We start from the raw sequence: 57,054 nt of genomic DNA, 5'->3' as shown, positions 1-57,054 counted from the left end.
TACGCCTTCAGATACAGCTCGAAGGTCGCGCCGAGGCCCGCGTGGGCGCGGTTGACCGTGGCGTCCTTGGCGGGCTTGTCGTTCTCGGAATGCACCTTCCTGCCCGGCACGGTCTCCTCGTGCCCGGCGTCGTAGATCGTGCGATGCGGCTTGTCCGACACGGCGCGGGCCGCGCCCGGAGTGAGGCCGCGGACCGTGGTGATCCGGCGGCGGGTGCGCTGGAGGGCGTCGTGCTCCAGGGTGCGGGCGGCGGGCTCGGCGATCGCGGGGTCCTCGGCGCGGGCCAATTTGTCGAGGACATGCGGCGGCACGATGGTGCAGAAGACCGGGTTGCCCCGGCGGGCGTTGGCGTCCATGCGGGGGACTGTGGCATTGAGTCACGGCGCTGTCACTAGTTGCCACCATGATTAGTGAAATGGAGTGATCGGTCACCGTTTAGCCGTAACCCGAATTGTGTCCCGCATACTGATACGCCACCGCCATCCCCGCGGTGCTCGGCTAGGCTGCTTCCCATCATGCGTTTCGGGCTGCTTCTCCTTAGCTGCCGCGGCGAGGGCCTGTAGTCGTAGGCCGACCCCCTCCCCGCGGGATCTGGTGCTGCTTCGACTCGTCGGCCGTCCTACCGCTGGACCCCGAGGAGCCCTGCGCAATGTCTGACACTTCTGTCGGTCGCCCGACGCCCATCACCACGGCGACCCACACCCAGAGGCCGTCCGGGATGCCGATTCACAAGTACGGCAAGTACGAGGCCGTGGACATCCCCGACCGGACCTGGCCGAACAACCGGATCACCGCCGCGCCCCGCTGGCTGTCCACCGACCTGCGCGACGGCAACCAGGCCCTGATCGACCCGATGTCGCCCGCCCGCAAGCGCGAGATGTTCGACCTGCTGGTACGCATGGGCTACAAGGAGATCGAGGTCGGCTTCCCGTCGTCCGGCGAGACCGACTTCAACTTCGTACGCTCCATCATCGAAGAGGGCGCGATCCCCGAGGACGTGACGATCTCCGTCCTGACCCAGGCGCGCGAGGACCTGATCGAGCGCACCGTCGAGTCCGTCGTCGGAGCCCACCGCGCGACCGTGCACCTGTACAACGCAACGGCGCCCACCTTCCGCCGGGTCGTCTTCCGCGGTTCGAAGGACGACGTCAAGCAGATCGCCGTGGACGGTACGCGGCTGGTGATGGAGTATGCCGAGAAGATCCTGGGCCCGGAGACGACCTTCGGCTACCAGTACAGCCCGGAGATCTTCACCGACACCGAGCTGGACTTCGCGCTGGAGGTCTGTGAGGCCGTCTGTGACGTCTGGCAGCCCGAGGCCGGCCGCGAGATCATCCTCAACCTGCCTGCCACCGTGGAGCGCTCGACCCCGTCCACGCACGCCGACCGCTTCGAGTGGATGTCGCGCAACCTGTCGCGCCGCGAGCACGTGTGTCTGTCCGTACACCCGCACAACGACCGCGGCACCGCCGTCGCCGCCGCCGAGCTGGCGATCATGGCCGGTGCGGACCGTATCGAGGGCTGCCTGTTCGGCCAGGGCGAGCGCACCGGCAATGTCGACCTGGTGACGCTGGGCATGAACCTGTTCAGCCAGGGCGTCGACCCGCAGATCGACTTCTCGCAGATCGACGAGATCCGTCGGACGAGCGAGTACTGCAACCAGATGGAGATCCACCCGCGCCACCCCTACGCGGGCGATCTGGTCTACACCGCCTTCTCCGGCTCCCACCAGGACGCCATCAAGAAGGGCTTCGATGCCATGGAGGCCGACGCGGCCGCCCAGGGCAAGACCGTCGACGACATCGAGTGGGCCGTCCCGTATCTGCCGATCGACCCGAAGGACGTCGGCCGCTCCTACGAAGCGGTCATCCGGGTCAACTCGCAGTCCGGCAAGGGCGGTATCGCGTACGTCCTGAAGAACGACCACAAGCTGGACCTGCCGCGCCGGATGCAGATCGAGTTCTCGAAGATCATCCAGGCGAAGACGGACAGTGAGGGCGGCGAGGTCACGCCGAAGGCGATCTGGGCGGTCTTCCAGGACGAGTACCTGCCCAACCCGGACAACGCGTGGGGCCGAATCCAGCTGCGTTCCGGCCAGACCACCACCGACAAGGACGGCATCGACACGCTGACCGTCGAGGCGGTCGTGGACGGCGCCGAGACGGTGCTGACCGGCTCCGGCAACGGCCCGATCTCGGCGTTCTTCGAGGCGCTGAACGCGGTGGGCGTCGACGCGCGGCTGCTGGACTACCAGGAGCACACGATGAGCGAGGGCGCGTCCGCGCAGGCCGCCTCGTACATCGAGTGCGCGATCGACGGCAAGGTGCTCTGGGGCATCGGTATCGACGCCAACACCACGCGTGCTTCGCTGAAGGCGGTCGTCTCGGCCGTCAACCGCGCGGCCCGCTAGTACGCTTCACCGGGTCAACTTCACCGCGCCTCCGGCAGCTCCCTCGGGAGCGGCCGGAGGCGCGGTCTTGCCCGCCTTCGGGGCCGGCCGCAGGGCGAGGATTTCAGCCATGTCCTGGCCTACTGCCGTCCGAGGTGCTGACGTGACATCACGCATGTGGCTAACATCACGTCAACGCGGCAATGTTGCCGGAGCGTTACGGAGGTGCGACGTGCAGCCAGCTCGAGGACCAATCGGCCGAAAAGTGCTGGTCTGCGGCGTTCATACCTCTTGGAACACTATCGGCGACGGAGAGTTCTTCTGCTCCGACTGCGGAGGCGACCGCAACTACCGCCGTCGCACCGGCCGTCGGCGCTTCACCTTCCTCGGCGTGCCGCTGCTGCCGCGCGGCGCGGCCGGTCCGGTCGTCGAATGCGCCGCCTGCCACAGCCACTTCGGCATGGACGCCCTCGACCACCCCACCACCAGCCGTTTCTCCGCGATGCTCCGGGATGCCGTGCACACCGTCGCGCTCGCCGTCCTCGCCTCCGGCGGCACCTCCTCCCGCCCGGTCCGCGAGACCGCGGTCGCCACGGTCCGCGCGGCCGGCCTCGACGACTGCACCGAAGACCAGCTGACGGCGCTGATCGAGGCGCTCGCCGCGGACACCGGCCGCTTCGTCACCGACACCGGGCCGTACGGAGCCGCGCTCGCCATCGAGCTCCATGAGGCGCTGGAGCCGCTCGCGCCTCATCTGGCCCCGGCAGGCCGGGAGTCGATCCTGCTGCAGGGCGCGAGAATCGCCCTGGCGGACGGCACGTACACCCCGGCGGAGCGTGAGGTACTGACGACGGTCGGCGCGGCGCTGCAGCTGTGCGCGGACGACACGACGCGGCTGCTGGCGGCGGCGCGTACGCCTTTCTAGTACGCCCGGCGCCCACCCCCGGCCGGTGCGCCCGGCTCGTACTCCCGGCCCCCTGCCCGGTCCGCACTCCCCGCCCGTACTCCCTCGGGAGTAGAACCGGGCCGGGGCCACCCAGCGCAGTAGCCCTCATCTCGCCCGCCCGCGCGAGGAATCGCGCACTTTCCGGCGGGAGCCTGGTCACGGAGTCCGACACCGGACACCCGTGACGAAGGGGAGACACCCATGGGGCCCGTGAACAGACGCCGTCGTGCCGTGCCGTGGGCGGTGCTGGCGTTCTGGATCGCCGTCATCGCGCTCGCCGGCCCCTTCGCGGGCAAGCTCGGCGACGTGCAGCGCGACAACGTCGTGGACTATCTGCCGGCGGACGCGGACTCCACCCAGGTCGCGAAGATCCAGCAGAAGCTGCCCGGCGGCGAATCCACCGAGCTCGTCCTCGTGTACCACCGGGACGGCGGGCTGACGGCCGCCGACCGTGTCACGGTGGACCGGCAGGTCGCCGGGATCGCCTCCACCCATCAACTCACGGGCGGGCAGCGGCCCGTGGGGGTCCCGTCCAAGGACGGCACGACGCTGATGTTCCCGGTGTCGACCACCGAGCCCGGTGACGACGAGGAGGCGCGTACCGCCTTCGTCGAGGGCATACGGGAGGCCGTGAGTGGCGCCGGCGGGCTGAGCGTCGACGTCGGCGGGTCCAGTGCCCTGCAGACCGACATGAGCGAGGTCTTCGACTCCATCGACGGCACGCTGATGATCGCGACTGTGCTCGTCGTCGCGGTCCTGCTGATCCTCACCTACCGCAGCCCGTTCCTGTGGGCGGTCCCGCTGCTCGTCGTCGGCGTCGCCGCGCTGACCACAAGGGCCCTGATCTACGGCCTCGTCCAGGGATTCGACCTGACGGTCACCAGCCAGAGCGCCGGGATCATGACCGTCCTCGTCTTCGGCGCGGGCACCGACTACGCGCTGCTGCTCGTCGCCCGGTACCGCGAGGAGCTGCGCCGTGTCCGGCAGCCGTACGACGCGATGGGCGCCGCCCTGCGTGGCTGCGGGCCCGCCGTCCTCGCCTCGTCCGGGACCGTCGCGGCCGGGCTGCTGTGCCTGCTGGCCGCCGACCTCAACAGCGCGCGCGGGCTCGGTCCGGTCGGCGCGCTGGGCGTGGTGTGCGCGCTGGCGGCGATGATGACACTGCTGCCGGCGGTACTTGTACTGCTCGGCCGCAGGGTGTTCTGGCCGCTGGTGCCGGCGTACGGGAGCGAGCCGAAGCAGCGCCGCTCGCTCTTCGCAGCGATGGGCAGCTCCGCGGGGCGCAGGCCGGTCGTCGTGCTCGCCTCGGGAGCGGTGCTGCTCGGGGCGCTGGCGTTCGGCGTGCTCGGTCTGCCGGGCACGCTCAAGCAGGAGGACAGCTTCACCGACCGGCCCGAGTCGGTGACCGCGATGCGGACGCTGGCGGACGCGTATCCGAACCGCAGCAGCCGGCCGATCAGCGTGATCACACCCACGTCCGGCGCGGACGAGGCGGTGGCCGATGCCCGTGCGACGGAGGGCGTGGCCGCCGTGACACGGGGGCGCGGCGCGGACGGCTGGACCGAGCTCGCCGTCTTCGCGACAAACGCGCCGGAGACGGCCGGCGAGACCGCGACGATCAAGGCGCTGCGTGCGGGCCTGGAGGGTTCATACGTCGGCGGGCCGAGCGCCCAGCAGCTCGACCTGGACGACACCAACCTGCGGGACCGGAAGGTCGTCGTCCCGCTGGTCCTCGTCGCGGTCCTGCTGATCCTTGTCGCCTTGCTGCGCAGCATCGTCGCGCCGCTGATCCTCGTCGTCGCGGTGGTCGCGGTGTGGGGCGCGGCGACGGGCCTGGGTGGGCTGGTCTTCGGACCGGTCTTCGGCTTCTCCGGCGTCGACCCCGGGCTGCCGCTGCTGTCGTTCGTATTCCTGGTCGCGCTCGGTGTCGACTACGGCATCTTCCTGATGCACCGGATGCGCGAGGAGTCCCTGTCCGGTGCGGAACCGGCGGCCGCGGCGCTGACGGCGCTGCGCACGACGGGCGGCGTCATCGCCTCGGCGGGCATCGTGCTGGCGGCGACGTTCTCGGTGCTGATGAACCTGCCGCTGGTGACGATGGTCGAGATGGGCTTCGTGGTCGCGGTCGGCGTCCTGCTGGACACATTCCTGGTCCGCACGTACTTGGTGACGTCGGCGAGCCTGCTGCTGGGCCGCCGGGTGTGGTGGCCGGGCCGACTGTCGTGCGGGCCCGAGGGGTTGGTCCCGCCGCAGGATGCGGTGCGCGCCGGCGAACCGGCCGCGCGGGTCTGAACGGGAGCCTGCGGCGGGCCCGCGCGGCGGAGCCGCACAATCGGACACAGCCCCACCCCGCCCTTGAATTCAGCCTCGCCGGCGTTCGAGGCGCGGGGGCCCGGCACGTCTACCTGAGGATGGACCCGTGCAGCAGCCACAGACAGCCGCCCGCCCCCGGCTCGGGGAGCGCGTCCTCACCGCCGTAAGCCGGGATCCGCTCTCCGGGGCGAACCGGACGCGCAAAGACGCCGTCCTCGCCGCAGCCGTCGGCGTCCTCGCCCTCGTGCTCGCACTCACCGTCCATGAGGGCCGCCGGCCCGACGTGCTCGGGTGGGCACTCCTGGCCGGCAGCGTCGTGGCCCTCGCCTGGCGGCGCAGCCGGCCCATGGCCGTCCTGCTCGCCGTACTTGTGTGCATCGTCCCGTACCACGCCGCCGACAACACCCACATCGCGCCCGTCCCCGCCTCGCTGGTCGCCCTCTACACCGTCGCCGCCACAGCCCGCCCCCTGCACACCTTCCTCATCGGGGTCGGCGTCATCGGCACCGCCGTGACTGTGATGTTCCAGGTCGACGCCCACCAGGGCCTGGAGACGCTGCGCACCTCGGGCTGGATCCTCGCCGTGCTCATCTTCGGAGTCGACGTGCGCACCTACCGCCGCTACATCGCCTCCGTCGTCGGCCGCGCCGAACGCGCCGAACGCACCCGAGAGGAGGAGGCCGCCCGCCGCGTCGCCGAGGAACGCCTGCGCATCGCCCGCGATCTGCACGATCTCCTTGCCCACTCCATCACGCTCATCGGCGTGCAGACCTCCGTCGCGTCCCATGTCCTGACCGTCGATCCCGACCGGCTCGACCGCGCCGCCATCGCCAAGGCCCTCGACGACATCACCGACACCTGCCGCACGGCGCGCGGTGAACTCCGCACCACCTTGGAGGTGTTGAGGGCGGACGGCCCGGATGCCGCAGGACCCCTGCCCGACCTGACCGCGCTGCCCGGTCTCGTACGGGCGGCGAAGGCGGACCTGGAGGTGCATACGGGCCGTACGCGCATCGCGCCCGCCGTCGAGGCCGCCGCGTACCGCATCGTGCAGGAGTCGCTGACCAATGCCGTACGCCACGGCGGCCCCGGCGTGCGCATACGTGTCGCGGTCGCAGCATCCGACGGTCACCTCCGGGTCACCGTCACCGACGACGGCACCGCACCGGGCGCCACCGAAGGCTCCGGCTACGGCATCGCCGGGATGCGCGAGCGCGCCCGCAGTGTCGGCGGCACACTTGCAGCCGGTCCGCGCGACGGCGGCGGGTACGAGGTCGCGGCGGCCCTGCCGCTCCAGCAGGCAAAGGCCCTGGCATGAGCGCCATCCGGGTACTGCTCGCCGACGACCAGAGGCTCGTGCGCGCGGCCTTCGCGATGCTCGTCGAGTCCGCCCGCGACATGGAGGTCGTCGGTCAGGCGGGCAACGGCACGGAGGCCGTCGAACTCGCCCGCACCGAACGCGCGGACCTCGTCGTCATGGACATCCGCATGCCCGAACTCGACGGCATCGAAGCGACCCGCCTGATCGCCGCCGACGACGACCTCGCCGGGGTCAGAGTCCTGGTGCTCACCACGTACGACACCGACGAGCACATCGTCGAGGCGCTGCGCGCGGGCGCGTCCGGGTTCCTGGTGAAGGACACCGAACCGGCCGACCTCCTCGCCGCGATCAGGACGGTGGCGGCGGGGGAGTCCCTGCTCTCCCCGGGCCCCACGTCCCGGCTGATAGCCCGCGTGCTGCGCGCGCCGAACGATCCGCCCACCACTGGCGGCCCGGACGGCCTCTCCGAGCGCGAACGCCAGGTTCTCGCGCTGGTGGCCCGGGGTCTGAACAACTCGGAGATAGGGGAGGCGCTGAGCCTGAGCCCACTCACGGCCAAGACACATGTCAGCCGCATCATGGGCAAACTGGGCGCGCGGGACCGGGCTCAGCTGGTGATCGTCGCGTATGAATCGGGGCTGGTGGTCCCGGGGGACGCGTAGTCGGTGACCGGGGCCGGCTCCGCTGCGCGAATGGGGGCTACGGCCTCCTACGTGACCTTGGGCCGCGTGTCCTCAATCGCCGGACGGGCTTGAAGGTTCTGCCCGTCCGGCGGAAAATCCGGCCCCGCCGGCGTCTGAGGCGCGGGCTCCGGGGCGGAGCCCCAGTGGCCTAGGCCTCGCTCGCCCGCAGCATGCCCTCGCGGTCGACGATCTTCACACGCTCGCGGCCTTCCGCCGCACCCAGCGCGCGCTCCGCCTCGTCCAGGCGGTGCCAGCCCTCCCATGTGGTGTAGCGGACGTCCTTGCCCTCCAGGAAGCCCACGACAGCCTCGGGGCCCGGCGCGGCCGGCGTGTGGAGCCGCCCGTTGGCGTGGTCATCCAGCAGATTGGCGACCGTCTCGTTGGCGTCGCCCTTGGTGTGGCCGATCAGGCCGACCGGGCCGCGCTTGATCCAGCCCGTGACGTATGTCGACTGCGTGTGCTCGCCGCCCTCGATGACCCGGCCGCCCTCGTGCGGGACCGTGCCGGTGAGGAAGTCGAAGGGGAGCTTGGGCAGTTCGTCGGACAGATAGCCCACCGCCCGGTAGACCGACTGCACGTCCCAGGTGTGCATCTCGCCCGTGCCGGTGACATTGCCCGTGCCGTCCAGCCGGGTGCGCTCCGTACGCAGCCCGACCACGCGGCCGTCCTCGCCGAGGACTTCGGTCGGGGACTCGAAGAAGTGCAGGAACAGCTTGTGGGGCCGGTCGCCGGCATCCCGGATCGCCCAGTTCTCCAGCGTCTTCGCGACCATGTCCGCCTGCTTGTTGGCCCGGCGGGTGGCGATGCTGCCGTCGTCGTAGTCGATGTCCTCGGGGTTGACGACGACCTCGATGTTCGGGGAGTGGTCGAGCTCGCGCAGCTCCATCGGGCTGAACTTGGCCTGCGCCGGGCCGCGCCGCCCGAACACATGCACCTCGAGGGCCTTGTTCGCGGCCAGGCCGTCGTACACATTCGGCGGGATCTCGGTCGGCAGCAGTTCGTCCGCGGTCTTCGCGAGGATACGGGCCACGTCCAGGGCGACATTGCCGACGCCGAGCACGGCCACCTTCTCCGCGTCCAGCGGCCAGGTGCGCGGCACGTCCGGGTGGCCGTCGTACCAGGAGACGAAGTCGGCGGCTCCGTACGAGCCGTCCAGCTCGATGCCGGGGATGTCCAGGGCCCGGTCCGCGTCCGCGCCCGTGGAGAAGATCACCGCGTCGTAGAACTCGCGCAGATCGTCCAGGCCGATGTCGTTCGGGTAATCGACGTTTCCGAAGAGACGTATCTGCGGCTTGTCGAGCACCTGGTGGAGGGCGGTGACGATGCCCTTGATCCGCGGGTGGTCGGGCGCGACGCCGTACCGGATCAGGCCGAACGGCGCGGGCATCCGCTCGAAGAGGTCGATGGAGACGCCGGGCTCGACGGCGGCCTCGGACTTCAGCAGCGCGTCGGCGGCGTAGATCCCGGCGGGGCCGGCACCGACGATCGCGATCCGCAGAGGGCGGGGCATGGATGGTTCCCTTCGAACGAGGTCCACGGGGCGTGACCCGGCGAGTGAGACGGTCCGGCGCGTGCGGAGGGAGCCGACTCTCCTACGCCACTCTGGCAACGGCGCTCGCACGGCGGTACCCGCCCTGTACCTATGAACCCATAAGCCTGATCTATGACCGGGCACCCGGGAGGGGCGGGGTAAGGACAGCCTAACCTCTAGCTCGCGGGCCGCCCGCAGGGCCCCACCCCCGCGGTGTGCCGCAGGCCCGTGACCTGCTCGCCCTGACTGCGCGCTCTCCCGTGGTCCGTCGACTGGTCCGTCGACGCCGCGCGCGGCAGCCGAACCCCTGTAGCGCGGTCAGGGATCTCGCGGCAGGCTTGAGGCCAGGAGGATCTGCCCGGCGAAGGGGCCCCCGCACAATGAACACTGCCGCAGGCACGGCACCCGGTGGGCGTCTCGCCGCCGCGCTCGAGAGCCCGATTGTCGGGATGTCCCCGTGGATCATCTTCTCGGTCCTGGTCGGCCCGGGCCGATTCGAACTGGCGGTGGGCCTCGCCCTCGCCATGTCGGTGGTGCTCCTCATCGCGGCGCGGATGCTCTGCCGCGGCACCTCGCTCAAGATCCTCGAGGTGTCGGACATTGTCTTCTTCGCCGTACTGGCCGCCGTCGGAGCCGCCTCCTCGCCGGGCACCCACACGTGGCTGGAGACGTACGCGGGTGAGATCTCCAACCTCGCGCTGGTGGTCATCGCCTTTGGCTCCATGGCCGTACGAGTGCCCTTCACGATGCAGTACGGACGGGAACGGGTCGACCCGGTGTACTGGAAATCGCGGGAGTTCCTCCGCATCAACTATGTGATCACCGGCGTCTGGGGCGCGGCCTTCTTCGTGGCGGCCCTCGCGGGCGGCTTCGGGGACCTTGTCCTGCACAATCCGGACAATCTCTGGACCGCGTGGATCATCCAGATCGGGGCGATCGTCACCGCGCTGAGTTTCACCGAGTGGTACCCCCAGGTCGTCCGCAGCCGGAAACACGCCGGCGAGCCCCCGCCGCCGGTGCGCAACCTGCTGATCCCGCTGGCGGGCCTGATCATCCCGGTGGGTGTCGTCTCCCTGATCTTCGACGCCGCGGCGTCCTGGTTCGGCGTCGGGTTGATCTTCATCGGGATCATCCTCGCCCGCGCCATCAACAAGGACGCGGAGATGACTCCGCCCGGCGGCGGACATCCGCGACGAAGGCGGTCGAACTGAGCGGGTGCGATGACACCGAACGGCCCTGATGACAAGGACGGCGCGGTCGGGGTCCCGTGCCCGCTTCCGCTCACCCGGCGGGCGGTGCGGGCGGCGCGGCAGGGGCGTACCCGGTGAGGAGCAGCGCGATGTCGTCCCTACGGTTCGGGGTCTGGCGGGCGTTCCGCAGGAGTGCGTCGGCCAGTTCTTCCAGGGATTCCGCACCGGCATGGGCCAGCGAGGTCCGCAGCCGGTCCATGCCCACACCGATATCGGACTCGCGTGTCTCGATCAGTCCGTCCGTGAAGAGGGCCAGGACCGAGCCGGGCAGAAGTCTCAGCTCCGATTCGGGGTAGTCGACGGCGCGCTCCACTCCCAGTAGCGGGCCGCCCGGCAGATCCAGGAACTCGGTGTGTCCGTCGGGCCGGCGCAACAGGGGCGGGCAGTGGCCCGCGCGGACCACGTGCGCGACTCCCGTACCGGGTTCGAGGAGGACGTAGCAGCAACTGGCGAGGAGCCCGGGGTCGAGGTCGAGGAGCAGCCGGTTGGTGCCGGCGATCACATCGCCGGGGCGCTGGCCGGCGGAGGCGAAGGCGCGTACCGCGCTCCGCAGCTGGCCCATGGTGGCTGCGGCGGCGACGTTGTGGCCCTCGACGTCTCCGACGACCAGCACGACGCCGCGGTCGGTGGGGATCGCGTCGTACCAGTCGCCGCCGATGTCCATCCCACGGGTACCGGGCAGGTACCGGCCGGTGACGCGGATGCCCGGCAGTGTGGGCAGTCGGTGCGGAAGCAGCGCGTTCTGCAAACCCCGGGCGAGGGCGAATTCGGTGTCGTAGAGCCTGGCACGCTCCAGTGCCTGGGCGATCAGACCGCTCAGCGCGGTGAGGAGGCTTCGTTCCTCGCCGGAGAACGGATGGGCCTCGTCGAAGCCCAGAACGCAGGCACCCACGGGGTGGTTGGAGGCGATCAGGGGCAGGAACACGAAGGAGTTGGACTCGGCGCGGAGCTCGGGATAGGCACGGGAGAACTCCTCCCGCGATTCGATGAACAGCGGGACCCCGGAGGTCAGCGCGCCGGTCACGGGCTCCCGGCCGTGATGCAGCGGCCTGCCCTCGAGCGGCTCCAGAAAGCTCTCGCTGTAACCACGCTGCGACAGCAGACGCAGATGCCGTTCGTGCACCACGTATATCGCCACTCGATGCCCGCCGACGGCGGGCAGGAGCTGGTCGGTGACGACGTCGCACACCTCACGCGCGGTGACCGCCTCGGTCAGGGCGCTGCTCATCTGAAGGACGCGATAGATGGCGCCCAGGCGTGTCGGTGCGGGCCGCGAGGAGGACGGGGCGGCCCCTGCCTGCGCGGGCGGTGCTCCGGGCTCGGCCCCGGCCGGGACCGGTTGCCCGGACGGAGTCGCCCAGCCGGTCATGCCCTGCGCATCCGGGCGGAGAGAGAACACGAGCCACTGGTCGGGGCTTCGGGCCAGGAAGGAGACGGGCTGCTGGGAGACCCTGGCGGCCCGGAAACGGTCTTCGTAGGCGGGATCGGCCAGCCACGGCAGCGCCTCCCAGAGGTGTCGGCCCACCAGATCCTTTCGACGCAGGCGCAACAGCCGCACCAGAGTGTGGTTGGCGTAGGTCACACACCCGTCCCGGTCGAGCGAGAAGAAGCCGTCCGCGAGCCGTTCGATCGCCGCGACGGCGGCCATACCGGCCCCGAGGTCGAGGACCCCGCCCACCAGATGGGGCCGCGCCTCCCGGTCGGCCGGGGTGTCAGGTACCCGGCCCCACAGCTCGATGGTGCGGTGACCGCCGCCCCTCTCCGGCACGCGCAGGCTTTGGGCGAGGATGTGGCCCTCCTCCGCCGCACTACGGGCGGCAGCGCGGAGACCGGGACGGTCCGCGGGATGCACCCTGGCCGCCAGCGTGGCCACCTGTCCGTCGTACTCGTCCGGGGCGAGGCCGAAGATCGCACACAACGTGGCATCCGCTTGGAGGGCTCCGGTGTCGAGTTCCCAGTCGAACAGGCCCACCCGCACCGCCGAGGCGGACGGCACCGGGACCTCCACCGGAACGGTCTCCATGTCGCACCCGACATCGACGCCGTGCGCGTTCAGCTCGGAGAGCGTTACGCCGAGGCGGCCGGCCGCGGTGCGCAACTGCCGTCGCTGCGCCTTGGACAGCCCGTTCCCACCGGGCCTGGCGGCCCAGACCACGGACATGGACCCGAAGGTCTCCCCTCCCGCCGTGACCGGTACGGAGGCGGAGCCGAAAGGGTAGGGCAGTGCGACCGCGAGCTGGGGAAATCGCCGCATGGTCTCATCGGCGTCGGCCAGATGGACCGTCCGCCCGGAGCGGAACGCCTCCGCCACGGGAATGGCACCGTTCACAGGAATCCGCCGCCAGCCGCCGAGCAGCGACGGTGGCATCCCAGCCGCTGCCGCGAGTACCAGCGTGTGGCGGTTGCGCGAGATCAGGAACACACTCCCGGCATGGGCCCCGGTCACCTCGACGGCTCTGAGGACGGCATGAGTCAGTGCGTCGTCACGTTCCGCCGCGCCTTCAGCGCTCATGGTGCCGAAGGGGCGCGTACTCGACCTGGTATCGCTGGACGACACGCTGGCCCCGATCGCTGCAGTGGTGGCGTGGCCTGCACGTCAGAGGTGTTTGTCCAATTCTCATATGGAATGGTTCATCGCGAAACCCGGCCGGACGCCGCCCCACCGGTCGCGGGAGGGGTCGCCGTGCTATCCGGGAGGAGCCGCGATGAGTTTGCCCGCCTCGCACGGTCCTGTCTGCATGGACAAACAATTCACCGCAACCCTGCAGAAGAGCCCGAACAAGGGCGGCTGGACCTACCTCGTGTGGCCCGACTCCGTCGAGTTCTTCGGCACCCGCGGCCTGGTCAGGGTCCGGGGCACGATCGACGGCCACCCCTTCCGCAGTTCGTTCATGGCCCTGGGCGACGGCACGCACAAGCTGCCGGTCAAGGCCGACCTGCGCAAGGCCATCGGAAAGGAGGCGGGCGACAGCGTCACCGTCCGTCTGGAGGAGCGCGTCCACGACTGATTCTCCGGGCGGGTTACGGGCGGGGGCGACCTGTACGGGACAATGACCGCATGAGCCTGTTCCGTGACGACGGCGTCGTCCTCCGCACCCAGAAACTGGGCGAGGCCGACCGCATCATCACGCTGCTCACCCGCAGTCACGGCCGCGTCCGTGCCGTCGCCCGTGGCGTCCGGCGCACCAAGTCCAAGTTCGGTGCCCGGCTCGAGCCCTTCTCCCATGTCGACGTGCAGTTCTTCGCGCGCGGCAGCGAACTCGTCGGCCGCGGGCTCCCGCTCTGCACCCAGAGCGAGACCATCGCTCCCTACGGTGGCGGCATCGTCACCGACTACGCCCGCTACACCGCGGGCACCGCCATGCTGGAGACCGCCGAACGGTTCACCGACCACGAGGGCGAGCCCGCCGTCCAGCAGTACCTCCTCCTGGTCGGCGCCCTGCGCACCCTCGCCCGCGGCGAGCACGCCCCGCATCTCGTCCTCGACGCGTTCCTGCTGCGCTCGCTCGCCGTCAACGGCTACGCACCCAGCTTCGACGACTGCGCGAAATGCGGCATGCACGGGCCGAACCGGTTCTTCTCCGTCGCCGCCGGCGGCGTCATATGCGGCGACTGCCGGGTGCCCGGCAGCGTCGTACCCTCTGCGGAGGCCATCGGGCTGCTCAGCGCGCTGCTGACCGGTGACTGGCCGACGGCGGACGCGTGCGAGGCGCGTCATGTCCGGGAGGGCAGCGGGCTCGTGTCCGCCTATCTGCACTGGCACTTGGAGCGCGGCCTGCGCTCGCTGAGGTACGTCGAAATAGAGAAATAGGAGATGTGAACCGCATGGCACGACGCGGAATCCTGGGCCGGTCCCGCCGCGACTACAAGGTCCCCGAGCCGCACCCCTCCGGCGCCCGCCCGCCGAAGATCCCGGGCGAGCTGGTGCCGAACCATGTGGCATGTGTCATGGACGGCAACGGCCGCTGGGCCAAGGAGCGCGGGCTGCCGCGCACCGAGGGGCACAAGGTCGGCGAGGCCGTCGTCCTCGACGTACTCAAGGGCTGCATCGAGATGGGCGTCAAGAACCTCTCTCTGTACGCCTTCTCCACCGAGAACTGGAAGCGCTCGCCCGACGAGGTGCGCTTCCTGATGAACTTCAACCGGGACGTCATCCGGCGCCGCCGCGACGAGATGGACGAACTCGGCATCCGTATCCGCTGGGTCGGCCGGATGCCGAAGATGTGGAAGTCGGTCGTCCAGGAGCTCCAGGTCGCCCAGGAGCAGACCAAGGACAACGACGCCATGACGCTGTACTTCTGCGTCAACTACGGTGGCCGCGCGGAGGTCGCGGACGCGGCGCAGGCCATCGCGCGCGATGTGGCCGCGGGCAGGCTGGACCCGTCCAAGGTCAACGAGAAGACCTTCGCCAAGTACCTGTACTACCCGGACATGCCGGACGTGGACCTGTTCCTGCGCCCGAGCGGCGAGCAGCGCACCTCCAACTACCTGATCTGGCAGAGCAGTTACGCCGAGATGGTGTTCCAGGACGTGCTGTGGCCGGACTTCGACCGCCGCGACCTGTGGCGTGCCTGCCTGGAGTACGCGCAGCGCGACCGCCGTTTCGGCGGCGCGATCCCGAACGAGGAGCTCGAGGCGATGCGGGGGCGGCCCGAGGGCACGTCTGCGTGAGCGGGGGGATTTCCCCCACCCCGCCCCTTCCCGAAACTGGGGGCGGTGCCCCCAGGCCCCCTGGGTGGTGGGAGGGGTACGTGGGGGCTGACGCCCCCACGTGCCCGGAGCGGCAGCTTCGCGCCGCAGAGCGCAGGCGCGGGGCCATGCCCCCGGAGCCGGCGGCTCGTACCGCGAAACCCGGGGGCAAAGCCCCAACGCCGACGGGCACCCGAGGAGCCCTGGCCCGTCCCTGGCAGGGGGACGCGCAGGGGTCGTGTTCTGGACGTAAAGCTGGGACGGCCCGAGGGCATGCCGCGTGAGCTTTGCGCGGCAGGCCGGGTGCCCCTGGCCCGTCCCTGGCAGGGGGACGCGCAGCGGTCGTGTTCTGGACGTAAAGCGTCGAAGCTCGCGCGAAGCGCGGTGAGGAAAGCAGTCCAGGACACGAGCCCCGGAGCGGCCCCAACGGTGCGCGCTCGGCTCCGGGCGCGTCCGGGCGCCACGCGCCCGCACTCCGGGGACGGGGCGCTCGGGGGAGACGGCACCCGTGGGCCCGCACCCCAAGGACCAAGGACCGAGGACCGGCAAGCCGGAGACGGGCACCCCGGGACGGGCAACCCATCACATCGCGGGGGCGCCGCCCCAGGGCGCGCGCCGTTGTCCGGTCAGCCCTCCGCCGAGGAGCTCGCGCACTCCACGCACGTACCGAAGATCTCCACCGTGTGCGCCACGTTCACATAGCCGTGCTGCGCCGCGATCATCTCCGCCCACTGCTCCACCGCGGGTCCCTCGACCTCGACCGCCTTTCCGCAGACCCGGCACACCAGATGGTGATGGTGGTCGTCGGTCGAGCAGCGCCGGTACACCGATTCGCCCTCGGAGGTGCGCAGCACGTCCACCTCGCCCGCGTCCGCGAGCGACTGCAGCGTGCGGTAGACCGTCGTCAGGCCCACCGAGTCGCCGCGGTGCTTGAGCATGTCATGCAGCTCCTGCGCGCTGCGGAACTCGTCCACCTCGTCGAGCGCCGCCGCCACCGCGGCCCGCTGCCGGGTCGACCGGCCCCGCACTGGGGCTGCATTTCCGCCGGTTGGCGCCGTCGCCACAGGTGCCTCCTCGCTTCGCCCGCACATATGTCGGGCCATTCTGCCAGGCCTGGGCTCAGACCTTGACGTCGTCGCTCGGACGTCGCGTGTGCGGCATGTCCGCGGTGCACTCCGCCCCGCTCGCCTCCAGTGTGCGCGCGCGCCGCCTCGCCAGGGGCGCGGCGAGCGCGGTCAGCACCACGAAGATGCCGATGGCGAGCAGCACGATCGTCGCGCCCGGCGGCACATCCTGGTAGTAGGAGGTGGTCGTTCCGGCCAGCGTGACCGTCACGCCGATCCCCACCGCCAGCGCGAACGTGGCCCTGAAGGACCGTGAAATCTGCTGCGCCGCGGCCACCGGCACCACCATCAGCGCGCTGACCAGCAGCAGCCCGACCACCCGCATCGCCACACTGACGGTGACCGCCGCGGTCACCGCGATCAGCAGATTCAGCGCGCGCACCGGCAGACCGGTGACCCGCGCGAACTCCTCGTCCTGGCTGACCGCGAACAGTTGCCTGCGCAGCCCCAGCGAGACCAGCACCACAAAGGCGGCCAGCAGCAGGATCGCGGTGAGGTCCGCGTCGGAAACGGTGGAGAGCGAGCCGAACAGGAACGAGCTGAGATTGGCCGTGGAGCCGCTGTCCGAGAGGTTGATCAGCAGCACACCGCCGGCCATACCGCCGTAGAAGAGCATCGCCAGCGCGATATCGCCGCGCGTGCGTCCGTACGCCCGGATCAGCTCCATCGTGACCGCGCCGACGATCGAGACGAGCGTCGCCATCCAGATCGGGTTGGTCGACAGCAGGAAGCCGAGGCCGACACCGGTCATCGCGACATGGCCGATGCCGTCGCCCAGCAGCGCCTGGCGGCGCTGCACCAGATAGATGCCGATGGCGGGGGCGGTGATGCCGACCAGTACGGCCGCGATGAGCGCCCGCTGCATGAAAGCAGTCTCGAGGATTTCCATGATCAGGTCAGCAGTCCCGTGCGGAGCGGCTCGTCGGCCGCATGCGGATGTACGTGGTCATGGCCGGGCAGCGCATGCTGGCCCACGGCCTTCGGCGGCGGCCCGTCATGGACCACACAGCCGTCGCGCAGCACCACCGCGCGGTCGATCAGGGGCTCCAGCGGTCCGAGCTCGTGCAGGACCAGCAGGACTGTCGTCCCGGCCGCGACCTGCTCGCGCAGTGTTCCGGCGAGGATCTCCTGGCTGCCCAGGTCGACGCCCGCCATCGGCTCGTCCATGATCAGCAGTTCGGGCTCGGAGGCGAGCGCGCGGGCTATGAGGACCCGCTGGTGCTGGCCGCCGGAGAGCGCGTTCACGGAGTCCTTGGCGCGGTCGGTGAGCCCGACGAGCTCGATGGCGCGCTCGACGGCGGCCCGGTCCGCGCGGGACTGCCGGCCCAGCCTCGTACGCGACAGCCGGCCCGAGGAGACGACTTCGCGCACCGTCGCGGGCACACCGCTCGCGGCGGTCGTGCGCTGCGGTACGTAACCGATGCGCGCCCACTCGCGGAATCGGCGCAGTTCCGTGCCGAACAGGGCGATCTCGCCGCCGGTGAGCGGCACTTGGCCGATCACGGAACGCACGGCCGTCGACTTCCCCGAGCCGTTGGCACCGAGCAGGGCGACCACCTCACCGCGCTGGACGGTGAGGTCGATGCCGCGCAGTACCGGGCGCGAGCCGAGCGTGGCCTGGGCCCCGCGGACGGATATGACGGGCTCCATGTCTCGGGCCTCCGGTGTGTGCGTACCGATCGATATCACTTCGCGCCGAGAGCTTTCTGCAGCGCGGCGAGGTTGGACTGCATCACTTCGATGTAGTCGGCGCCCTTGGACTTGTCCGTAATTCCTTCGAGCGGGTCGAGGACGTCCGTCTTCAGTCCGGCGTCCTTGGCGAGGGTCTTGGCGGTCTTGTCGCTGGCGAGCGTCTCGAAGAAGACGGTGGTGACCTTGTCCTTCTTCGCGATGGCCTGGAGGTCCTTGATACGGGCCGGGCTGGGCTCGGACTCGGGGTCGATGCCCGCGATGCCCTCCTGGTCCAGGCCGTAGCGCTCGGCGAGGTAGCCGAAGGCGGCGTGGGTGGTGATGAAGGTCTTGGTGGCGGTGTTCTTCAGGCCCTGCTCGTACGTCGTGTTCAGCCCGCCGAGCCTGGTGACGAGCGCGTCGGTGTTCTTCCGGTAGTCCGCGGCGTGGTCGGGGTCGGCCTTCTCGAGGGACTTTCCGACCCCCTTGGCGACCTCGGCGTATTTCACCGGGTCGAGCCAGATGTGGGGGTCGGCGCCCGCCTCGCCCTCATGCCCGTGCTCGTCGTGGCCGGCCGCTTCGCCCTCATGGCTGTGGCCGCCCTCGGTGCCGTGGTGCTCGAGCTTGGTGAGAGTGGCCGCGTCGACCTTGTTCTTCGCCTCGGACTGGGCGATGGCCTTGTCGACGGCGGGCTGGAGGCCCTTGAGGTAGAGGATGCAGCCCGCCTCGTTCAGCTCGGCGGTCTGGCGGGGCCCCAGCTCCAGGTCGTGCGGCTCGACGCCCGGCTTGGTGAGGGTGGAGACTGAGACATGGTCGCCGCCGATCTCCTCGGCGAGGTACTGCATCGGATAGAACGACGCCACCACCTTCAGTTTGCCGCCGCTGCTGCCGTCGGCGGCATTGGAGGTGGAGCAGGCGGAGACGGCGATGAGGCCGAGGGCGACGGCTCCGGCAGCAGCGGTGGCGGGTATGAGGCGGCGTACGTTCATGACAGTCATTTTCAACAAAACTGGAAACGATTGTCAACAAAGCTGCTGAGCTCCCCTTACCCGGATCCGATTTGATCCGGGGGGTGCGGCCGCCGGTAACCTGAAGCATTCGCCGTTCGTCGTCGTCGTAATGAAGAGAGCACCGTGGCCGCCGACAAGATCGACACCATCGTCAACCTGAGCAAGCGCCGTGGCTTCGTCTACCCGTGCAGCGAGATCTACGGCGGTCAGCGTGCCGCCTGGGACTACGGACCGCTGGGTGTCGAGCTGAAGGAGAACATCAAGCGCCAGTGGTGGCGCTACATGGTCACCTCGCGCGAGGACGTCGTCGGTATCGACTCGTCGGTGATCCTGGCCAGCGAGGTCTGGGAGGCGTCCGGTCACGTCGCCACCTTCACCGACCCGCTCACCGAGTGCACCTCCTGTCACAAGCGCTTCCGCGCGGACCATCTGGAAGAGGCGTACGAGGAGAAGCACGGCAAGGTCCCCGAACACGGGCTCGCCGACCTCAACTGCCCCAACTGCGGCAACAAGGGCACCTTCACCGAGCCCAAGAGCTTCTCCGGCCTGCTCTCCACGCACCTCGGCCCGACGCAGGACTCCGGCTCGGTCGCTTACCTGCGCCCCGAAACCGCGCAGGGCATCTTCACCAACTTCGGCCAGGTGCAGCAGACCTCGCGCAAGAAGCCGCCGTTCGGCATCGCGCAGATGGGCAAGTCCTTCCGGAACGAGATCACTCCCGGCAACTTCATCTTCCGCACCCGCGAGTTCGAGCAGATGGAGATGGAGTTCTTCGTCAAGCCCGGCGAGGACGAGCAGTGGCAGGAATACTGGATGGAGCAGCGCTGGAACTGGTACCGCGACCTTGGTCTCCGTGAGGAGAACATGCGCTGGTACGAGCACCCGGCCGAGAAGCTCTCCCACTACTCCAAGCGCACCGCCGACATCGAGTACCGCTTCAGCTTCGGCGGCAGCGAGTGGGGCGAGCTCGAGGGCGTCGCCAACCGCACCGACTTCGACCTCTCCGCGCACTCCAAGGCCTCCGGCCACGACCTGTCGTACTTCGACCAGGAAGCCGGCGAGCGCTGGACGCCGTACGTCATCGAGCCCGCCGCCGGTGTCGGCCGCGCCATGCTCGCGTTCCTCCTCGACGCGTACAACGAGGACGAGGCGCCCAACGCCAAGGGCGTCCTGGAGAAGCGCACCGTGATGCGCCTCGACCCGCGCCTCGCACCGGTCAAGGTCGCCGTGCTGCCGCTCTCCCGCAACCCGCAGCTGTCGCCGAAGGCCAAGGGCCTCGCCACCGACCTGCGCAAGAACTGGAACATCGAGTTCGACGACGCCGGGGCCATCGGCCGCCGCTACCGCCGTCAGGACGAGATCGGCACGCCGTACTGCGTCACCGTCGACTTCGACACCCTCGACGACAACGCGGTCACCGTGCGCGAGCGCGACACCATGAAGCAGGAGCGCGTTTCCCTGGACCAGATCCAGGGCTACCTGGGCAGCCGCCTGCTCGGCTGCTGACCGCACGCTGACCTTCGGGGGCCGGCCGGGCCAGAAGCCCGGCCGGCCCCCGCATGCGTCCGTACGGCAAGGTCCACGCACAGGGCCGCCAGCGGCAGCTCCGCACACACCGCCATCGCCGCCGCCTGCGCCAGCTCGGCGCCCGGAGCCGACGTCAGCAGGTCCGCACAGGCATCGGCCACCAGCAGCAGCGCGGCGCCGGCCGCCGCCGCCCGGTGGCCGCTTCCGCCCCGTACGAGCCGACTGCCCGCCGTCAGCAGACAGGCAGCCTCCAGAGCATCCAGCGCCACCCACGCCGCCGCCTCGCCCGGCGGGAGCGTCGCCGCCAGAAACCCCGTCCACGGCAGCAGAGCCAGGCCCGCACCGGTCAGCAGCCGGCCCTTCCATCTGGGCAACAGGGCGGTATCGACGGGGGAGTTGAAGGCGATGAGAGCCATGGAGCGAGCCTCTTTCGGCTGTCACGAACCCGGCCTTCGGGTTCGCGATCAACACTCCTGTTCCGTGTGGTCACAGTCAGTAACCCTGCTTGCCGACTTGGGGTGGCACCAGTTGCACCCCAGAACCGGCAACAGGCTTCATGGCGGCCGGACATGCCCACCACATACGGTTTGATCATGACCATCCCGCCCCGGCTCCGCCGCTCCCTCACCCGGCTGCGGCGCGACATGTCCTTCATCGCCTCCGGGATGCTCCTGCACCTCGTCACAGCACCGTTGTTCCTCTGGGCCGCGAAGCTGGCCGTCGCAACTTTCAACGGCACCTCCTCCGACGCCCCGGTGATCCTTCCCGTCCCCGTCGCCCTGATCGCCATCGCCGGATTCGGCCTCACGGAAGCCCACCGATGGCGCCACCGCGAACTGTGCGGCGTGGACCTGCCCCCGCTCCGGTTCGCCGTGGCGAGACGGCAGTTCGCGTACAACTGCCTCGCCGGGCCCTGCCTCGGGATACTCGAACTGCTCGTCCTCGCGCTCCTGGTGGCCGGCGCGGCCGCCACCACCATCTACGCCTGGATCATGCTGCTGCCGGCGGACTGGCGGATCGGCCACCCCGGCTACACCACCCAGGCCGCCTACGTCATGGCCGCCGGAGTAGTCGCACTGGCCGCCGTGCCGAGCCTCGCCGGAGCCCTGGTACGGCTGGAGAACCGCATCGCCCCCGCCCTCCTCAAGGACACCCGGGCCGCGGAACTCGAGCAGCGCGTCGAAGACCTCACCGAAAGCCGGGCCGGAGCGGTCGACGCCGCCCACGCCGAACGCCGCCGCATCGAACGCGATCTCCACGACGGCGCCCAGCAACGGCTCGTATCACTCGCACTGAACCTCGGGATCGCCAAAGTGACACTCAAGGACCTGCCGCCCGAGGTGCGGCAGGTGATCGACGACGCACACCGCGAAGCCAAGGAGTCGATCGAGGAACTCAGCCATCTCGTACGCGGCCTCCACCCGTCCGTACTCGACGAACTCGGCCTCGACGCAGCCCTCTCCGGCCTTGCCGCCCGCGCGCCACTGCCCGTACGGCTACAGGTCGACCTGCCGCGGCGAGCCGCACCCGCCGTCGAAGCGGTCGCCTACTTCGTCGCCTCCGAGGCTCTCACCAACATCGCCAAGCACGCGCACGCGACCCGCGCCGACGTGACCGTGTCCAGGCTGGGCGGGATACTGCGGGTGGTCGTCGCCGACGACGGTGCGGGCGGCGCCGATCCGGCCGGCGGTACCGGTCTCAGAGGACTCGCCCAACGTGTGGGATCCGTCGACGGGACCTTCCGGATGAGCAGCCCCACCGGGGGCCCGACCGTCATGACCGTGGAGCTGCCGTGCGCGCTGTGATCGCCGAAGATTCCGTCCTGCTCAGGGTCGGCGTCGTCAAAGTCCTTGAGATGGCCGGATTCGAGGTTGTCGCGGAAGTCGGCGACGCCGAAGGGCTGTTGGCCGCGGTCGAGGAACACCGGCCCGACATGGCCGTCGTCGACGTCCGGATGCCGCCCGGCTTCACCGACGAAGGCGTACGGGCCGCACTCCAGCTCAGACAGCGGTGGCCGGACACCGCCGTCCTGATGCTGTCGCAGTACGTGGAGGAGCGGTACGCCGCCGAGCTCATAGCCGCCAACACCAGCGGCATCGGCTACCTGCTCAAACAACGGGTCGCGGACGTCGAGGAGTTCATCGAAGTGCTGCGACGGGTCGCCGACGGCGGAACCGCCCTCGACCCGCAGGTCGTCGCACAGCTCCTGGTGCGGCGGCAGAGCGATCCGCTGGAACGGCTGACCGGGCGCGAACGGGATGTGCTCGCCCTGATGGCGGAGGGCCGCTCCAACGCCGGAATCGCAGATCGGCTGGTGATCAGCGAAAGCGCCGTCGCGAAACACATCAACAGCATCCTCGCCAAGCTCGGCCTGGAGCGCGCCGGCGCGGATCACCGCAGGGTGCTGGCGGTACTTCGCTTCCTGGAAGGTGGCGCCTGAGCGCACGGAGCGGGACGTATGGGACAACAGCGCGACAAGGTGCTGCTGTTGATGTTGAACCTGCTGCACACTGGGCGCACTCGTCACCAGGAGGACCGATGCCGTCCATGACCACAAGCAAGGTCAGCAGATGGGATCAGCACGGCCGCGAGCATGTCGTGCACGTACAGAAATCGGGCATGCAGCGGACGCTGACCTGTAACACCTGCGGCTGGCGCAAAGGGGCGCAGTTCCTGCCCTGGCTCAAAGCCGAGGAACACCTCGCCGAGGCACACCAGGCCACGGTGGACCCGAGCGCCTGATGATCTCCCCTGTCCGCTCGACCGGTTCGCTCGCGCGGCCCGTGCGAAAAAACGAGGTGTCCCCGCCCTTCGCGGCGGGGTACCGTGGCCCGCATGTATGCGTATCTCCCGATCTACGAGTGAGAGGGCGGCGGTCGACTCCCGCCCCCGTCTGACGATTCCCCAGTCACTTCTCACCACAAATGGGAGAAACCCATGGCCAAGAGCCGAAACAACCTCCTCGGCGTGGGCGGACAGCGCAAGAAGCTGTCGCGCGCCGACCAGCAGGGCAACGGTCCCGCGCGCAACGCCGATCGCAAGGCGTCCGCCGACCAGAAGCAGGAACTGGTGCGCAAGATGCGCGAGCGTGCCGAGAGCGTCGACACGCCGCAGGAGCCGCAGGAGAACCAGGCCTGATCATGGCCGTGGGCCCGGACCGCGTCACGCGGTCCGGGCCCACGGCCATCTCCGGCCCATGTCCGGGTCCGCCAGGTTCAACGGGTCAGTTCACCGTGCGCGGCAGGCGCAGGCTCAGCAGCGTCGTCAGCACGATCATCCCCAGCTGCACCAGCAGCGTGACCGTCAGTGCCTGACGCATCCCCGCCGATGTGGCCAGCGAGAGGAAGAGCGAGCCCAGCGTGGCCACGCCCAGCGCCAGTGCGGACTGCTGGGTCGTCACCATCACACCGCTGCCCACTCCGGCCCGCTCCGGCGGCACTTCGGAGAGCACGATCCGGAAGATGACCGGCAGTTGGAGTCCCTGGCCGAAGCCGGCGAGCGCGACGCCCGGCATCAGTTCCACGAAGCCCAGGTCCGGCCAGCCGCGCCAGACGGCGAGGGCCAGTACCGCGACGCCCACGGCCTGGAGCGCGCCGCCGGTCGGCACGATCCGGGTGCCGTACCGCACCACCAGCCGCGGTCCTGCCAGCGACGCCACGAAGAAGGCCAGCGCCATCGGCACCAGCGCCGTCCCGGAGGCCACGGCCCCCATCCCGAGGCCCTGCTGCAGCGCCACCGCGACCACGAACATGAAGCCGCCGAAGCCGATCGAGAACGGCAGTACCAGCGCAAGCCCGCGCCGCAGCGGGACCAGTGCGAACAGGCTCGGCGGTACCAGCGGTGTACGCCCCTGCCGGTCCGCGCGACGCTCCACCCGGTAGAAGGCCACCGCCGCGACCGGGAACATCGCCAGCGCGACCCATGTCCACAGCGGCCAGCCGGTGGCCCGTCCCTCCGTCAGCGGCGCCAGCAGCGTCAGCAGGGTCACGGTCAGCAGCAGCGTGCCGGGTACGTCCACGGGCGCGGGGTTGGCGGAGCGCGTTCTCGGGACCGAGCGGGCGGCCAGTACCAGGCCGATCAGCGCCACCGGCACATTCACCAGGAATACCGCCCGCCAGCCGGTGCCCGCGATGTCGGCCGCGACCAGGACGCCGCCCAGGATCTGCCCGGCGACCATCGAGAGTCCGGCAGTCGCTCCGTACAGGCTCATCGCCCGGGCCCTGCGCGGGCCGGCCGTCGCCGACTGGATGGTGGCCAGTACCTGCGGCATCATCAGCGCGGCTGCCGCGCCCTGTGCCACCCGTGCCCCGACCAGCGTCCAGGCGTCCGGCGCGAGCCCGCAGGCCAGCGAGGTGAGTCCGAAGGCGGCCATGCCCGCCAGGAAGAGCCGGCGGCGGCCGTACATGTCTCCGAGCCGTCCGCCGAGGACGAGCAGTACGGCGTACGAGAGTCCGTACCCGGCGACCACCAGTTCCAGCAGCGCGGGGCCCGCGCCGAGGTCGTGTTCGATGGTCGGCAGGGCGACATTGACGATGAAGAAGTCGATCAGGGGAAGCGCCGCGCCGAGCAGCACGGTGAACAGCCCGAGCGGGCCGAGCTGCGGCCCGGCGGCTTCGGCGGCTTCCGCGGCTTTGGCGACGCGGACGGGATCTGGGGAAAGAACACTGGTCTCACTCACGCCATCGACGATCGTCCGTCGTGGAGCCTGGTACCAGAGTGTCTTTATCCTGGTACAAGCACTACCTGGCAATGGTCTGCGCCGTCCGGCACGCTGGAAGCATGACGACGATGGTGCAGGAGAGCGACGTACGAAGGCATGAGCTCGCGGGCTTTCTGCGCAGCCGTCGTGAACGCATCACCCCCGAGCAGGTCGGGCTGCCGCGCGGCCGTCGCCGGCGGACTCCCGGTCTGCGCCGCGAGGAGGTCGCGCATCTCGCGACCGTCGGTGTCACCTGGTACACCTGGCTCGAACAGGCCAGGGACATCCAGGTCTCCCCGCAGGTCCTCGACGCCATCGCCCGCGCGCTGCTCCTCGACCCCAGCGAGCGCACCCATCTCTTCGCCCTGGCCGGCGCCACCGACCCGGCCCCCGGCACGCCCTGCCCGACCATCACGCCGGCCCTGCGGCAGATGCTCGTGCAGCTCGAGCCGATTCCGGCCTGCATCATGAACAGCCGTTACGACATCCTCGCGTACAACCGCACCTACGGACGGCTGTTCTGCGACCTCGACGCCCTTCCTCCGGAGGACCGCAATTGCATGATCATGGCCTTCACCAATGACGACTGGCGGGCGGCGGTCACCGATCTCGCGGACGCCAACCGGATGATGGCCGCGAAGTTCCGGGCGTCGATGGCCGAGCATCTGGCCGAGCCCGCGTGGAAGGCGCTGCTGGGGCGACTGGAGAGGTCCTCGCCGGCGTTCCGTGAGGTGTGGGCGCGCCATGAGGTGGTCAGCCAGAGCGGCAGGACCAAGCTGATCCGCAACGCCCATGTGGGCCTGCTGCACCTGGAGCACAACAATCTCTGGCTGGGCCCGGCGGCCGGGCCCCGGCTGGTCAGTTACACACCTCTGGACGTCGAATCGCGCGAGCGCCTGGAGAAGCTCCAGGCGTTCGCGCTCGCCGAGGCCTGAGCACGTGGCATGGCCCGGGCCCGGACCGTGGCGCGTGGTCCGGGCCCGGGTTCGGTGTGCCGGTCAGCCCGTGAAGCGGGTCACCGCCGGAACCAGGTCGCCCTGTTTGGCGATACCCACTGTCCACAGATCTGCGCTGCTCGGCACAGTGGTGAACCCTCGCACCACCACACCGGGGTCGGCTGCCTGCTCCCAACGGCGCTCCTGCGCGTCGAAGCGCAGGGCGACGGAGACAGCACCCTTGCCGCCGACCGCCCACAGCGCGCCGTCCCCGGCCCTGCCGACGGCCCGAAGCCGGCCGTCGGCGATCGCGGGTGTCTTGACGTCGGTCCACTTCTTGCCGTCCCAGTGCACCGCGTAGGCGAGGTCGCCTCCCTTGGACGTCGAACCGCCCACCGCCCATATGTCGTCGGCACCAAGTGCGGTGATGCCGCTGAGCCAGCGGTGCTCATCCTTGGCTCCCGCGGGCGCGGCGACCCGCGTCCAGGAGGTGCCGTCCCAGTGCAGCAGCAGGGCCGTCTCCGCGGTGCTGTCGGTGGCGAAGGACGTGCCCGCCGCCCAGATGTCGTCCGGTGCGACCGCGGTGAGGCTGGTGAGTTCGCCCTTGCCGACGTCGGGCAGGGTCTGCCGACGCCAGGCCGTGCCGTCCCAGGCCTGGATGGCGGGGACCCCGTTCTTGATGCCCTGCGGCACCACGCGACCGGCCGTCCAGGCCTTCCCGTCGGACGTCGTCACCACCGCGTCGGGTGTCAACCGGCCCGCGGGGTCACGGTCGAGGTTGCGCGTGGTCCAGGAGGTGCCGTCCCAGTGGGCCGCCGTCGCGCCGACCGCCCAGATGTCACTGGCCGACCGTACGGCGAGCGCCTGCGGAAAGGTGTCCTTCGGCAGCGTCGACTGCTGCGTCCAGGACGTGCCGTCCCAGTGCAGGGCCAGGGCCTCCAGCTCGGTGGCGCTCTTCAGCCGGTAGCCGACGGACCAGGCCTGCTTGTCGCTGAGCGCGGCCACGGCGGTGAGGTCGCCCTTGGCCACCGGGACCGCGGTCGACTGCCACTGTCCCGCGACGCGCGCCGGTGCGGCCGCCACGTCCTTGGCGGCGGGGGCGGGGCCGGCCCAGACGGTGCCGGCGGCGATCAGGCCCCCGACCGCGACGGCTCCCGCGGCCAGCGCCGCCACCATGGGCGACCGACTGACTTTCCGGTGCCGGGATGACTTGCTCGTATGCATCACGGAGATCCTTGAGTGATCGGCGGTCGGCTACTTGGCCGTGGTCTGGATGACGAAGTCGAAGGCGCCGGTGTAGCGGCCGTCCTTCGGGCCCGCGAGCGTGATCGTGCAGGCCCGGTTGAGGAGCCGGTCCGCGGCGTTGAGCGTGGCGAAGTCCCGGCCGTACGCCTGGGTGTCGTCGGGGAAGTACAGCTGGGTGACGAGCACCGGTCCGCCGGGCGCCTGGACCTGGGTGTGGATGTGGGGAGCCCGCTGGCCCCAACGGCCCCAGTAGTCCCGGGGGATGATCGTCGTGAGCCGGAACGCGCCCCTACTGTTGGTGTGCTGGTGTCCGCGGAGCGAGAAGCCGGCGGTGTCGTAGTCGCCGTTCTGGTCGCACTGCCAGAACTCGATGAGCGTCCCCGGCAGCGGCTTGCAGGCGGTGTCGTAGACGACGCCGCTGAAGTCGAGCCGCACTCCGCGGATCGCGGGGGTGATGAAGTCCGTCCGCTCGGGGGATTCCGGTTTGAAGAGCGGGCCCTCCGTCGCCGCCGGGGTCTCGTGACCGTCGCAGGCAGGCGTGACGGCCAACGGGCGTCCCGCCGCGCGCGCCTCCTGCACCGTGCTCATCGGTGCCGCCAGGGCGGCGCCGGCCCCGCTCGTCGCCACGAGGGCGGCGGTCATCCCCGCCGAACTCGTTCTGATGAACGCCCTCCTCGAGCTCGTGTGCTCGCCGCTCGTTTCGTGGTCTGGCCGCATCGCGTCTCCTTGCCGGAATCGACTGCTCGCCAGGGCATTCCGTGGGGGGAAGGACGGGCCAGAGGCCTGCGAGTCCTTGGAATGCCCTGTTCCGGCTCAGCTTTGCCGCTGCCGCTGAAGAGCGGATCGATCAGATGACCGGCGGCTTTGCCGCGTTACGAAACCTCGCCCCAGCGCTTGTCGTGTTCCGGGGTGGCGCGCCGTTCCTTTCCGGCCACCCACAGCGCGATCTGGGTCCGGGACCGCATGCCCAGCTTGTCCCGTACGTTGTCGAGATGGGTGGCGACGGTGCTCGCCGACAGATCGAGACGAGCCGCGATCTCACGGTTGGTCAGTCCCTCGGCGACCAGAGCGGCGACAGCTGCCTCCCGCCCTGTCAGCGCAGATCGCCCGCCGCCGGTTCCGCTCCCGGTTCCCCCTCCTCCGTCACCGTTGCCGGCCGTTGAGGAGACGACTGACGCGGACTCTTCGGCGGTCCCGTTCAGCGCGTAGACGAGCAGCCGCTCCCAGCGCAGCCGGCGTCCACCGGCCACCGCCCCGTCCCGCGCAGCCGGGGTCAGAGCCGCCTCGGCGCGGGCCGCCGCGGCTTCGACGTGCCGCTGCCACTCGGCTTCCGGCTCGGTGTCCAGGCGGCGGCGCGCCTGCGCACAGGCCGCGAACAGCCGCAGCGAGCGCTTCATCTCGCCGCGTTCCGCCGCCACGACGGCAAGCCCCTCGAGCGGATACAGCGCGTGGAAACTCTCACCGGGCACCGTGCGCAGGGCCTCGGCGAACAGCCGTTCCGCCGCCCTGAGGTCGCCCAGAGCCAGCCGTATCGCGCCGGCGGTGTGCAGCGCTGCCGCCGACTGGCACCAGGGTGCCTGCCCTCGAAGCTCGGGCAGGCAGGAAGACATGAGCGCATCGCCCTCGGCCGCCTTGCCGACATGCAGCAGCGCCCAGGCCAGGTGATGCCGGCACCATGCGGTGTCGTGGGGGCGGCCGAGCGTGGCGACGATGGCCAGGCACTCGGCGAAGTCGTCGACGGCCTGCGAGAACTCGCCGCGGCACAGCAGGGCGGCAGCGCGTGCGTCCAGGGCGTTGGCGAGTGAGGCGGGGTCGTTCCGGCGCCGCTCGGCGGCGACCGCCTGCTCGGCGAAGTGCAGTGCGGCCGCCTCGTCCACCTGCTGGCAGGCGGCGCGTGCGGCGAGCGCCAGGGCCGCACCGACGTGCCGGGAGTCCTGGAAGTCCTCGGAGTGCCGGGGGTCCCTCGGGTCCCGCGAATCCTCGGGGTCGCTGTCGCGCTCCAGCACGTCCGTCAGCAGTGCGCGGGCGGCTGTCAGCTGCTCCTGCTGGTAGCGCACACGCGCAAGTGCCAGCGTCAGGGGTACGTTCGGTGCGCCACCGTGGCTGTTGGTGTGGGCGACGGCCGCCGCGAGGTTCTCCCGCTCCTCGGTCAGGGGGCCGCCCGCCTGGTCGACGAAGACCTGACCCGTGGTCGGCTCCAGCAGTCCGGTCAGCCAGTCGACGGCCCGCTGCCAGGTGCCTGGCAGCTCGCCGGAGTCGGCGAGGCGGTCCAGGGCGTAGGCGCGGATGGCGCTCAACTGCCTGAATCGTGCGGTGACTTCGGCCTCGGTGCCGGGCAGCCGCACGATCAGGGACTTGGCTTCCAGCGCGCACAGCACCCGCAGGACGTGCCGTGGCGGCATCTCGCCGTCTGCGCAGACCGCGGCCGCTCCTACGGCGTCGAAGCCGCCGACGAGGACCGAGAGACGGCGGAAGAGGGCCTGCTCCTCCGGGTCCAGTAACCGATGGCTCCAGTCGATCGCGGCCGCCAGCTCGCGGTGGCGTCCCGGTCCGGTTCTGCTGCCGTCCGTGAGGAGGGTGAGCTGGTCGTCGAGGCCGGCCAGGATGTCGCTCAGCGGGAGGGCTCCCGTACGGCGTGCCGCCAGCTCGATGGCCAGTGGCATGCCGTCGAGGCGCCGGCAGATCTCCGCCACGGTACGGGCGTTGCCGGCATGCAGCTCGAATCCGGGTGCGCAGCTGCCCGCGCGCTCCACGAAGAGCCGGACGGCATCCGCCTGCAGCACGGCTGCCGGGTCGTCGTCCTCGCCGGCCGGCGACAGGGACAGTTCGCCGACCCGGAACACCACTTCGCCGGGCACGCGCAGCACTTCCCGGCTGGTGGCGAGGATCCGCAGCCGTGGGCACCGGGCGAGCAGGGCCGCGGCCAGCTGTGCGCACGGCTCGGCCAGGTGCTCGCAGTTGTCCAGGACGATCAGTATCGGGCGGTCGCCGAGCTCGTGCGCGAGCAGCGCGATACCTGTACGGCCGCCGCGCTCGCCGACGCCCAGCGCGGCGGCCACGGCCTGCGGAAGCCGGTCGCCGTCGCGCAGCGAGTCCAGTTCGACCAGCAGGGCCTTGCCGTCGGCGCCGCCACTCCGGCCGCCGGCGAACTCCATCGCCAGACGGGTCTTGCCGACTCCGCCCGGACCGGTGAGAGTCAGCAGCCGCGAGGACTTCGAGAGGGTGCGCAGCCGCGACAGCTCGAGCCGCCGGCCTATGAAGGAGTCCAGTGGCCGTGGCAGCTCCCGGCCCACCACCTGTCTGTGGTCCTGCTCCTGGCCGTGCTCCTGGTCCTGGCCGTGCTCCTGGTCCTGGCGGTGCTCCTGGTCCTGGCGGTGTTCTCGGTCCTGGTCCTGGGCGTCCCGTGCCGAGCGTCGGCGGAAGGCGCGCTGTCGGCATGCGGCGGAGCAGTAACGGGCAGGCCGGCCGCCCTGTGCCGGCCCGCTCTCCTTGCGCGGCCCTCGGCCGGGCAGCTCGGTCCCGCACACCTCGCACGTTCGACTCGGACTCATCCGTCGAATCCTTGCCGAACGGACGCCGCCGGACCAGGGAGTCCGGCGAAGGGTGAGCGACGCCCCATGGCGCCTGTGGCCCTGCTCGGAGACGGCTATGCGTTCGCTGTGGACGGCGCCTTGTCCCGGTCCGGCGGTTCCAGTTGCTCAGCCGTGCGCCGCGCCGTCTCCCGTGCCCAGCCGCCGCTGGTCAGCGCCCCCACCACGAGGACGCACAGCCCGCAGCCGGTGATGATCCACCAGGCGGGCCTGCTCGCGGCGACGAAGCCGTCCGCGTACGAGGTGGAGGCGACCCCGGCCGCCAGTACGGCTCCGATGACGGCGACGCCGAGGGTCTGCCCGATCTGCCGGCTGGTGGAGGCGACAGCGGCCGCGACACCGGCCTGGGAGCGGGGCATTCCGGAGACGGCGGTGTTGGTGATCGGCACGTTCACCATGCCGAAGCCGAGACCGAAGAGGAAAAAGCCGAGGAAGAGCAGCGCGTCGGAGGTCTCGGCCTCGAAGGCGGCGAACAGCACCCCGCTCGCGGCCATCGCGACGCCCGCGATCATCAGCGGGAGGCGCGGACCGCGGCTGCCGACCAGCCGTCCCGACAGCGGTGCGCAGATGAACGTCATGGCGGCCATCGGCAGCATGTAGAGACCGGCGTCCATGGCGGACAGGCCGCGGACGTCCTGCAGATAGAGCGTGTTGATGAAGAGGAAGCCGCCGAGCGAGGCGAAGGCGCACACCGCGATGACCGTGGCACCGCTGAACGGGGCGCTGCGGAAGAAGCGCAGATCGATCAGAGGCTCGGTGCGCCTCGGTTCGTACAGCAGCAGTCCGGCCAGCGCGAGGGCCGCGACCGCGCTGAGGGCAAGGATCACCGGCGAGTGCCGGCCGGCCGAGGGCGCCTCGATGATCGCGTAGGTGAGTGAGCCGAGGAGAGCCATGACTAGGAGCTGGCCGACGGGATCGGGGCGGCGTGGCTTCGGGGCGCGGGACTCCGGTACGTAGCGCCAGGTCAGCAGGATGGCGGCGATGCCTACCGGCAGATTGACCCAGAAGATCGAGCGCCAGCCGATCGAGTCCACCAGGACTCCGCCGACCAGGGGCCCCGCGGCCATGGAGATGCCGACGACGCCGCCCCAGACGCCGATGGCACGGGCCCGTTCGCGCGGGTCGGTGAAGGTGTTGGTGATGATCGACATCGCGACCGGATTGAGCATCGAGCCGCCGACGGCCTGCACCATGCGGAACGCGATGAGCGACTCGAGATTGGGCGCGAGCGAGCAGAGCAGCGAGCCGACGGTGAAGAGGACGAGCCCGGTCTGGAAGACCCGGCGTCGGCCGATCCGGTCGGCGGTGGAGCCGGAGAGCATCAGCAGGGAGGCGAGGACGAGGGTGTAGGCGTCGATCGTCCACTGCATCCCGGCGACCGAGGCGTGAAACTCCTTCTGGATCGAGGGCAGCGCGACATTGAGGATCGTGTTGTCGAGGCTGACGATCAGCAGGCTCATAGCGCAGATCGCCAGCACGACCAGCCGCCGTCGGTATGTGAGCTCGGGCATACGCGGATAGTACGGCTGACTAACGACTCCCGTCGTGAGCGACAATGGGCGAATGACCACGTTCGCCCCGTCCTCCTCGATGCTCAGGATCGGCCCGCACGCCGTGCAGCCCCCGGTGGTGCTCGCGCCGATGGCGGGCATCACCAATGCGCCGTTCCGCACGCTGTGCCGCGAGTTCTCCGGCGGCAAGGGGCTTTTCGTCAGCGAGATGATCACGACGCGGGCGCTGGTCGAGCGCAATGAGAAGACCATGCAGCTCATCCACTTCGACGCGATTGAGACGCCGCGGTCCATTCAGCTGTACGGGGTGGATCCGGTGACCGTCGGCAAGGCCGTCCGCATGATCGTGGACGAGAACCTGGCCGACCACATCGACCTGAACTTCGGCTGCCCGGTCCCGAAGGTGACGCGCAAGGGCGGCGGCTCGGCCCTTCCGTACAAGCGGCCGCTGCTGCGCGCGATCCTCAACGAAGCGGTGTCGAACGCGGGCGGCCTGCCGGTCACGATGAAGATGCGCAAGGGCATCGACGACGACCACATCACCTATCTCGACGCGGGCCGGATCGCGGTCGAGGAGGGCGTGACGGCGATCGCGCTGCACGGGCGTACGGCGGCGCAGCACTACGGCGGTACGGCCGACTGGGACGCGATCGCCCGGCTGAAGGAGCACGTTCCGGAGATCCCGGTGCTCGGCAACGGCGACATCTGGTCGGCGGACGACGCGCTGCGGATGGTGCGGGAGACGGGCTGCGACGGAGTGGTCGTGGGGCGCGGTTGCCTGGGGCGGCCGTGGCTCTTCGGCGACCTGGTGGCGGCGTTCGAGGGTACGGGTACCTGTGCGACGCCGACACTCAAGGAGGTCTCGGTCGTCATGCGGCGGCACGCGGAGCTGTTGGGGGAGTGGATCGGCGACGAGACGCGTGGCGTGATCGACTTCCGTAAGCATGTGGCGTGGTACCTCAAGGGCTTCTCGGTCGGCTCGGAGATGCGGAAGAAGCTGGCGATCACCTCGTCACTGGCGGAGATGGACGCACATCTGGAGGAGCTCGACCTGGACCAGCCGTGGCCGGTCGGTGCGGACGGGCCGCGCGGGCGTACGGCGGGCAACAACAGGGTGGTTCTGCCGGATGGCTGGCTGAAGGATCCGTACGACTGCGCCGGGATCGGCGCGGAAGCGGAACTCGATACCTCGGGCGGCTGACGGCACCGGTCCGCGCACCCGGGCTCCGCCCCGGAGCCTGCGGCTCGAGCACCACCGGGGCCGGATCTGCTCGCCCGGACCGGCGGAAGATCAAGCCCGTCCGGCGATTGCGGACACGGCGGGGCCGAGGTCCCGCAAGCCGCGCTACGCGTCCAGCGCGCCCGCATGCCGCGACAGCGGGGCCGTGTCCGCCGAGTTGCTCACACTGAACGTCACACTCCCCGCCACATACCTGTCGTCCGTCCACTCGATGGGCCGGCCCGTCGCCGTGCACGTCAGATGACGCTGCCGCAGCAGCGGGCTGCCCCGGCGGACCCGCAGCAGCCGCGCGTCCACGCTCCCCGCCGCGACCGCGTCGAGCAGGTGCTCGCCGTACTGGGCCACGATGCCGTGCTGTCCGGCGATGCTGTTCATGATGGATACGCAGTCCTCGGGCAGCTCCTCCACCGCGGGCGCCACCCACTCCGCGTACGCGGTGCGCTCCAGCATGGCCGGTTCGCCGTCGAGCAGCCGCAGCCGTATGACGTACAGGACCGGCGATCCGGCGGTGACGGAGAGCCGGGAGGCCTCTGCGGGGGTCGCGGGGCGGCGGGCGCGGGTCAGGATACGGCTGGAGATCTCGTGGCCCATGCCCTCGGCCCACTGCGCGAAGCTGTTCAACTCCGCGAAGCTGTGCCGGCGTTCGTGGCGCAGCACGATTCTGCGCGCACCCTGCCGGGAGCCGATCAGGCCCTCGGAGGCCAGTACGGCGACGGCCTGCCGGACCGTCCCGCGCGACGCGGACCAGCGGGCCGCGAGGTCGCTCTCCGAGGGGAGCTGCGCCCCGACCGGATACTCGCCGCCCAGGATCGACCGCCGTACCGCCTCGGCGATCTCCAGATAACGCGACGTACCCACGCGAACGCCCTCCGTGTCCCGAACTGTGCGCAGTTGGTTGCGCTGTGTTCCGCTTCCCCGACCACCCTAACCGCGCCGGAGCGCCACTGTCTCCCGTCCCCCGGGACCCGCTCCCACCGGCGAGGAAACGGCGTTGGCTCTTCCGGTAGCCGATCCGCCGCGGCCATGTGCCGTTCATGATCCGGACAGCTCCTCCGGGCGAACTGAATCCAGCTTGTTCAGACAAGTGCTCACAGTGTCCTTCACTTCGTCTCTGGGAGAGACCGTGTTCAGACCTTCCCGTCTCGGCGCTACCGCCCTGCTCGGCGCTGCCGCGCTCACCACCCTCACCGCCTGCGGTGCCGCGCCCGACGGCGCTGCCGCCGGTGCCGCGGTGAAGGCGAACGCCAGCACCTCGGCCGCCGGGTTCGGCGGAATGAAGGCGCTCGTCGCGGCCGCCGAGAAGGAGGGCAAGCTGAATGTCATCGCCCTCCCGGCGGACTGGGCGAACTACGGCGAGCTGATCAAGGCCTTCGAGGCCAAGTACAAGATCAAGGTCGGCAGCGAGAACCCGGACGCCTCCAGCGCCGACGAGATCGCCGCCGTCAAGGCCCGCAGGGGCCAGAAGCGCGCCCCCGACGTCCTCGACCTGGGCATCGCCTTCGCCCGCAGCGGCGCTGCCGAGAACCTGTTCGCCCCGTACAAGGTCGAGGCCTTCGACAAGATCCCCGCAGGTCAGAAGGACCCCGAAGCCCGCTGGTACAACGACTACGGCGGCTATGTCTCCATCGGCTGCGACGCCAAGCGGATCAAGAACTGCCCGCAGACCTTCGCGGACCTGCTCAAGCCCGAATACAAGGGCAAGGTCGCGCTGAACGGCAACCCGACCAAGTCCGGCTCCGCCTTCGGCGGCGTCTACGCGGCGGGCCTCGCCAACAAGGGCTCCTTCGCCGACATCCAGCCCGGTATCGACTTCTTCGCCAAGCTGAAGAAGAGCGGCAACTTCATCCCCGTCGAGTCCACCCCGGCCACGGTCGAGAAGGGCGAGACGCCCATCAGCATCGACTGGGACTACCTCAACGCCGGCTACGCCGACCAGTTCCGCGGCAAGGGCGTCGACTGGAAGGTCTCCGTACCGAGCGACGGCGTCTACGCCCAGTACTACTCGCAGGCCATCAACAAGCAGGCCCCCCACCCGGCGGCCGCCCGCCTGTGGATGGAGTTCCTCTACAGCGCCGAGGGCCAGAACCTCTGGCTGAAGGGGTACGCCCGGCCCGTACTGCTGCCGGCCATGACCGCGGACGGCAGCGCCGACAAGGGGTCTGTCGCCAAGCTCCCCAAGGTCGAGGGCACTCCGTCCTTCCCGTCCTCCGCGGAGCTCGACAAGGCCAAGGCCGCCCTCGCCGAGAACTGGGACAAGGCCCTCTCCTGATGCCCGTACCCTCCCCGTCCCGCACCGGGCCCGCCGGCGGAACCCGCCGCCGGCGGCGCGGCCCCCGCACCTGGATCGCCGCGCTCCCGCTGCTCGTCTTCACGGGCCTGTGCTTCGGCCTTCCCGTCGCCGCGCTGCTGTACGGAGCCGTCACGGGCGCCGACCCGGCGACCGGCTCCACCCGGCTGACCGGTGAGCATCTGCGGCGCTCGCTGCAGGGGCCCTATCTCGGCTCCCTCATCGGCAGCGTCCAGCTCTCCGCGCTCACCGCGGTGATCGGGTCGGTCGCCGGTGTGCTGATCGCGCAGGCCATCGTGACCTCCCGGCGTACGTGGCTGCGCAGCGCAACCCTCACGGCCTCCGGCGTCCTCGCCAACTTCGGCGGTGTGCCGCTCGCGTTCGCGTTCATCGCGACCGCAGGCATCTCCGGTGTGGTCACCCGGCTCGCGGACCTCGACAGTCTCGGCTGGAACCTCTACTCCTTCACGGGGCTCGCCGTGGTCTATCTCTACTTCCTGACCCCGCTCATGGTGCTCGTGATCATCCCGGCGCTGGACGGACTGCGTCCCCAGTGGCGGGAGGCCGCGCAGAACAGCGGGGCGACCGGACGGCAGTTCTGGCGGCTGGTCGGGCTGCCGGTCCTCGCGCCGTCCCTGCTGGGCGGCTTCGTCCTGCTCTTCGGCAGCGCGTTCGCCGCGCATGCCACTGCCGCGGCTCTGGTCGGCGGTTCCGTACCGCTGGTCACCTTGAAGATCGCGGACGCGCTGTCCGGCAATGTGCTGGTCGGCCAGGAGAATGTGGCGCTCGCCCTGAGCCTCGACATGATCGTGATCGCCGGCCTGGTCATGGCGGTCTATCTGCCCCTCCAGCGACGGAGCGCCCGATGGCTGCGATGACACCCACCGCCCAGGCCGCGCCTGCCGGGCCCCGCCCCGCACCCGAGAAGGCTCCTGTCCGCCGACAGCGCCTCCGACAGCGCCGCCGGCCGCGCGTCTGGCGCGGACTCGTCCTGGGTCTGGCCGGTCTCTACTTCCTCGTTCCGCTCCTCGCGTCGGTCGTCTTCACGGTGCACACTCCGGGCCGGGGCGTCTCGTTCGAGGCGTACACCGGGATTCTCGGCGCAGAGGGATTCACCGACAGCCTGCTGCTCTCGCTCGGCCTCGCCGCCGCGACCATCGCGCTCGTTCTGCTGCTGGCCGTGCCCGCGCTGGTCGCCGTGCGGCTGGGGGCGCCACGGCTGCGGCCGGTCGTCGAAGTCATGTGCATGCTGCCGTTGGTGGTGCCGCCGATCGCGCTGGTCACCGGGATCACCACGGTGCTGCGCTGGGGACCGGAACATCTCTCCCGCACACCGCTCTACCAGACCTTCATGGCGGTCCAGGACGAGAACTTCCCGCTCGTGCTCGTCCTCGCCTACACGGTGCTGGCCCTGCCGTTCGTGTACCGCTCCCTGGACGCGGGACTGCGCGCCATCGACGTACCGACGCTGGTGGAGGCCGCCCGCAACTGCGGTGCGAGCTGGGCGTACGTCATCCTCCGGGTCATCCTGCCCAATCTGCGCACCGCGCTCGCCGGCGCCGCCTTCCTCACCCTGGCGCTGGTGCTGGGCGAGTTCACCATCGCCGCGCTGCTCGGCTACCAGCCCTTCGCGGTGTGGATCGTCACGGTCTCCGGAGCGCAGGCACGGATGTCGGTGGCCGTCTCCGTCCTCAGTCTTCTGATCACCTGGGCGCTGCTGCTGCTCCTCTCCCGCGCGGGGAACGGCACCCGGCCCGCGAAGAGCACGGCCACCGTGGCCGCCGCGCCCTCCTCCAGCAAGGACCGGTAATCCATGTCTGCAAGCACAGCGACCGCCGTCGCGCGGCGGAACGAGACCTCCGGCGCGACCGGCGCCCGGGTCGAATTCCGCGGTCTGCGCCGGGCTTTCGGCGCCACCGTCGCCCTCGACGGGCTCGACCTGACCGTCGAACCGGGTGAGCTGATCGCCCTGCTCGGTCCGTCGGGCTGCGGCAAGACCACCGCCCTGCGCGTCGTCGCGGGTTTCGAACAGCCGGACGCCGGCGAGGTGCTGGTCGACGGCGAGGACATCACCCGGGTGCCGGCCAACCGCCGGGACGCGGGCATGGTCTTCCAGTCGTACAGCCTCTTCCCCAACCTCAGCGCCCGCGACAACGTCGCTTTCGGCCTGCGGGTCCGCAAGATGCCGACCGCCGGGCGCAACGCCCGCGCCGCCGAACTCCTGGCCCTGGTCGGCCTGCCCGAACACGGCGACCGCTACCCCCACCAGATGTCCGGTGGCCAGCAGCAGCGAGTCGCCCTGGCCAGGGCGCTGGCCCTGGAGCCGCGCGTGCTGCTCCTGGACGAGCCGCTGTCCGCGCTCGACGCCAAGGTGCGGCTCAGCCTGCGGGAGGAGATCCGCCGGCTGCAGCTCTCTCTCGGGATCACCACGATCTTCGTCACGCACGACCAGGAGGAGGCCCTGTCCATGGCGGACCGGGTCGCCGTCCTCAACGCCGGGAAGCTCGAGCAGTGCGCGGCGCCCGCGGAGCTGTACGAGCGGCCCGCGACGCCGTTCGTCGCCGAGTTCGTCGGGACCATGAACCGGCTGCCGGGCCGGATGGCGGACGACGGCCTGGTCGAAGTGGCGGGCAGCAGGCTGCCCGTGGACGGCGAAGCGCCACAGGCATCCGAGGTCGAGGTGCTCGTACGCCCCGAGAACGTCACCGTGACCGCCGATCCGGACGGCGGGGCCACGGTCGTCTCCGCGTCCTTCCTCGGCTCGGTCACGCGCGTGCTGCTCGACCTGCCGGACGGCAGCTCGGTCAAGGCCGACCTGGCGTCGCGGGACGCGGGCGCGCTGGTGCCCGGCGGCCGGGCGGCGGTCGGACTGGCACAGCGGCCCGTCCTCGTCGTACCGGCGCGGTGAGCGTGGAATTGACCGAGCCCGCGGCAGTCCTCTTCGACATGGACGGCACCCTCGTCGACACCGAGGTGCTGTGGTGGGAGACGGCCGAGGAGGTCGCCGCCTCGCTCGGCCACCGGCTCTCCGACGCGGACGCACCGGAGGTGGTGGGCCGGGCCGTCGAGGACACCGCCGCTCATCTGATACGGATCACGGAGGTGGCCCTCAGTGCCACCCCCACTGTGTCGGCGGTGGCGCAGGCGCTGACCGACGGGTTCTTCCAGCGGGTGGAGGCGGGCGCCCCGGTGCGTCCCGGCGTACGGCGGCTGCTGGCCGAACTGGAGTACCGGCAGGTTCCGTTCGCCCTGGTGAGTGCCTCACCGCGCATCGTCGTCGATTCGGTGGTCGGTGGAGCGCTGGCCGATGTGCCGTTCTCCTTCACGCTGTCGGCCGACGACACGGTGCGGACGAAGCCGCATCCGGATCCCTACCGGGCGGCCGCGGACCGGTTCGGGGCCCTGCCCAGGGCATGTGTGGCGGTGGAGGACTCGCCGGACGGCAGCGACTCCGCGGAGGCCGCGGGGTGTGCGGTGCTGGTGGTGCCGTCGTTGCTGCCGGTGCCCGCGTCCGCCGGCCGGGTCTTCGCCCGGAGCCTGGAGGACGTGGATCTCGATGTCCTCAGCCGCTGTGTTTCGTCGTGTTACGCGGGTCCGGATGATGGGACCGGATGACCCTCAGCCGCGTGATTCTCGCCACCCCTGATAGGGGTAGCGCTCAGATGAGCGAATTGATGACGACTGCACCTCTCAGAGGGGTGGCACTAAGTGCCACCCCTCTGGTGTTCAATTGATCTATCGATTCATCGCACGGTGTAGCGCCCTGCGCAATCAATGTCGCTGTGCGTGCTGATGCGTTCAAGCTCTGAAGGAAATCTCTCAATCGAGCTGCCGCTCAGTTACTTTGGATCTGGTGGCGGACGAGTGGTTACGGCCGTATGACGGCCAAGTGGACGTACCCAGACGCCTTCGATCTGGGTATGTTCCTCGCCGTCAGGGCAGCCACCGAGTCCTCGAGGAGTCGAGACCCGTGTCGGAAAACAAAGATCAGAAGTTCGTCTACGACTTCACCGAGGGCAACAGGGACCTCAAGGACCTGCTCGGCGGCAAAGGTGCCAACCTCGCAGAGATGACCAACCTCGGGCTGCCCGTCCCTCCGGGCTTCACCATCACCACCGAGGCGTGCAAGGTCTACCTCGACAGCGGCACCGAGCCCGCCGCGCTGCGCGACGAGGTGAGTGCCCACCTCGACGCCCTCGAGCGGTCGATGGGCAAGAAGCTCGGCCAGGCCGACAACCCCCTTCTGGTATCGGTACGTTCGGGTGCGAAGTTCTCGATGCCGGGCATGATGGACACGGTTCTCAACATCGGCCTCTCCGACGAGTCGGTGGCCGGGCTCGTACAGCAGTCCGGCGATGAGCGCTTCGCCTGGGACTCGTACCGCCGCCTGATCCAGATGTTCGGCAAGACGGTGCTGGGCGTCGACGGCGAACTCTTCGAGGAGGCGCTCGAGGAGGCCAAGCACGCCAAGAAGGTCACCGTCGACACCGACCTCGACGCCGGCGATCTGAAGAAGCTGGTCAAGCAGTTCAAGAAGATCGTCTCCCGTGACGCGGGCCGCGACTTCCCGCAGGACCCGCGTGAGCAGATGGACCTCGCGATCCGCTCGGTCTTCGAGTCCTGGAACACCGACCGCGCCAAGCTCTACCGCCGCCAGGAGCGCATCCCCGGCGACCTCGGCACGGCCGTCAACATCTGCTCCATGGTCTTCGGCAACCTCGGCCCCGACTCCGGCACCGGCGTCGCCTTCACCCGCGACCCCGCCAGCGGCCACCAGGGCGTCTACGGCGACTACCTCCAGAACGCGCAGGGCGAGGACGTCGTCGCCGGTATCCGCAACACGGTGCCGCTCGCCGATCTGGAGAACATCGACAAGCAGTCGTACGACCAGTTGATGCAGATCATGGAGACCCTCGAGACGCACTACAAGGACCTGTGCGACATCGAGTTCACCATTGAGCGCGGCCAGCTGTGGATGCTCCAGACCCGCGTCGGCAAGCGGACCGCGGGCGCGGCCTTCCGTATCGCCACCCAGCTCGTCGACCAGGGCCTCATCGACGAGGCCGAGGCGCTCCAGCGCGTCAACGGCGCGCAGCTCGCGCAGTTGATGTTCCCGCGCTTCGACGACCATGCGAAGACCGAACTGCTCGGCCGCGGTATCGCCGCGTCGCCCGGTGCGGCCGTCGGCAAGGCCGTCTTCGACTCGTACACCGCGGTCAAGTGGTCGCGTTCCGGCGAGAAGGTCATCCTCATCCGCCGTGAGACCAACCCCGACGACCTCGACGGCATGATCGCCGCCGAGGGCATCCTGACCTCGCGCGGTGGCAAGACCTCGCACGCCGCCGTTGTCGCCCGTGGCATGGGCAAGACCTGTGTCTGCGGCGCCGAGGAGCTCGAGGTCGACACCAAGCGGCGCCGGCTGACGGTCGGTGGGACCGTCATCGAGGAGGGTGACGTCGTCTCCATCGACGGCTCCACCGGCAAGGTGTACCTCGGTGAGGTGCCGGTCGTGCCGTCCCCGGTCGTCGAGTACTTCGAGGGCCGGATGCACGCGGGCGCCGACGACGCCGACGAGCTGGTCGCCGCCGTGCACCGGATCATGGCGTACGCGGACCGAGTACGCCGCCTTCGCGTACGGGCCAACGCCGACAACGCCGAGGACGCGCTGCGCGCACGGCGGTTCGGCGCGCAGGGCATCGGCCTGTGCCGCACCGAGCACATGTTCCTCGGTGAGCGCCGCGAGATGGTCGAGCGGCTCATCCTCGCCGACACGGACGAGGAGCGTGAGCAGGCGCTGGGCGCCCTGCTGCCCCTGCAGAAGAAGGACTTCGTCGAGCTGTTCGAGGCGATGGACGGACTGCCCGTCACGGTCCGCCTGCTCGACCCCCCGCTGCACGAGTTCCTGCCCGACATCACCGAGCTGTCGGTACGGGTCGCCCTCGCCGAGGCCCGCAAGGACGCCAACGAGAACGACCTCCGTCTCCTTCAGGCCGTGCACAAGCTCCATGAGCAGAACCCGATGCTGGGCCTGCGCGGTGTACGCCTCGGCCTGGTCATCCCCGGTCTCTTCGCCATGCAGGTACGGGCGATCGCCGAGGCCGCGGCCGAGCGCAAGAACGCCAAGGGCGACCCGCGCGCGGAGATCATGATCCCGCTGGTGGGCACCGTTCAGGAGCTGGAGATCGTCCGCGAGGAGGCCGACCAGGTCATCGCCGAGGTGCAGGCTGCCACCGGCACCGACCTCAAGCTGACCATCGGCACGATGATCGAGCTGCCGCGCGCCGCGCTGACCGCCGGTCAGATCGCCGAGGCCGCCCAGTTCTTCTCGTTCGGTACGAACGACCTCACCCAGACCGTGTGGGGCTTCTCCCGCGACGACGTCGAGGCGAGCTTCTTCACCGCGTACCTGGAGAAGGGCATCTTCGGGGTCTCCCCGTTCGAGACCATCGACAGGGACGGCGTCGGCTCGCTCGTACGCAGCGCTGTCGAGGCCGGCCGGGCCACCCGCCCCGACCTCAAGCTGGGCGTCTGCGGCGAGCACGGCGGTGACCCGGAGTCGGTGCACTTCTTCCACGAGGTGGGTCTGGACTACGTGTCCTGCTCGCCGTTCCGTATCCCGGTGGCGCGCCTCGAGGCCGGCCGGGCCGCGGCCGAGTCGAAGGGCAGCGACTCCCGCTGAGACCGGAGCCGTCGCCGGGGTCTGGGGGCTTGCCCCCAGTCGGTACCCCACCCTCACCGACCCGGTGACGGCTCCGGAACACCGAAAGGGAAGGGGCGGGCGCCTTGTGCGGGGCGCCCGCCCCTTCCATGTGTTCATGCGTGTGCCGTTCTGTTTCCCTTTTCGGCCCGGCCCGATTCCCTGTTGAATCATGGACGTTCAACGGCAATCGAATTTCTGCCATTTCGCGGCGCAAAAAAGCGGGCGGAGCGCGGCCCGCGGATCCCCATCCGCAGGCCGCGCCCCATTACCCGTGCCGGACACGGAGCCGCACCTTCCGTCACCCGCCGCCGGACGTTCCAAAGCCCCCCACGGTCTTCGCAACGTCACATCGGAGACGGAAGGTTCATGCCCGACGTCGTACAGCCTTTCGGTTGGCACCCACCCCCCGCGAGGCGTTTCAACTGTGGCTGAAACACCGTGGTAACGTCCTGTGATGGCATGCATACTCAGTGATCGGGGGCGATTGCGGATGCAACAGGTGGGGGTTCGGTGCTTCGTATCCATTTCACTGGGGACGACCTAGCCAGAGTGCGGATGGGGGCCAGGCCGGATGCTTTGTGGGAAACGATTCTCAGCTTTCACCGATTGCGGGATCGACGCGGCGCACTCGTCTTCGGAGAATGGCGTTCGGAGACCCGGGCCCGGTTGAATGGTGAAACACGCCTGCTTGCCGCGCTGGTACCGCCGCGGGGCTATTTCCCGGACTTCCTGACACCTCCCGAAGGGCAGAGCGGGCTGGACGCGGGCCTGGAGGCGCTGCGTGCCACCCCGGTGGCCCGTCTGCACACCGAACTCGCCCTGGCCGCCTCGGACCGCGCCACGGTGCCCGTGCTGCCCGGCCGGCTCGTCGCGCTCGCCGAGGGCAGGCCCGAGCCGCTCGCCCGGCTCGTGGGGGCTCTGCGCGGCTATCACCGGGCCGCCGTGGAGCCGTACTGGCCGCATATCCAGGCCAGGGTGGAGGCGGACCGTGCCGTGCGAGGCCGCGCGCTGCTCGACGGCGGCGCGGACGAACTGCTCACGTCGCTGCCGCCGGTGCTGCGCTGGCGGCCGCCGGTTCTGGAGGCCGACTATCCCGTCACGCGCGAACTGCACCTGGACGGGCGCGGGTTACTGCTCCAGCCCTCGTTCTTCTGCCGCGGCACACCGGTGGTCTACCGCGACGCCGCGCTCCCGCCGATCCTCGTCTATCCGGCCGCCCACAGCAGCGGGCCGGACTTCAGTGAGGCCGGCGGCCCCTCACTGGGCAAGCTCGTCGGCCACACCCGCTCCGCCGTCCTGCAGGCCATCCGCTTCGGCTGTACGACCAGCGAACTGGCCCGCAGGGCAGGGGTGTCCCTCGCCTCCGCGAGCCAGCACGCGGCCGTCCTGCGGGAGGCGGGCCTGGTGGTGACGCTGCGCCACGGCAACGCCGTCCTGCACACACTCACCCCGCTGGGCGCCGCCCTGTTGCGGGGCGGCGCCACTGCGGAGGCGTCGGGCTACGCCCGGAACGGCCCCGTCACCTCGTAGGTGATGCCGCCCGACGAGGATCCGCTCGTCCCGCGCTGGCTGGAGAAGTACAGCCGGGTACCGTCGGGCGAGAACGCCGGTCCGGTGATCTCGGACGAGGACTGGCCGGTGATCCGCAGGAACACCGCGACGACGTCGTCCGGAGTGATGATGCAGATCTCCATGTTGCCGCCGTCCTCGGCGACGAACAGATCACCGGAGGACGAGCCGGTGACGTTGTCCACGCCGGTCAGCGGGGCGCCGCCGCCGACCACCAGCGAGTCGTCGTAGGCCAGTTCGTAGGTGCTGTTGGCGAGGTTGAGCTGCCAGACCCGGTTGTCGCCCTTGGTCGTGAACCAGACGGTGTCATTGGCGTAGTGACAGCCCTCGCCGCCGTTGAAGTGCTTGGCGCCGGAGACCTGGTTCCGGGTCGCGGTCGGCGAGCCGTCCGGGTCGGGCACGTTCTGCCAGGTGAAGGAGCCGGAGGTGCCGGAGCCCGCGACGAGCACCTGGAGTGTGCCGGAGGCGAGGTTGCCCCAGGTGGTGGGGATGAACCGGTAGAGGCAGCCGTTGGTCTCGTCCTCGGTCAGGTAGACGACATGGCGCACCGGGTCGGCGGCCGCGGCCTCGTGCTTGAACTTGCCCATGGCGTCCCGGCGTACGGCGGCGTTCACGCCGTACGGGTCGGTCTCGTAGACGTACCCGAGGCTGACCTCCTCGCACGACAGCCAGGTGTTCCACGGCGTCTTGCCGCCCGCGCAGTTCTGGCGCGTGTTGGAGAGGATTCTGTACGCGCCGGTGATCGCGCCGGCCGAGGAGAGCTTCACCGCGCTCGCGCCGCCGGACGGGTTGATCTCCGAGTTGGAGACATAGATCCAGCCCGAGCCGTCCGCGAAGCAGGCACCGCCGTCGGGGGCGTTGTGCCACTTGTAGGAGGTCGGGCCGACATTCTGACCGGACCGGGCGATCACCCGGCTGCTGAACCCGCTGGGCAGCTGAATGCCGTTGGCGTCCGCCGCGCCGAGGGCCCCGTAGGGCCCCGGGCCGGGCTGGGCCGGGGCGGCGTAGGCGGCACCGCGCATCAGGGTGCCGCCGAAGGCGGCGGCGGACGTGCCGATGACTGCTCCGCGCAGGAAGTTGCGACGATCCACTGTCACTCCAGGGTGGTGACCGCTCCGGGCGCCGGTCGACGCCCCGGAGTTGGCGCGGTACCGGAACCTATGAGTCGTGAATTGACAGCACGTCAACGAGTGGTGACGTACAGCGGTCGACCAGCCCGCCGACTCGGGGGTAGGGAAGGTTGCGCCGGGGCGCACGCCGGGCGCACGCCGTTCACCACCCGGGCGTCCTGTCGCGACGCCGTCCCCCGGACTTCGTACCGGGGCCCGGGACGGGCCTGTTCTTCCGGCCCGTCCGGTGATGGAGGACGAACCGCCTGCCGGGCGGACCCGGCCACCATCGAGCCCGCCCGACGCGCAGGTCTCAGCCGTGCGAGAGCCGGATCGCCCCCACCGGGCACGCCCGGGCCGCCTCCCGTACGAGCGGGCTGCCCGCTCCGTCCTCGCGGCCCGGCAGCAGCTCGCTGAATCCGTCGTCGTCCTGGGTGAACACCTCCGGCGCGGTCAGCGCGCACTGACCCGCCCCGATGCACCTGTACTTGTCGATGGCGATGCCGATGTCCGTACGGTCGGTACCCATGGCGGCTACCAGGCCACGGGGAGTTCGACCATCCCCTGGAGTGTGTCGCCGGGTTTGAAGGGGATCGTCTCGGCGGGCGCCGCAAGCCGCAGTCCTGGCAGCCGGCCGAAGAGCGTCCGCAGCGCGATCTCCATCTCCGCCCGGGCCAGATTCTGTCCCAGGCACTGGTGGATGCCGAAGCCGAAGGCGACATGGTGACGGGCCGAGCGGTGCCAGTCGAGCGTGTCGGGCGCCGTGTACGCGGCGGTGTCGCGGTTGATGAGGGACGTCGAGAAGATGACGCCCTCGCCGGCCCGGATGGTCGTCCCGGCCACCTCGATGTCCTCCGTGGCCACCCGCAGCATCCCGTCGGCGATCGACAGGAACCGCAGCAGCTCCTCGACGGCGGTGGGCATCAGCGACTCCTGCGCCCGCAGCTCGGCGAGTTGTTCCGGGTGCTGGAGCAGGGTGAAGGTGCCCAGCGAGATCATGTTCGCCGTGGTCTCGTGGCCCGCGACGAGCAGGATCGCGGCGAGGCTGATCAACTCGCGCCGGTCCACGGTGCCCTTGTGCAGCTGCTGCTGGATGAGTTCGTCGAGCAGTGCCTCGCCCGGGTCCTCCCGCTTGCGGTCGATCAGCGCGCCGAGGTAGTCGTTCAGCTGGTCGCGCGCGTCCTCCGTGTCGGCGGGGGACGGTCCGCGCAGCAGCCGGCGCGACTGCGCCTCGAAGAAGTCGTGGTCGGCGTAAGGGACGCCGAGCAGGGCGCAGATCACCATCGATGGCACCGGCAGCGCGTAGGCGCTCACCAAATCGGCGGGCGCCCCCTGCTCGGTCATGGCGTCGAGCAGCCGGTCCACGGTCCGCTGGATCTGCGGGCGCAGTGCGGTGATGCGTTTGACGGTGAAGCTGGGGATGAGCATCCGCCGCTGGATGTTGTGCTCGGGATCGTCGACGCCGAGCAGCGCCGTGCGGCGGTTGCGCAGCTGCGCGAAGCGCTCCGTGGGCATGGGGAACCCGCGGTTCTCACGGTTGGTGGAGAGCCGCTGGTCGGCCAGCAGCTCGCGCGCCGTCGCGTGCCCGGTGACCACCCACACGGTGCCGCCGTCGAAGAGGGCGACCCGGGAGAGCGGCCGGGCTTCGCGGAGTGGCTGGTAGGGAGCGGGCGGGTGGTAGGGGCAGCCGCGGTCCTGAGGAAACGCAACGGGTTCAGAGACGAGGAGTCCTGGGACGACTGGTTCCGATACGACTGGTTCCGAGACGACGGGTGCTGGGACGACTGGTTCCGAGACGACGGGTGCTGGGACGACTGGTTCCGAGACGACGGGTGCTGGGACGACTGGTTCTGGGGCGACGGGTGTTGGGACGACTGGTTCTGGGGCGACGGGTGTTGGGGCGACTGGTTCTGTCATGGTGACCTCGCGAGCGAAGAGTCCGCCTAGCCGAACTCCCATTAGATGCCTCGGGCACCTAGTGGCCCATGCGAAGTTCGGCCAAACGGCCCAAGGGCGGCGGAGCCGGCAGAGTCCAGGGCGCACACCGGCCGCCCGGCGCGCGAGGGGCTCAGGGCTTGAGGCCCTCGTACGTCACCCCGGTGAGCTGCTCGGACGCCACCCACAGCCGCTCGCCCGCCACATCGTTCCGGGTCCACTTGGCCCGCCGGGACGGAGCGGGCGGGCCGCGCCAGCCCTGGAACCTCGGTCCGGTGAAGGAGTCGGGCTGCACGCCCGGCGCGGTGGCCGCGTACAGCGTCGGCAGCGCCCCGGACTCGGCGGGCTGCGCGGCGATCCGGTTGCCGAACTCAATGATCCGTTCCCTGAGCCTGCTGCCCTCCATCCTCGCGCTCGCGGTCTGGAGGTTGGTGGCGGCGTAGCCGGGGTGGGCGGCCGCCGCGACGACATCGGACCCGGCGGCGCGCAGCCGCCTCGACAGCTCGTGCACAAAGAGCAGATTCGCCGTCTTGGAACGGGCGTAGGCCACCCAACGGCGGTAGCGACGCTCGCTGTTGAGATCTCCCATGTCGAGATTGGCCATGGCGTGCAGTCCGCTGGACAGGCTCACCACGCGCGCGCCCGGCGTGTCCAGCAGCTTCTGCAGCAGCAGCCCGGTCAGCGCGAAGTGCCCGAGGTGGTTGACGCCGAACTGCGTCTCGAATCCGTCGGCCGTCTTCCCGTACGGCAGGGCCATCACGCCGGCGTTGTTGATGAGCAGATCGAGGCTGTCGTACGGATACTCGGCCGCGAACTCCCGTACGGAGGACAGGTCCGCCAGATCCAGCGGCCTGAACTCCACCGCGGCGCCCGGCACCTCACGTTTGATGTGGGTCTCCGCCTGCTCGCCGCGGACCGCGCTGCGACACGCGAGAACCACTCGCGCACCGCGGCGGGCCAGCTCCTGGGCCGTGACGAGTCCGATGCCGCTGTTGGCTCCGGTGACCACGGCGGTGCGTCCGGACTGATCGGGGATGTCGCTCGTGTTCCAGCCCGCCATGGCTGAGCCCCTCGCTAGGAAACGTTGGCTGCCCAGCGTACGAACCCTCGGGCCGAGGAGCCACCGCGGACGACGAGGCCGCCGCGGTGTCGGCGTTCAAGACCGGCGGGCCGCTCCGACCGGGGGCCACAGGCCGGCCCGACCGCACGGGCCGGGCCGACCGCACCGGCCGGCGCCTTGCCGGGCCGCCCCCCACGGCCCACGCCGGACGGCCGCTCACGCGTCGCGGGTAATCAGGGCAGTGACCCACGACGCGTGAGCGGAGTCCGCGGTCAGTGCAGCCTTACCTCGTAGGCCGTCACCGATACCGAATCGTCGTCCAGGCAGCGCCCCGTCGCCAGGTCGAAGCGCTGCTTGAGCAGCGGCGACGCGACAAAGGGGCCGTCGGAGGACGAGCCGACGAGGCCCCGGGAGAGGACCTGGGCCCCGGCGAAGGGGTCCCGGTTGTCGATGGCGTACGGAGTGCCCTCGCGGTCCAGGAAGACCGCGGCCTGGCGGCCGTCCGGCAGCAGGGCCGCGACTCCGCGGCCCGGAGTGAGCAGGGACAGCGTGCAGAGCGCGAGCCACTCCCGGCCCAGGCGGAGCTGGACCTGCGTTTCCGTCTTTTCGGGTGCGATCGTCATCGGGTGGCGCTACCTTCCAGGACTTCCAGCGGGCGGATGGTCAGCAGCGGCAGATCGGGCTTGACCTGGCCGCGCTCGGGCACGAACTTCACCGTCGGGTCCGGGACCTCGGGCGCGTTCACGAAGGAGACGAAGCGGCGCAGCCGCTCCGGGTCGTTGATGGTCTCGGACCACTCGTCGCGATAGCCGGCGACATGGTCCGCCATCAGCGACTCGAGCTCGGCGCAGATGCCCAGCGAGTCATGGACGACCACATCCCGTACGTGATCGAGGCCGCCCTCGATCCGCTCCAGCCAGGTCGATGTGCGCTCCAGCCGGTCGGCGGTACGGATGTAGAACATCAGGAACCGGTCGATGAGCCGGACCAGTTCCGCGTCGGAGAGATCCTGCGCGAGCAGATCGGCGTGGCGCGGGGTCGCGCCGCCATTGCCGCCGACGTACAGGTTCCAGCCGTTGGCCGTGGCGATGACGCCGAAGTCCTTGCTCTGCGCCTCCGCGCACTCACGCTGGCAGCCGGAGACCGCCGACTTCAGCTTGTGCGGGGAGCGCAGGCCCCGGTAGCGCAGCTCCAGATCGATGGCCATCCGGACCGAGTCCTGCACGCCGTAGCGGCACCAGGTCTGGCCCACACACGACTTCACTGTGCGCAGCGCCTTGCCGTACGCATGCCCGGACTCGAACCCCGCGTCCACCAGCCGCGCCCAGATCAGCGGCAGTTGGTCGACGCGCGCGCCGAACAGGTCGATCCGCTGGCCGCCCGTGATCTTCGTGTAGAGCCCGTAGTCGCGGGCCACCTCGCCGATCACGATCAGCTTCTCGGGAGTGATCTCGCCGCCCGGAATGCGCGGCACGATCGAGTACGAACCGTTCTTCTGCATATTGGCGAGGAAGTGGTCGTTCGTGTCCTGCAGCGCGGCCTGCTCGCCCTCGAGCACATAGCCGTCGGCACCGATCGTCGGCGCCAGCGAGGCGATGATCGAGGCGACGGCGGGCTTGCAGATCTCACAGCCGTTTCCGCCGCGGGCCGCCTCGCGTCCGTGCGCGTCGAGGAGCTTCTGGTACGAGGCGATCCGCAGCGCGCGCACGGTTTCGTACAGCTCCTGGCGGGTCTGGGCGAAGCAGGCGCACAGACTCTTGTCGACCTCGACACCCGAGGACTCCAGCTCGGCATTGACCAGCTGGCCCAGCACCTTGACGCAACTGCCGCAGCCCGTACCGGCCTTGGTGCACTTCTTCACCTCGGGCACGGTCGTGCAGGAGTGCTCGGTGACCGCGCCTCGGATGGTGCCCTTGGTGACGTTGTGGCAGGAGCAGATGACGGCCTCGTCGGGCAGCGCCGCCGGGCCGAGTGCCGCCGGCGCGCCGATCCCGGCCGGCAGCACCAGCTGTTCGGGCGAGAGCGGCGGGATCGAGCCGGTGAGCGGGCGCAGCATGCCGTAGGAGTCGGCGTCACCGACCAGTACCCCGCCGAGCAGCTTGCCGTCGGCGCCGATCACCAGCTTCTTGTAGACGCCGCTCCGGGAGTCGGAGTAGACGACGTCCAGGCAGCCCTCGGCGGTGCCGTGCGAGTCGCCGAAGGACGCCACGTCCACGCCCAGCAGCTTGAGCTTGGTGGAGGTGTCGGCGCCCGTGAAGCCGCCCGCCTTTCCGGCCTCGCCGGCGATGGCGTCCGCGGCCACCTCCGCCATCTCGTATCCGGGCGCGACCAGCCCGTACACGCGGCCGTCGGCGGCCAGCGCGCACTCGCCGATCGCGTACACCGCCGGGTCGCTCGTACGGCACCGCTCGTCGACCGTGATGCCGCCGCGCTCACCGACGGTGAGCCCGCTCTCGCGCGCGAGCTGGTCCCTGGGCCTTACGCCGGCCGAGAAGATGACCAGGTCGGTGTCGATGGACGAGCCGTCCGACAGTGCCATCGCGGTCACCGCGCCGTCCTCGCCCGCCGTGATTTCCTTACCGCCGACGCCGGTGTGCACGTTCAGGCCCATGTTCTCGACGGTGCGGCGCAGCGCGGCGCCGCCGCCCTCGTCCACCTGCAGGGACATCAGCCGCGGATTGAACTCCACGATGTGCGTGGTGAGCCCCAGCCCCTTGAGCGCCCCGGCCGCCTCGAGGCCCAGCAGCCCACCGCCGACCACGGTGCCTGTCGTGCAGTTCTTGGCGTACTCCTCGATCGCGAGTAGGTCATCGATCGTGCGGTAGACGAAACAGCCCTCGCTGTCCTTGCCGGGCACGGGCGGCACGAAGGGGTACGAGCCGGTGGCGAGGACGAGAGTGTCGTACGCGAAGGTCCGCCCGGCGCGCGAGGTGACGGTGCGCGCCTCCCTGTCGATCGTCTCGGCCGGGTCGTCGAGATGCAGCTCGATGCCGTGGCGCTCCATGAAGTCGCCCTCGACGAGGGAGAGTTCGTCGGGCGTGCGGCCGGAGAAGTACGAACTGAGCCGGACGCGGTCGTAGGCGGCGCGGGGCTCCTCGCACAGCACGACGATCCGCGCCCGCCCGGTCAGGCCGCGCTCGGCGAGGGCCTCCAGGAATCGCTGGCCGACCATGCCATGGCCGACGACCACGATCGTGGGAGTCGTGGGGGTGGACATCGCAGGCATGTCAGAGGCCTCCATCGTTGGTGAGCAGGTGGAGCAGGGGCACGGTGTCGGGGAGGGCCTCGTCGCCCTCCCAGGCCCGGGCGAGCGCGCCGACCGCGGCGAGATCTCCGAGCAGTACCCCGCCGACGAGCCGGTCTCCACGGACGACGACCTTGCGGTACGCGCCCCTGGTGGCGTCGGCGAGCTGGACCACGTCGTCTCCGGGCCGGGGAGTCGGATCGCCGAAGGCGGCGAGATCGAGCGGGCCGGCCGTGGCGGGTCCGGGCCCGGTGAGAGTGAGCCGGGTGAGGGCGCGGGTGCCGGTGTACCGGGGCGACGCCGAGCCGAGTGAGGGTGCCGCGGTGAGTGCCGGCTCCGAGGTGAGTACGCGGGCCAGGACGTCCGCCTGTTCCAGGGCCGGACCCGCCAGGCCGTACACCTGGCCGTTGTGTTCGGCGCAGTCGCCGATGGCGTATATGTACGGGTCGGAGGTGCGCAGTTCGTCGTCGACGACGATGCCGCGGCGCACCTCAAGACCGGCGGCGTGCGCCAGACCGACGCGAGGGCGCACTCCGCAGGTGAGCACGACGAGCTCCGAGTCGAGGACATATCCGTCGGCGAGCTCGACCGCCGTACCGCGCAGGCCCCTCACCCGGCACTCCGTGTGGACCTCCACACCCAGCGACTCGAGATGGCCGCGCAGCAACTCTGAGGCGGACACGTCCAGATGGCGCTCCATCAGATGTTCGCCCTGCTGGGCCAGCACCACCCGGGCACCGCGTGCGGCCAGCGCGCGGGCGGCCGAGACACCGAGCAGACCGCCGCCGACGACGACCGCGTGGATCCCGGGGCGTACGGCAGCGGACAGCGCCGTGCAGTCGTCCAGGGTACGGAAGGGGTGTACTCCGTCGGGAAGCTCTCCGGCCAGTCCGCGCAGCGGGGGCAGCACCGGGTTGGATCCGGTGGCCAGCACCAGCCGGTCGTACGCCACCGAGGTGCCGTCTGCGCAGTGCACGAGCCGCAGGTCCCGGTCGATCGCGGTCGCCCGCACACCGCGCCGTACCGGCGCCTCGGGCAGGGCTATCACCTCGGGGCCGTAACGCCCGGCGAGGACCTCCGCGAGCAGCAGCCGGTTGTACGGCGCGTGCGGCTCCTCGCCGAGAACCGTGACGTCGGCGCCGCTCACGCCGAGCTGCCGCGCAAGCCGCACGCCCGCCGTTCCGCCGCCGATGACCACGATCTCCGATTTCATACCCGCAGCCTGCGGCGCCGGTGTTACCCGACAGGTCTTCTGCTGTTTCCCTCGGGGAACGCTGCGCTCAGCGCGGCGCGAGACGGGGTGTGAGGGGTGGGGTCCCCCGAATCGCCGGCCTCCGTACCGGCGCGACCGGCACGGGACCGCCGGCCGGGAGTCTTGGTGCTCGCCCGCCCCGACGGTTCACCGGCCGCCCGAACCTCAGACGTCGCTCAAGTCCGGCGGGACTGATGGACTGGGCACTCATCTCCTCCGTAGGGTCGCGACCATGCCCGACATATCGCTGACCACACTCGTCTTCCTCTGCCTCGCCGCCGCGGCGGCCGGCTGGATCGACGCGGTGGTGGGCGGCGGCGGGCTGCTGCTCCTGCCCGCCCTGCTGCTCGGCCTGCCGCACGTCCAGGCCGCTCAGATCCTCGGCACCAACAAGGCCGTGGCCATCGTCGGCACCTCGGGTGCCGCCGTCACCTACGTGCGCAAGGCGCCGGTGCAGGTGAGGTCGGCGGTACGGATCGGACTGGCCGCGCTCGCGGGCTCGATGGGCGGCGCGTTCTTCGCGGCCGGTATCAGCAGCGACGTACTCCGGCCCGTGATCATGGTGGTGCTGCTCGGCGTCGCGGCCTTTGTGATGCTGCGCCCCGACTTCGGCACCGCCGCGGATGCCGGCAAGGGACCCGTCACCCGCGCCCGCACCGTCACGGCGATCGTCCTCGTCGGCGGCGGGATCGGCTTCTACGACGGGCTGTTCGGTCCCGGCACCGGCACCTTCCTGGTCCTCGCGCTCACCGCCGTACTCCGTCTCGACCTGGTGACCGCATCGGCCACCGCCAAGATCGTCAACGTCTGCACCAACGGCGGGGCGCTCGCGATGTTCGCCTACCAGGGCACGGTGATGTGGCAGCTGGCCGCGCTGATGGCGGTGTTCAACCTGGCGGGCGGCATGTTCGGCGCCCGGATGGCGCTCAGGAAGGGCAGCGAGTTCGTCCGCGGAGTGCTGCTCGTGGTCGTCTTCTCGCTGGTCGCGAAGCTCGCCTTCGACCAGTGGACGGCTTAGGTCCGCCGGACGGCTCAGGTCCGGGTCCGCCGCCGGGCGGCACGGTGCCGTGCCGTTCGTCCACGGCCGAGCGGCACGGCACCGTATCGCGGAAGATCACGCCGAAGGAGCCGGCCGCGCCCCGATCAGATGCCCGTACGCCACGACGTTGCCCTGGTAGCCGGTCTCCTTCGTGAAGCCGCCGCCGCAGGTGATCACCCGCAGCTCGGCCCGGTCCTTCGGTCCGTAGACCTTCTCGTCCGGGAAGGCATCGGCCTCATACACCTCGATCGCGTCGATGGTGAACACGGCGGTACGGCCGTCCTTGCGGGTCACCTCGATCCGGCCGCCCTTCTTCAGCGCACCCAGGTTGTAGAAGACCGCGGGCCCCTGCGCGTTGTCGACATGCCCCGCGACGATCGCCGTGCCCCTGACGCCCGGTGGAGTGCCGTCCTTGTACCAGCCGGCGAGGTTGCGGTCGGCGGCCGGCGGCACGCTCAGGCTGCCGTCCTTGCCGAGGCCCAGCAGCATGACGGGGGCGTCGACGCGGATCTCGGGTATGCGCAGCCGTACCGGTTCGGACGGCGGCAGCGGGTCGGCGGACGCTTCCGTGTAGTGCCCCGGTCCGGCCGCGAAGGCCTCGGCGGCCGACGGCATCGGCGGGGTCATGTTCTCCGAGCCGTTCTGGACCAGCCAGAGGCCGACACAGACGGCGACGACTATGCCCCAGCCGCTTCCCCTGGCGGTCATGGGTCCTCGGCAGTCATCCGGTCCTCCGTACGAATCTCCCCCGCTCCCGCCAGGCGCGGTGGCCTGACGGGAACGGGGGCACGGCGGGACGCGGGCCGGTGCATACCGGCCCGTCAGCTGTCCTGCGCGCCGCTCGCCCGGCGGCGCAGGAACAGGATCCCGCCGGCGGCGGACGCGGCCAGTACGGCCACACCCGCCGCGATCTGGGTGGTGTCGGGGCCGACGCTGCCGCCGACGCCCGTCCTCACATGGCCTCTCGGCCCGTCGTGGTGCCGCGTCATCAGGACGTTGGTGGCCCTGCTGCCGTTCTGGCAGGTCACGCTGATGGCGTAGGTTCCCGCCTCGCCGCCGTGGGGGATCTTGAACCGGCTGCCGGCCTCGACCTCCTTGTGCGTACCGGGCGAGAGGCGCAACTGGCCCGCGCCGATCGGCCATGCGTCTTTGACGCCCTGGCCGCTGTCCGCGCAGGCGGTGGTGTTCTCGGTGACGGTCGCCCCCGGGCCGGCGGGCGACGGAAATATCTCGAGCGGCTCGAAGTCCCCGGCGAACGCCGCGTGGGTGCCGAGCCCGGTCGTGGCGACTGCCAGCGCGGCAGTGGTCAGCAGACGGGCAGTGGTGCGCATGGCGGTCCTCCGGGGAAGCGCGGTGGTGCTCTGTGGCGTTCTCTCTCCGAGATAAGGCGCAGCCCGCCCGCAACGCCTGCTGATGGGCAATCAGATTCGATGGCCTCGCTCGGCGTGTCGCACTGGACGTGAGACGTCGTCGCAGGTCATCGCCGGTCTCTGGGAACCAGATGGTGTGCGCGAGGCCGACGTGCTGAACGGGTGATGGGGTGCGAGGTGTCAGGCCGCCCCGAGGAGAGCGGGCGGCCGGGTGTGGGGTGCGGCGTGCGTGGAGTACGGCCGCAATGGAGTGCGGCGGGCGCCGCGAGGAAGCCCGGCGCGCCCGCGCGCCACCGTGTGCCGGAGGTGCCGATGGCCAGGGCCCGGCCTCCCGCGCGAGGAGAGTGCCGGCCGGCGGGTCGGTGTCGTCCGGCCGTACTCCCGGAACGCAGCACGCAGCACGCAGAGCGCGGCACGAAGAAGGCAGAACGCGGAACGCGGAACGCGCCGTTCCGGCCGGGCGCCGGATCCGCGACCTGTCAGGAGACCGGTCCCGGCTTCCGTACTGCGGCGACGGTGGGCACCACGGCGCTCAGCGGGCGGCCCGCGTGCGCCATGGCCTGGGCTGCGCGGCGGGGGAGTGCGGAACGGTTCTCAGATCAGGTCCCACTCCACCGCGTCGTACGCCGCGGTCACCGTCTTCATCAGCTCCGCATCCACCGCGTACTCCACCTCGTCGATCCGGCACACCGGCGCGATGCCCTGCGAGTTGGTGATGAACACCGCCTCGTACGAGGGGAGATCGGTGAGCGTCACCCGGCGGCGCACCGACGGCAGCCGCGGCTCCAGCAGGGCCATCGTCATGCCAGGCAGTGCGGGGGCGTCCGGCCAGACCACCGAACCACCGTCCCAGAAAGCGATGTTGGTGATCGCGCCCTCCGTCACAAGGCCGTCAGGAGTGGTCAGCAGCGCCTCGTCGAACCCGGCCCGGTCCGCGAGCGTCAGGTAGTGGTTCTGCCCGAAGCCGCCCAGATGCTTGATGTGCGGCATATCGCGGACGTACGGCACGGACATCAGTCTCTTCGGGTGCTCGGCCATCTTCTGCGGTGGCCGCACGGTCACCATCAGCGTCGCCCGCTCGTCGCCGTCCGGCCAGTAGACGTAGACCCGGACGGAGGCGTCGCGGGCGTCCGCCGCACCCAGCGCGTGCCGGATGTCCTCCCGTATCCGCTCCCCGTCCAGGCTCCGGCCGAACAGCTCCCGAGTCGACGCGTCCAGCCGGCCGAGGTGGAGCGCGAGGCCGCGCACCCGGGCGTCCCTGACCTGCATGGCGGTGAAGTGCCCGTAGCTCGTGAGCGCGGGTAGGTGCAGCGCCTCCGCGGTGGCGGGCGCGCCGTTGATCTCTATGTACGTCATGCGCTCACCGTAGTGCGGGCGATGCGCCATGCTTTCAGAAGCGGCTTGACCTGAACCGGGGTTGAGGCTCTGTCCGTACGCCGGCTGACGCCCTCATCGCCGGGACCGCCGGGCACGAACACGCCGGGCTCGGCCGCGGCAGTGGTCAGGGCCGGGGCGGCGGGGCGGGAAGGGGGCGTCGTGCGTACGGTGGCCTGACCGACCGGTAATGGACCGAGGTCCCGCCGCCCTCACGGCCCGAAGGAGCTTGTCAATGGCCCAGGCACTGACCGTACTCACCGTGCTGACCACGACCGACAGCGCGGAGAAGGCGGAGGCTCTCGCCCGGGGTGCGGTGGAGTCGCGGCTGGCTGCGTGTGCGCAGATCTCCGCGCCGGTCACCTCCGTCTACCACTGGAAGAACGCGATCGAGACGGCGGAGGAGTGGCAGGTTCTGTTCAAGACCACCGAGGCCCGCTACGC

The 57,054-nt window shown here is 70.4% G+C and carries 49 protein-coding genes (2 of these 49 only partly in view); 25 read left to right on the top strand and 24 right to left on the bottom strand.

Annotated features, from left to right (window positions below):
* Positions 1-356 carry the 5' portion of a M4 family metallopeptidase gene (locus OG966_RS13430; RefSeq protein WP_326649823.1) on the bottom strand. 712 nt of this gene lie to the left of the window's left edge, so 356 of the gene's 1,068 nt are visible here — the first part of the coding sequence; the start codon lies at positions 354-356; the stop codon falls past the left edge of the window.
* A gap of 293 nt (positions 357-649) precedes the next feature.
* Here OG966_RS13430 and leuA point away from each other — a divergent pair, with 293 nt between their 5' ends.
* From leuA to OG966_RS13405, 5 genes are all read left to right on the top strand, one after another.
* Entirely contained in the window at positions 650-2,410 is a 1,761-nt protein-coding gene (gene leuA, locus OG966_RS13425) for a 2-isopropylmalate synthase (protein WP_326649822.1), read from the top strand.
* Between the two features lie 211 nt (positions 2,411-2,621).
* Positions 2,622-3,314, top strand: coding sequence for a TerB family tellurite resistance protein (locus OG966_RS13420; protein ID WP_326649821.1), 693 nt, complete (start codon positions 2,622-2,624; stop codon positions 3,312-3,314).
* 222 nt (positions 3,315-3,536) lie between these two features.
* Positions 3,537-5,627: an MMPL family transporter gene (locus OG966_RS13415; RefSeq protein WP_326649819.1), complete on the top strand. Its 2,091-nt coding sequence runs from the start codon at positions 3,537-3,539 to the stop codon at positions 5,625-5,627.
* 127 nt (positions 5,628-5,754) lie between these two features.
* The gene (locus OG966_RS13410) at positions 5,755-6,966 is read left to right on the top strand and encodes a sensor histidine kinase (RefSeq protein ID WP_326649817.1); all 1,212 of its coding nucleotides are present in this window, start codon (positions 5,755-5,757) and stop codon (positions 6,964-6,966) included.
* On the top strand, positions 6,963-7,631 hold the full coding sequence (locus OG966_RS13405; RefSeq protein WP_326649816.1) for a response regulator transcription factor: 669 nt from the start codon (positions 6,963-6,965) through the stop codon (positions 7,629-7,631). Before OG966_RS13410 ends, OG966_RS13405 begins: the two co-directional genes overlap by 4 nt.
* A gap of 169 nt (positions 7,632-7,800) precedes the next feature.
* On the opposite strand, the gene OG966_RS13400 is transcribed toward OG966_RS13405, so the two are convergent.
* Complete coding sequence (locus OG966_RS13400) at positions 7,801-9,162, bottom strand: FAD-dependent oxidoreductase (protein WP_326649814.1); 1,362 nt, start codon at positions 9,160-9,162, stop codon at positions 7,801-7,803.
* A 401-nt stretch (positions 9,163-9,563) separates the two neighbouring features.
* Between OG966_RS13400 and OG966_RS13395 the strand changes: the two genes are divergently transcribed.
* A complete protein-coding gene (locus OG966_RS13395) occupies positions 9,564-10,394 on the top strand; it encodes a hypothetical protein (protein WP_326649813.1) in 831 nt (276 codons plus the stop codon).
* 70 nt (positions 10,395-10,464) lie between these two features.
* On the opposite strand, the gene OG966_RS13390 is transcribed toward OG966_RS13395, so the two are convergent.
* The gene (locus OG966_RS13390) at positions 10,465-12,945 is read right to left on the bottom strand and encodes a SpoIIE family protein phosphatase (RefSeq protein ID WP_326649812.1); all 2,481 of its coding nucleotides are present in this window, start codon (positions 12,943-12,945) and stop codon (positions 10,465-10,467) included.
* A 226-nt stretch (positions 12,946-13,171) separates the two neighbouring features.
* Here OG966_RS13390 and OG966_RS13385 point away from each other — a divergent pair, with 226 nt between their 5' ends.
* The 3 genes from OG966_RS13385 to OG966_RS13375 are packed head-to-tail and all read left to right on the top strand — an operon-like array spanning position 13,172 to position 15,104.
* Complete coding sequence (locus tag OG966_RS13385) at positions 13,172-13,441, top strand: DUF1905 domain-containing protein (RefSeq protein ID WP_326655186.1); 270 nt, start codon at positions 13,172-13,174, stop codon at positions 13,439-13,441.
* Between the two features lie 50 nt (positions 13,442-13,491).
* Positions 13,492-14,244: a DNA repair protein RecO gene (recO, locus tag OG966_RS13380; RefSeq protein ID WP_326649811.1), complete on the top strand. Its 753-nt coding sequence runs from the start codon at positions 13,492-13,494 to the stop codon at positions 14,242-14,244.
* Between the two features lie 14 nt (positions 14,245-14,258).
* Entirely contained in the window at positions 14,259-15,104 is an 846-nt protein-coding gene (locus tag OG966_RS13375; protein WP_326649810.1) for an isoprenyl transferase, read from the top strand.
* A 644-nt stretch (positions 15,105-15,748) separates the two neighbouring features.
* Here the strand turns inward: OG966_RS13375 and OG966_RS13370 are convergent.
* From OG966_RS13370 to OG966_RS13355, 4 genes are read right to left on the bottom strand one after another with little or no spacing between them, the layout of a single operon-like run.
* Complete coding sequence (locus tag OG966_RS13370; protein WP_326649809.1) at positions 15,749-16,186, bottom strand: Fur family transcriptional regulator; 438 nt, start codon at positions 16,184-16,186, stop codon at positions 15,749-15,751.
* 55 nt (positions 16,187-16,241) lie between these two features.
* Entirely contained in the window at positions 16,242-17,135 is an 894-nt protein-coding gene (locus OG966_RS13365; protein WP_326649808.1) for a metal ABC transporter permease, read from the bottom strand.
* A 2-nt stretch (positions 17,136-17,137) separates the two neighbouring features.
* Positions 17,138-17,896 carry a metal ABC transporter ATP-binding protein gene (locus OG966_RS13360; protein WP_326649807.1) on the bottom strand — a complete coding sequence of 253 codons (759 nt, stop codon included), beginning with the start codon at positions 17,894-17,896 and terminating at the stop codon, positions 17,138-17,140.
* A gap of 35 nt (positions 17,897-17,931) precedes the next feature.
* A complete protein-coding gene (locus OG966_RS13355) occupies positions 17,932-18,903 on the bottom strand; it encodes a metal ABC transporter substrate-binding protein (protein WP_326649806.1) in 972 nt (323 codons plus the stop codon).
* Positions 18,904-19,047: 144 nt separating this feature from the next.
* Between OG966_RS13355 and OG966_RS13350 the strand changes: the two genes are divergently transcribed.
* A complete protein-coding gene (locus OG966_RS13350; protein ID WP_326649805.1) occupies positions 19,048-20,430 on the top strand; it encodes a glycine--tRNA ligase in 1,383 nt (460 codons plus the stop codon).
* Here OG966_RS13350 and OG966_RS13345 read toward each other — a convergent pair.
* Entirely contained in the window at positions 20,400-20,867 is a 468-nt protein-coding gene (locus OG966_RS13345) for a hypothetical protein (RefSeq protein ID WP_326649804.1), read from the bottom strand. The two genes, OG966_RS13350 and OG966_RS13345, sit on opposite strands and share 31 nt — an antisense overlap.
* 177 nt (positions 20,868-21,044) lie before the next feature.
* Between OG966_RS13345 and OG966_RS13340 the strand changes: the two genes are divergently transcribed.
* The 4 genes from OG966_RS13340 (at position 21,045) to OG966_RS13325 (ending at position 23,589) form a co-directional block, all read left to right on the top strand.
* Positions 21,045-22,256, top strand: coding sequence for a sensor histidine kinase (locus OG966_RS13340; protein ID WP_326649803.1), 1,212 nt, complete (start codon positions 21,045-21,047; stop codon positions 22,254-22,256).
* Positions 22,244-22,891 (top strand): response regulator transcription factor, encoded by a 648-nt coding sequence (locus OG966_RS13335; protein ID WP_326649801.1) that lies wholly within the window; start codon positions 22,244-22,246, stop codon positions 22,889-22,891. Before OG966_RS13340 ends, OG966_RS13335 begins: the two co-directional genes overlap by 13 nt.
* A 98-nt stretch (positions 22,892-22,989) precedes the next feature.
* Complete coding sequence (locus OG966_RS13330; RefSeq protein WP_326649800.1) at positions 22,990-23,193, top strand: hypothetical protein; 204 nt, start codon at positions 22,990-22,992, stop codon at positions 23,191-23,193.
* A gap of 195 nt (positions 23,194-23,388) precedes the next feature.
* On the top strand, positions 23,389-23,589 hold the full coding sequence (locus OG966_RS13325) for a DUF6243 family protein (protein WP_326649799.1): 201 nt from the start codon (positions 23,389-23,391) through the stop codon (positions 23,587-23,589).
* Positions 23,590-23,674: 85 nt separating this feature from the next.
* Here the strand turns inward: OG966_RS13325 and OG966_RS13320 are convergent, their stop codons facing one another.
* Positions 23,675-25,024, bottom strand: coding sequence for an MFS transporter (locus OG966_RS13320; RefSeq protein WP_326655185.1), 1,350 nt, complete (start codon positions 25,022-25,024; stop codon positions 23,675-23,677).
* Between the two features lie 206 nt (positions 25,025-25,230).
* On the opposite strand from OG966_RS13320, the gene OG966_RS13315 reads away from it, so the two are divergent.
* Positions 25,231-26,085 carry a helix-turn-helix transcriptional regulator gene (locus tag OG966_RS13315; RefSeq protein WP_326649797.1) on the top strand — a complete coding sequence of 285 codons (855 nt, stop codon included), beginning with the start codon at positions 25,231-25,233 and terminating at the stop codon, positions 26,083-26,085.
* Positions 26,086-26,148: 63 nt separating this feature from the next.
* Here OG966_RS13315 and OG966_RS13310 read toward each other — a convergent pair whose 3' ends face one another.
* From OG966_RS13310 to OG966_RS13295, 4 genes are all read right to left on the bottom strand, one after another.
* Positions 26,149-27,309 (bottom strand): hypothetical protein, encoded by a 1,161-nt coding sequence (locus OG966_RS13310; RefSeq protein WP_326649796.1) that lies wholly within the window; start codon positions 27,307-27,309, stop codon positions 26,149-26,151.
* Between the two features lie 30 nt (positions 27,310-27,339).
* Positions 27,340-27,972, bottom strand: coding sequence for a dioxygenase family protein (locus tag OG966_RS13305; protein ID WP_326649795.1), 633 nt, complete (start codon positions 27,970-27,972; stop codon positions 27,340-27,342).
* A gap of 230 nt (positions 27,973-28,202) precedes the next feature.
* Positions 28,203-30,881: a helix-turn-helix transcriptional regulator gene (locus OG966_RS13300; RefSeq protein ID WP_326649794.1), complete on the bottom strand. Its 2,679-nt coding sequence runs from the start codon at positions 30,879-30,881 to the stop codon at positions 28,203-28,205.
* Between the two features lie 95 nt (positions 30,882-30,976).
* Positions 30,977-32,431 (bottom strand): MFS transporter, encoded by a 1,455-nt coding sequence (locus OG966_RS13295; RefSeq protein WP_326649793.1) that lies wholly within the window; start codon positions 32,429-32,431, stop codon positions 30,977-30,979.
* 52 nt (positions 32,432-32,483) lie between these two features.
* On the opposite strand from OG966_RS13295, the gene dusB reads away from it, so the two are divergent.
* Positions 32,484-33,632, top strand: coding sequence for a tRNA dihydrouridine synthase DusB (gene dusB / locus OG966_RS13290; RefSeq protein WP_326649792.1), 1,149 nt, complete (start codon positions 32,484-32,486; stop codon positions 33,630-33,632).
* A 144-nt stretch (positions 33,633-33,776) separates the two neighbouring features.
* On the opposite strand, the gene OG966_RS13285 is transcribed toward dusB, so the two are convergent.
* Positions 33,777-34,529 (bottom strand): GntR family transcriptional regulator, encoded by a 753-nt coding sequence (locus tag OG966_RS13285; protein ID WP_326649791.1) that lies wholly within the window; start codon positions 34,527-34,529, stop codon positions 33,777-33,779.
* A 265-nt stretch (positions 34,530-34,794) separates the two neighbouring features.
* On the opposite strand from OG966_RS13285, the gene OG966_RS13280 reads away from it, so the two are divergent.
* From OG966_RS13280 to OG966_RS13250, 7 genes are all read left to right on the top strand, one after another.
* On the top strand, positions 34,795-35,940 hold the full coding sequence (locus OG966_RS13280; RefSeq protein WP_326649790.1) for an ABC transporter substrate-binding protein: 1,146 nt from the start codon (positions 34,795-34,797) through the stop codon (positions 35,938-35,940).
* Entirely contained in the window at positions 35,940-36,836 is an 897-nt protein-coding gene (locus OG966_RS13275; protein ID WP_326649789.1) for an ABC transporter permease, read from the top strand. Before OG966_RS13280 ends, OG966_RS13275 begins: the two co-directional genes overlap by 1 nt.
* Positions 36,824-37,768: an ABC transporter permease gene (locus tag OG966_RS13270; RefSeq protein WP_326649788.1), complete on the top strand. Its 945-nt coding sequence runs from the start codon at positions 36,824-36,826 to the stop codon at positions 37,766-37,768. Before OG966_RS13275 ends, OG966_RS13270 begins: the two co-directional genes overlap by 13 nt.
* 3 nt (positions 37,769-37,771) lie before the next feature.
* On the top strand, positions 37,772-38,866 hold the full coding sequence (locus OG966_RS13265) for an ABC transporter ATP-binding protein (RefSeq protein WP_326649787.1): 1,095 nt from the start codon (positions 37,772-37,774) through the stop codon (positions 38,864-38,866).
* A 38-nt stretch (positions 38,867-38,904) separates the two neighbouring features.
* Positions 38,905-39,573 (top strand): HAD family hydrolase, encoded by a 669-nt coding sequence (locus OG966_RS13260; protein ID WP_406733887.1) that lies wholly within the window; start codon positions 38,905-38,907, stop codon positions 39,571-39,573.
* 355 nt (positions 39,574-39,928) lie between these two features.
* On the top strand, positions 39,929-42,637 hold the full coding sequence (ppdK, locus tag OG966_RS13255; RefSeq protein ID WP_326649786.1) for a pyruvate, phosphate dikinase: 2,709 nt from the start codon (positions 39,929-39,931) through the stop codon (positions 42,635-42,637).
* Positions 42,638-43,168: 531 nt separating this feature from the next.
* Positions 43,169-44,188 carry an ArsR/SmtB family transcription factor gene (locus tag OG966_RS13250; RefSeq protein WP_326649785.1) on the top strand — a complete coding sequence of 340 codons (1,020 nt, stop codon included), beginning with the start codon at positions 43,169-43,171 and terminating at the stop codon, positions 44,186-44,188.
* Here the strand turns inward: OG966_RS13250 and OG966_RS13245 are convergent.
* The 7 genes from OG966_RS13245 to OG966_RS13215 all read right to left on the bottom strand — a co-directional run bounded on the left by OG966_RS13245 (position 44,158) and on the right by OG966_RS13215 (position 52,788).
* The gene (locus OG966_RS13245) at positions 44,158-45,318 is read right to left on the bottom strand and encodes an alkaline phosphatase PhoX (RefSeq protein ID WP_326655183.1); all 1,161 of its coding nucleotides are present in this window, start codon (positions 45,316-45,318) and stop codon (positions 44,158-44,160) included. The genes OG966_RS13250 and OG966_RS13245 overlap by 31 nt on opposite strands.
* A gap of 331 nt (positions 45,319-45,649) precedes the next feature.
* A complete protein-coding gene (locus tag OG966_RS13240; RefSeq protein WP_326655182.1) occupies positions 45,650-45,844 on the bottom strand; it encodes a ferredoxin in 195 nt (64 codons plus the stop codon).
* Positions 45,845-45,870: 26 nt separating this feature from the next.
* On the bottom strand, positions 45,871-46,932 hold the full coding sequence (locus tag OG966_RS13235; RefSeq protein ID WP_326649784.1) for a cytochrome P450: 1,062 nt from the start codon (positions 46,930-46,932) through the stop codon (positions 45,871-45,873).
* A gap of 472 nt (positions 46,933-47,404) precedes the next feature.
* Positions 47,405-48,331 (bottom strand): oxidoreductase, encoded by a 927-nt coding sequence (locus OG966_RS13230; protein ID WP_326649783.1) that lies wholly within the window; start codon positions 48,329-48,331, stop codon positions 47,405-47,407.
* A gap of 272 nt (positions 48,332-48,603) precedes the next feature.
* The gene (nirD, locus tag OG966_RS13225; protein ID WP_326649782.1) at positions 48,604-48,954 is read right to left on the bottom strand and encodes a nitrite reductase small subunit NirD; all 351 of its coding nucleotides are present in this window, start codon (positions 48,952-48,954) and stop codon (positions 48,604-48,606) included.
* Positions 48,951-51,557 carry a nitrite reductase large subunit NirB gene (gene nirB, locus OG966_RS13220; protein WP_326649781.1) on the bottom strand — a complete coding sequence of 869 codons (2,607 nt, stop codon included), beginning with the start codon at positions 51,555-51,557 and terminating at the stop codon, positions 48,951-48,953. Before nirB ends, nirD begins: the two co-directional genes overlap by 4 nt.
* 1 nt (position 51,558) lies before the next feature.
* A complete protein-coding gene (locus tag OG966_RS13215) occupies positions 51,559-52,788 on the bottom strand; it encodes an NAD(P)/FAD-dependent oxidoreductase (RefSeq protein ID WP_326649780.1) in 1,230 nt (409 codons plus the stop codon).
* A 271-nt stretch (positions 52,789-53,059) separates the two neighbouring features.
* Between OG966_RS13215 and OG966_RS13210 the strand changes: the two genes are divergently transcribed.
* Positions 53,060-53,845, top strand: a complete 786-nt coding sequence (locus OG966_RS13210) for a sulfite exporter TauE/SafE family protein (protein ID WP_326649779.1) — start codon at positions 53,060-53,062, stop codon at positions 53,843-53,845.
* Between the two features lie 96 nt (positions 53,846-53,941).
* Here the strand turns inward: OG966_RS13210 and OG966_RS13205 are convergent, their stop codons facing one another.
* The 3 genes from OG966_RS13205 to OG966_RS13195 form a co-directional block, all read right to left on the bottom strand.
* Positions 53,942-54,574, bottom strand: a complete 633-nt coding sequence (locus tag OG966_RS13205; protein WP_326649778.1) for a class F sortase — start codon at positions 54,572-54,574, stop codon at positions 53,942-53,944.
* Positions 54,575-54,687: 113 nt separating this feature from the next.
* Positions 54,688-55,197, bottom strand: coding sequence for a hypothetical protein (locus tag OG966_RS13200; RefSeq protein ID WP_326649777.1), 510 nt, complete (start codon positions 55,195-55,197; stop codon positions 54,688-54,690).
* A 633-nt stretch (positions 55,198-55,830) separates the two neighbouring features.
* Positions 55,831-56,592 (bottom strand): aminotransferase class IV family protein, encoded by a 762-nt coding sequence (locus OG966_RS13195; RefSeq protein WP_326649776.1) that lies wholly within the window; start codon positions 56,590-56,592, stop codon positions 55,831-55,833.
* A 253-nt stretch (positions 56,593-56,845) separates the two neighbouring features.
* On the opposite strand from OG966_RS13195, the gene cutA reads away from it, so the two are divergent.
* A protein-coding gene (cutA, locus tag OG966_RS13190; protein ID WP_326649775.1) for a divalent-cation tolerance protein CutA crosses the window boundary here: on the top strand, positions 56,846-57,054 show its 5' portion. Its footprint extends 124 nt past the window's final position; the window shows 209 of its 333 coding nt (coding positions 1-209); it begins with the start codon at positions 56,846-56,848; the stop codon falls past the right edge of the window.

The organism is Streptomyces sp. NBC_01750 (genome assembly GCF_035918095.1).
Lineage (GTDB): Bacteria > Actinomycetota > Actinomycetes > Streptomycetales > Streptomycetaceae > Streptomyces.
This window is presented reverse-complemented; position numbering and strand designations above follow the sequence as displayed.

What these genes read in the sequence shown, in the direction of transcription:
- OG966_RS13310 (WP_326649796.1), bottom strand. Translation starts at nt 27,309, where the DNA reads ATGCATACGAGCAAGTCATCCCGGCACCGGAAAGTCAGTCGGTCGCCC.
- OG966_RS13200 (WP_326649777.1), bottom strand. Translation starts at nt 55,197, where the DNA reads ATGCGCACCACTGCCCGTCTGCTGACCACTGCCGCGCTGGCAGTCGCC.
- OG966_RS13355 (WP_326649806.1), bottom strand. Translation starts at nt 18,903, where the DNA reads ATGAACGTACGCCGCCTCATACCCGCCACCGCTGCTGCCGGAGCCGTC.
- OG966_RS13415 (WP_326649819.1), top strand. Translation starts at nt 3,537, where the DNA reads ATGGGGCCCGTGAACAGACGCCGTCGTGCCGTGCCGTGGGCGGTGCTG.
- OG966_RS13385 (WP_326655186.1), top strand. Translation starts at nt 13,172, where the DNA reads ATGGACAAACAATTCACCGCAACCCTGCAGAAGAGCCCGAACAAGGGC.
- leuA (WP_326649822.1), top strand. Translation starts at nt 650, where the DNA reads ATGTCTGACACTTCTGTCGGTCGCCCGACGCCCATCACCACGGCGACC.
- OG966_RS13295 (WP_326649793.1), bottom strand. Translation starts at nt 32,431, where the DNA reads ATGCCCGAGCTCACATACCGACGGCGGCTGGTCGTGCTGGCGATCTGC.
- OG966_RS13405 (WP_326649816.1), top strand. Translation starts at nt 6,963, where the DNA reads ATGAGCGCCATCCGGGTACTGCTCGCCGACGACCAGAGGCTCGTGCGC.
- OG966_RS13230 (WP_326649783.1), bottom strand. Translation starts at nt 48,331, where the DNA reads ATGGCGGGCTGGAACACGAGCGACATCCCCGATCAGTCCGGACGCACC.
- OG966_RS13265 (WP_326649787.1), top strand. Translation starts at nt 37,772, where the DNA reads ATGTCTGCAAGCACAGCGACCGCCGTCGCGCGGCGGAACGAGACCTCC.
- OG966_RS13375 (WP_326649810.1), top strand. Translation starts at nt 14,259, where the DNA reads ATGGCACGACGCGGAATCCTGGGCCGGTCCCGCCGCGACTACAAGGTC.
- OG966_RS13330 (WP_326649800.1), top strand. Translation starts at nt 22,990, where the DNA reads ATGCCGTCCATGACCACAAGCAAGGTCAGCAGATGGGATCAGCACGGC.
- OG966_RS13365 (WP_326649808.1), bottom strand. Translation starts at nt 17,135, where the DNA reads ATGGAAATCCTCGAGACTGCTTTCATGCAGCGGGCGCTCATCGCGGCC.
- OG966_RS13305 (WP_326649795.1), bottom strand. Translation starts at nt 27,972, where the DNA reads ATGACCGCCGCCCTCGTGGCGACGAGCGGGGCCGGCGCCGCCCTGGCG.
- OG966_RS13340 (WP_326649803.1), top strand. Translation starts at nt 21,045, where the DNA reads ATGACCATCCCGCCCCGGCTCCGCCGCTCCCTCACCCGGCTGCGGCGC.
- OG966_RS13205 (WP_326649778.1), bottom strand. Translation starts at nt 54,574, where the DNA reads ATGACCGCCAGGGGAAGCGGCTGGGGCATAGTCGTCGCCGTCTGTGTC.
- OG966_RS13275 (WP_326649789.1), top strand. Translation starts at nt 35,940, where the DNA reads ATGCCCGTACCCTCCCCGTCCCGCACCGGGCCCGCCGGCGGAACCCGC.
- OG966_RS13195 (WP_326649776.1), bottom strand. Translation starts at nt 56,592, where the DNA reads ATGACGTACATAGAGATCAACGGCGCGCCCGCCACCGCGGAGGCGCTG.
- OG966_RS13315 (WP_326649797.1), top strand. Translation starts at nt 25,231, where the DNA reads ATGACGACGATGGTGCAGGAGAGCGACGTACGAAGGCATGAGCTCGCG.
- OG966_RS13300 (WP_326649794.1), bottom strand. Translation starts at nt 30,881, where the DNA reads ATGAGTCCGAGTCGAACGTGCGAGGTGTGCGGGACCGAGCTGCCCGGC.
- OG966_RS13360 (WP_326649807.1), bottom strand. Translation starts at nt 17,896, where the DNA reads ATGGAGCCCGTCATATCCGTCCGCGGGGCCCAGGCCACGCTCGGCTCG.
- OG966_RS13395 (WP_326649813.1), top strand. Translation starts at nt 9,564, where the DNA reads ATGAACACTGCCGCAGGCACGGCACCCGGTGGGCGTCTCGCCGCCGCG.
- OG966_RS13400 (WP_326649814.1), bottom strand. Translation starts at nt 9,162, where the DNA reads ATGCCCCGCCCTCTGCGGATCGCGATCGTCGGTGCCGGCCCCGCCGGG.
- recO (WP_326649811.1), top strand. Translation starts at nt 13,492, where the DNA reads ATGAGCCTGTTCCGTGACGACGGCGTCGTCCTCCGCACCCAGAAACTG.
- OG966_RS13210 (WP_326649779.1), top strand. Translation starts at nt 53,060, where the DNA reads ATGCCCGACATATCGCTGACCACACTCGTCTTCCTCTGCCTCGCCGCC.
- nirD (WP_326649782.1), bottom strand. Translation starts at nt 48,954, where the DNA reads ATGACGATCGCACCCGAAAAGACGGAAACGCAGGTCCAGCTCCGCCTG.
- dusB (WP_326649792.1), top strand. Translation starts at nt 32,484, where the DNA reads ATGACCACGTTCGCCCCGTCCTCCTCGATGCTCAGGATCGGCCCGCAC.
- OG966_RS13390 (WP_326649812.1), bottom strand. Translation starts at nt 12,945, where the DNA reads ATGAGCGCTGAAGGCGCGGCGGAACGTGACGACGCACTGACTCATGCC.
- OG966_RS13345 (WP_326649804.1), bottom strand. Translation starts at nt 20,867, where the DNA reads ATGGCTCTCATCGCCTTCAACTCCCCCGTCGATACCGCCCTGTTGCCC.
- OG966_RS13325 (WP_326649799.1), top strand. Translation starts at nt 23,389, where the DNA reads ATGGCCAAGAGCCGAAACAACCTCCTCGGCGTGGGCGGACAGCGCAAG.
- nirB (WP_326649781.1), bottom strand. Translation starts at nt 51,557, where the DNA reads ATGCCTGCGATGTCCACCCCCACGACTCCCACGATCGTGGTCGTCGGC.
- OG966_RS13270 (WP_326649788.1), top strand. Translation starts at nt 36,824, where the DNA reads ATGGCTGCGATGACACCCACCGCCCAGGCCGCGCCTGCCGGGCCCCGC.
- OG966_RS13260 (WP_406733887.1), top strand. Translation starts at nt 38,905, where the DNA reads ATGGACGGCACCCTCGTCGACACCGAGGTGCTGTGGTGGGAGACGGCC.
- OG966_RS13215 (WP_326649780.1), bottom strand. Translation starts at nt 52,788, where the DNA reads ATGAAATCGGAGATCGTGGTCATCGGCGGCGGAACGGCGGGCGTGCGG.